The sequence below is a fragment of the Paenibacillus sp. NAIST15-1 genome (genome assembly GCF_001894745.1).
GTDB classification, from domain to species: domain Bacteria; phylum Bacillota; class Bacilli; order Paenibacillales; family Paenibacillaceae; genus Paenibacillus_B; species Paenibacillus_B suaedae.
In genome coordinates this window covers 57,672-115,342 of the sequence record NZ_BBYF01000002.1, presented here as the reverse complement: position 1 = coordinate 115,342, position 57,671 = coordinate 57,672, and the positions used below count along the sequence as shown (strand labels likewise).

General features: G+C 46.7%; 57 protein-coding genes (2 of these 57 cut by a window edge). 17 read left to right on the top strand and 40 right to left on the bottom strand.

Features of this window, described 5'->3' with window-relative positions:
* Positions 1-860, bottom strand: the 5' portion of a protein-coding gene (locus PBN151_RS04200) for a hydroxysqualene dehydroxylase (RefSeq protein ID WP_072727843.1). Its footprint begins 799 nt before the window's first position; only the first 860 of its 1,659 coding nucleotides appear in the window; its start codon is at positions 858-860; its stop codon lies beyond the left edge, outside the window.
* A gap of 316 nt (positions 861-1,176) precedes the next feature.
* Positions 1,177-1,968, bottom strand: coding sequence for a lipid II flippase Amj family protein (locus tag PBN151_RS04195; protein ID WP_227774385.1), 792 nt, complete (start codon positions 1,966-1,968; stop codon positions 1,177-1,179).
* A gap of 168 nt (positions 1,969-2,136) precedes the next feature.
* On the opposite strand from PBN151_RS04195, the gene PBN151_RS04190 reads away from it, so the two are divergent.
* Positions 2,137-2,625, top strand: a complete 489-nt coding sequence (locus PBN151_RS04190; RefSeq protein WP_072727841.1) for a copper amine oxidase N-terminal domain-containing protein — start codon at positions 2,137-2,139, stop codon at positions 2,623-2,625.
* Between the two features lie 96 nt (positions 2,626-2,721).
* On the opposite strand, the gene PBN151_RS04185 is transcribed toward PBN151_RS04190, so the two are convergent.
* The 3 genes from PBN151_RS04185 to PBN151_RS04175 all read right to left on the bottom strand — a co-directional run bounded on the left by PBN151_RS04185 (position 2,722) and on the right by PBN151_RS04175 (position 4,648).
* The gene (locus tag PBN151_RS04185) at positions 2,722-3,300 is read right to left on the bottom strand and encodes a GNAT family N-acetyltransferase (RefSeq protein ID WP_227774383.1); all 579 of its coding nucleotides are present in this window, start codon (positions 3,298-3,300) and stop codon (positions 2,722-2,724) included.
* A 230-nt stretch (positions 3,301-3,530) separates the two neighbouring features.
* Positions 3,531-3,974 (bottom strand): flavodoxin, encoded by a 444-nt coding sequence (locus tag PBN151_RS04180; protein WP_072727840.1) that lies wholly within the window; start codon positions 3,972-3,974, stop codon positions 3,531-3,533.
* A 197-nt stretch (positions 3,975-4,171) separates the two neighbouring features.
* A complete protein-coding gene (locus tag PBN151_RS04175; RefSeq protein ID WP_072727839.1) occupies positions 4,172-4,648 on the bottom strand; it encodes an NUDIX domain-containing protein in 477 nt (158 codons plus the stop codon).
* A 248-nt stretch (positions 4,649-4,896) separates the two neighbouring features.
* Here PBN151_RS04175 and PBN151_RS04170 point away from each other — a divergent pair, with 248 nt between their 5' ends.
* The 5 genes from PBN151_RS04170 to PBN151_RS04150 all read left to right on the top strand — a co-directional run bounded on the left by PBN151_RS04170 (position 4,897) and on the right by PBN151_RS04150 (position 10,589).
* The gene (locus PBN151_RS04170; protein WP_072727838.1) at positions 4,897-6,618 is read left to right on the top strand and encodes a peptide ABC transporter substrate-binding protein; all 1,722 of its coding nucleotides are present in this window, start codon (positions 4,897-4,899) and stop codon (positions 6,616-6,618) included.
* A 118-nt stretch (positions 6,619-6,736) separates the two neighbouring features.
* On the top strand, positions 6,737-7,675 hold the full coding sequence (locus PBN151_RS04165; protein ID WP_072727837.1) for an ABC transporter permease: 939 nt from the start codon (positions 6,737-6,739) through the stop codon (positions 7,673-7,675).
* Positions 7,672-8,622 carry an ABC transporter permease gene (locus tag PBN151_RS04160; RefSeq protein WP_065291234.1) on the top strand — a complete coding sequence of 317 codons (951 nt, stop codon included), beginning with the start codon at positions 7,672-7,674 and terminating at the stop codon, positions 8,620-8,622. The genes PBN151_RS04165 and PBN151_RS04160 overlap by 4 nt, the downstream gene beginning before the upstream one ends.
* Positions 8,623-8,640: 18 nt before the next feature.
* Positions 8,641-9,633, top strand: coding sequence for an ABC transporter ATP-binding protein (locus tag PBN151_RS04155; RefSeq protein ID WP_072727836.1), 993 nt, complete (start codon positions 8,641-8,643; stop codon positions 9,631-9,633).
* Positions 9,630-10,589, top strand: a complete 960-nt coding sequence (locus PBN151_RS04150; protein ID WP_072727835.1) for an ABC transporter ATP-binding protein — start codon at positions 9,630-9,632, stop codon at positions 10,587-10,589. Before PBN151_RS04155 ends, PBN151_RS04150 begins: the two co-directional genes overlap by 4 nt.
* 128 nt (positions 10,590-10,717) lie before the next feature.
* On the opposite strand, the gene PBN151_RS04145 is transcribed toward PBN151_RS04150, so the two are convergent.
* The 18 genes from PBN151_RS04145 to PBN151_RS04060 form a co-directional block, all read right to left on the bottom strand.
* Positions 10,718-11,848: an acyl-CoA dehydrogenase family protein gene (locus PBN151_RS04145; protein WP_072727834.1), complete on the bottom strand. Its 1,131-nt coding sequence runs from the start codon at positions 11,846-11,848 to the stop codon at positions 10,718-10,720.
* 73 nt (positions 11,849-11,921) lie between these two features.
* Entirely contained in the window at positions 11,922-12,377 is a 456-nt protein-coding gene (locus PBN151_RS04140; protein WP_072727833.1) for a GNAT family N-acetyltransferase, read from the bottom strand.
* 96 nt (positions 12,378-12,473) lie between these two features.
* Positions 12,474-12,761 carry a hypothetical protein gene (locus PBN151_RS04135; RefSeq protein WP_072727832.1) on the bottom strand — a complete coding sequence of 96 codons (288 nt, stop codon included), beginning with the start codon at positions 12,759-12,761 and terminating at the stop codon, positions 12,474-12,476.
* Between the two features lie 93 nt (positions 12,762-12,854).
* Positions 12,855-13,367, bottom strand: coding sequence for a GNAT family N-acetyltransferase (locus PBN151_RS04130; protein WP_072727831.1), 513 nt, complete (start codon positions 13,365-13,367; stop codon positions 12,855-12,857).
* 91 nt (positions 13,368-13,458) lie between these two features.
* On the bottom strand, positions 13,459-13,656 hold the full coding sequence (locus PBN151_RS04125) for a DUF4184 family protein (RefSeq protein ID WP_072727830.1): 198 nt from the start codon (positions 13,654-13,656) through the stop codon (positions 13,459-13,461).
* Positions 13,657-13,658: 2 nt separating this feature from the next.
* Complete coding sequence (locus tag PBN151_RS04120; RefSeq protein ID WP_072727829.1) at positions 13,659-13,913, bottom strand: DUF2164 domain-containing protein; 255 nt, start codon at positions 13,911-13,913, stop codon at positions 13,659-13,661.
* Positions 13,914-13,969: 56 nt separating this feature from the next.
* Entirely contained in the window at positions 13,970-14,995 is a 1,026-nt protein-coding gene (locus PBN151_RS04115; protein ID WP_072727828.1) for a phosphotransferase, read from the bottom strand.
* A 389-nt stretch (positions 14,996-15,384) separates the two neighbouring features.
* On the bottom strand, positions 15,385-15,924 hold the full coding sequence (locus tag PBN151_RS04110; protein WP_072727827.1) for a DUF402 domain-containing protein: 540 nt from the start codon (positions 15,922-15,924) through the stop codon (positions 15,385-15,387).
* A 170-nt stretch (positions 15,925-16,094) separates the two neighbouring features.
* Positions 16,095-16,910 carry a hypothetical protein gene (locus PBN151_RS04105; protein ID WP_139295272.1) on the bottom strand — a complete coding sequence of 272 codons (816 nt, stop codon included), beginning with the start codon at positions 16,908-16,910 and terminating at the stop codon, positions 16,095-16,097.
* Positions 16,911-17,029: 119 nt separating this feature from the next.
* A complete protein-coding gene (locus tag PBN151_RS04100) occupies positions 17,030-17,782 on the bottom strand; it encodes a vWA domain-containing protein (protein WP_021261879.1) in 753 nt (250 codons plus the stop codon).
* Between the two features lie 49 nt (positions 17,783-17,831).
* Positions 17,832-19,868: a hypothetical protein gene (locus tag PBN151_RS04095; protein ID WP_072727825.1), complete on the bottom strand. Its 2,037-nt coding sequence runs from the start codon at positions 19,866-19,868 to the stop codon at positions 17,832-17,834.
* 100 nt (positions 19,869-19,968) lie between these two features.
* Positions 19,969-20,244 (bottom strand): WXG100 family type VII secretion target, encoded by a 276-nt coding sequence (locus PBN151_RS04090; protein ID WP_021253116.1) that lies wholly within the window; start codon positions 20,242-20,244, stop codon positions 19,969-19,971.
* Between the two features lie 119 nt (positions 20,245-20,363).
* Positions 20,364-20,681: a DUF4176 domain-containing protein gene (locus tag PBN151_RS04085; protein ID WP_021253117.1), complete on the bottom strand. Its 318-nt coding sequence runs from the start codon at positions 20,679-20,681 to the stop codon at positions 20,364-20,366.
* A gap of 196 nt (positions 20,682-20,877) precedes the next feature.
* Complete coding sequence (locus tag PBN151_RS04080) at positions 20,878-22,047, bottom strand: WXG100 family type VII secretion target (protein WP_072727824.1); 1,170 nt, start codon at positions 22,045-22,047, stop codon at positions 20,878-20,880.
* 4 nt (positions 22,048-22,051) lie between these two features.
* On the bottom strand, positions 22,052-22,915 hold the full coding sequence (locus PBN151_RS04075) for a hypothetical protein (protein WP_083545032.1): 864 nt from the start codon (positions 22,913-22,915) through the stop codon (positions 22,052-22,054).
* 18 nt (positions 22,916-22,933) lie between these two features.
* Positions 22,934-26,965: a type VII secretion protein EssC gene (essC, locus tag PBN151_RS04070; RefSeq protein ID WP_072727823.1), complete on the bottom strand. Its 4,032-nt coding sequence runs from the start codon at positions 26,963-26,965 to the stop codon at positions 22,934-22,936.
* A gap of 36 nt (positions 26,966-27,001) precedes the next feature.
* On the bottom strand, positions 27,002-27,334 hold the full coding sequence (locus PBN151_RS04065) for a hypothetical protein (RefSeq protein ID WP_021253121.1): 333 nt from the start codon (positions 27,332-27,334) through the stop codon (positions 27,002-27,004).
* Positions 27,335-27,580: 246 nt separating this feature from the next.
* A complete protein-coding gene (locus PBN151_RS04060; RefSeq protein WP_072728477.1) occupies positions 27,581-28,528 on the bottom strand; it encodes a helix-turn-helix transcriptional regulator in 948 nt (315 codons plus the stop codon).
* A 111-nt stretch (positions 28,529-28,639) separates the two neighbouring features.
* Between PBN151_RS04060 and PBN151_RS04055 the strand changes: the two genes are divergently transcribed.
* Together PBN151_RS04055 and PBN151_RS04050 are read left to right on the top strand one after the other, a co-directional pair.
* Positions 28,640-29,005 (top strand): VOC family protein, encoded by a 366-nt coding sequence (locus PBN151_RS04055; protein WP_072727822.1) that lies wholly within the window; start codon positions 28,640-28,642, stop codon positions 29,003-29,005.
* A gap of 26 nt (positions 29,006-29,031) precedes the next feature.
* On the top strand, positions 29,032-29,445 hold the full coding sequence (locus PBN151_RS04050) for a GNAT family N-acetyltransferase (RefSeq protein ID WP_072727821.1): 414 nt from the start codon (positions 29,032-29,034) through the stop codon (positions 29,443-29,445).
* A gap of 83 nt (positions 29,446-29,528) precedes the next feature.
* On the opposite strand, the gene PBN151_RS04045 is transcribed toward PBN151_RS04050, so the two are convergent.
* Positions 29,529-30,131, bottom strand: a complete 603-nt coding sequence (locus PBN151_RS04045) for an HD domain-containing protein (protein ID WP_072727820.1) — start codon at positions 30,129-30,131, stop codon at positions 29,529-29,531.
* A gap of 286 nt (positions 30,132-30,417) precedes the next feature.
* Here PBN151_RS04045 and PBN151_RS04040 point away from each other — a divergent pair, with 286 nt between their 5' ends.
* Positions 30,418-31,050 (top strand): copper amine oxidase N-terminal domain-containing protein, encoded by a 633-nt coding sequence (locus PBN151_RS04040; protein WP_227774476.1) that lies wholly within the window; start codon positions 30,418-30,420, stop codon positions 31,048-31,050.
* A 162-nt stretch (positions 31,051-31,212) separates the two neighbouring features.
* On the opposite strand, the gene PBN151_RS04035 is transcribed toward PBN151_RS04040, so the two are convergent.
* A complete protein-coding gene (locus PBN151_RS04035) occupies positions 31,213-31,941 on the bottom strand; it encodes a class II aldolase/adducin family protein (RefSeq protein WP_072728476.1) in 729 nt (242 codons plus the stop codon).
* 264 nt (positions 31,942-32,205) lie between these two features.
* On the opposite strand from PBN151_RS04035, the gene PBN151_RS04030 reads away from it, so the two are divergent.
* Positions 32,206-32,967 carry a DeoR/GlpR family DNA-binding transcription regulator gene (locus tag PBN151_RS04030; protein WP_072727818.1) on the top strand — a complete coding sequence of 254 codons (762 nt, stop codon included), beginning with the start codon at positions 32,206-32,208 and terminating at the stop codon, positions 32,965-32,967.
* Between the two features lie 127 nt (positions 32,968-33,094).
* On the opposite strand, the gene mtnA is transcribed toward PBN151_RS04030, so the two are convergent.
* The 9 genes from mtnA to PBN151_RS03985 form a co-directional block, all read right to left on the bottom strand.
* On the bottom strand, positions 33,095-34,195 hold the full coding sequence (gene mtnA, locus PBN151_RS04025; RefSeq protein ID WP_072727817.1) for an S-methyl-5-thioribose-1-phosphate isomerase: 1,101 nt from the start codon (positions 34,193-34,195) through the stop codon (positions 33,095-33,097).
* A gap of 17 nt (positions 34,196-34,212) precedes the next feature.
* On the bottom strand, positions 34,213-35,436 hold the full coding sequence (mtnK, locus tag PBN151_RS04020; protein ID WP_072727816.1) for an S-methyl-5-thioribose kinase: 1,224 nt from the start codon (positions 35,434-35,436) through the stop codon (positions 34,213-34,215).
* Positions 35,437-35,457: 21 nt separating this feature from the next.
* Positions 35,458-36,459 (bottom strand): ABC transporter permease, encoded by a 1,002-nt coding sequence (locus PBN151_RS04015; protein ID WP_072727815.1) that lies wholly within the window; start codon positions 36,457-36,459, stop codon positions 35,458-35,460.
* A 2-nt stretch (positions 36,460-36,461) separates the two neighbouring features.
* Entirely contained in the window at positions 36,462-37,976 is a 1,515-nt protein-coding gene (locus tag PBN151_RS04010) for a sugar ABC transporter ATP-binding protein (protein ID WP_072727814.1), read from the bottom strand.
* Between the two features lie 111 nt (positions 37,977-38,087).
* On the bottom strand, positions 38,088-39,206 hold the full coding sequence (locus PBN151_RS04005; protein WP_021253132.1) for a sugar ABC transporter substrate-binding protein: 1,119 nt from the start codon (positions 39,204-39,206) through the stop codon (positions 38,088-38,090).
* 766 nt (positions 39,207-39,972) lie between these two features.
* Complete coding sequence (locus tag PBN151_RS04000) at positions 39,973-40,947, bottom strand: alpha/beta hydrolase (RefSeq protein ID WP_072727813.1); 975 nt, start codon at positions 40,945-40,947, stop codon at positions 39,973-39,975.
* A gap of 124 nt (positions 40,948-41,071) precedes the next feature.
* Positions 41,072-41,458, bottom strand: a complete 387-nt coding sequence (locus PBN151_RS03995) for a DUF2500 domain-containing protein (RefSeq protein WP_072727812.1) — start codon at positions 41,456-41,458, stop codon at positions 41,072-41,074.
* 62 nt (positions 41,459-41,520) lie between these two features.
* Positions 41,521-42,045, bottom strand: coding sequence for a GNAT family N-acetyltransferase (locus PBN151_RS03990; RefSeq protein WP_072727811.1), 525 nt, complete (start codon positions 42,043-42,045; stop codon positions 41,521-41,523).
* Positions 42,046-42,067: 22 nt separating this feature from the next.
* On the bottom strand, positions 42,068-42,535 hold the full coding sequence (locus PBN151_RS03985; RefSeq protein ID WP_072727810.1) for a DinB family protein: 468 nt from the start codon (positions 42,533-42,535) through the stop codon (positions 42,068-42,070).
* A gap of 151 nt (positions 42,536-42,686) precedes the next feature.
* Here PBN151_RS03985 and PBN151_RS03980 point away from each other — a divergent pair, with 151 nt between their 5' ends.
* Positions 42,687-43,199, top strand: coding sequence for a DUF2165 family protein (locus tag PBN151_RS03980; RefSeq protein ID WP_083544898.1), 513 nt, complete (start codon positions 42,687-42,689; stop codon positions 43,197-43,199).
* Positions 43,200-43,334: 135 nt separating this feature from the next.
* On the opposite strand, the gene PBN151_RS03975 is transcribed toward PBN151_RS03980, so the two are convergent.
* The gene (locus PBN151_RS03975; protein ID WP_072727809.1) at positions 43,335-44,645 is read right to left on the bottom strand and encodes a purine/pyrimidine permease; all 1,311 of its coding nucleotides are present in this window, start codon (positions 44,643-44,645) and stop codon (positions 43,335-43,337) included.
* A gap of 59 nt (positions 44,646-44,704) precedes the next feature.
* Entirely contained in the window at positions 44,705-46,039 is a 1,335-nt protein-coding gene (locus PBN151_RS03970) for a sigma 54-interacting transcriptional regulator (protein WP_072727808.1), read from the bottom strand.
* Between the two features lie 283 nt (positions 46,040-46,322).
* On the opposite strand from PBN151_RS03970, the gene PBN151_RS03965 reads away from it, so the two are divergent.
* Positions 46,323-47,243, top strand: a complete 921-nt coding sequence (locus PBN151_RS03965) for a proline dehydrogenase family protein (protein WP_072727807.1) — start codon at positions 46,323-46,325, stop codon at positions 47,241-47,243.
* Between the two features lie 106 nt (positions 47,244-47,349).
* Positions 47,350-48,897, top strand: coding sequence for an L-glutamate gamma-semialdehyde dehydrogenase (gene pruA / locus PBN151_RS03960; RefSeq protein WP_072727806.1), 1,548 nt, complete (start codon positions 47,350-47,352; stop codon positions 48,895-48,897).
* A gap of 168 nt (positions 48,898-49,065) precedes the next feature.
* On the opposite strand, the gene PBN151_RS03955 is transcribed toward pruA, so the two are convergent.
* From PBN151_RS03955 to PBN151_RS03945, 3 genes are all read right to left on the bottom strand, one after another.
* Positions 49,066-49,758 carry a hypothetical protein gene (locus PBN151_RS03955; protein WP_072727805.1) on the bottom strand — a complete coding sequence of 231 codons (693 nt, stop codon included), beginning with the start codon at positions 49,756-49,758 and terminating at the stop codon, positions 49,066-49,068.
* A 191-nt stretch (positions 49,759-49,949) separates the two neighbouring features.
* The gene (locus PBN151_RS03950; RefSeq protein ID WP_072727804.1) at positions 49,950-50,234 is read right to left on the bottom strand and encodes a hypothetical protein; all 285 of its coding nucleotides are present in this window, start codon (positions 50,232-50,234) and stop codon (positions 49,950-49,952) included.
* A 68-nt stretch (positions 50,235-50,302) separates the two neighbouring features.
* A complete protein-coding gene (locus PBN151_RS03945; RefSeq protein WP_072727803.1) occupies positions 50,303-51,991 on the bottom strand; it encodes a methyl-accepting chemotaxis protein in 1,689 nt (562 codons plus the stop codon).
* 292 nt (positions 51,992-52,283) lie between these two features.
* Between PBN151_RS03945 and PBN151_RS03940 the strand changes: the two genes are divergently transcribed.
* The 4 genes from PBN151_RS03940 (at position 52,284) to PBN151_RS03925 (ending at position 57,464) form a co-directional block, all read left to right on the top strand.
* The gene (locus PBN151_RS03940) at positions 52,284-53,333 is read left to right on the top strand and encodes an AI-2E family transporter (RefSeq protein ID WP_072727802.1); all 1,050 of its coding nucleotides are present in this window, start codon (positions 52,284-52,286) and stop codon (positions 53,331-53,333) included.
* 483 nt (positions 53,334-53,816) lie between these two features.
* Positions 53,817-55,142 (top strand): glycosyltransferase family 2 protein, encoded by a 1,326-nt coding sequence (locus PBN151_RS03935; protein ID WP_072727801.1) that lies wholly within the window; start codon positions 53,817-53,819, stop codon positions 55,140-55,142.
* Between the two features lie 75 nt (positions 55,143-55,217).
* Positions 55,218-56,318 (top strand): acyltransferase, encoded by a 1,101-nt coding sequence (locus tag PBN151_RS03930; protein ID WP_021253147.1) that lies wholly within the window; start codon positions 55,218-55,220, stop codon positions 56,316-56,318.
* Positions 56,319-56,324: 6 nt separating this feature from the next.
* Positions 56,325-57,464 (top strand): glycoside hydrolase family 18 protein, encoded by a 1,140-nt coding sequence (locus PBN151_RS03925; protein WP_072727800.1) that lies wholly within the window; start codon positions 56,325-56,327, stop codon positions 57,462-57,464.
* A gap of 154 nt (positions 57,465-57,618) precedes the next feature.
* On the opposite strand, the gene PBN151_RS03920 is transcribed toward PBN151_RS03925, so the two are convergent.
* Positions 57,619-57,671, bottom strand: the 3' portion of a protein-coding gene (locus PBN151_RS03920) for a putative glycolipid-binding domain-containing protein (RefSeq protein WP_072728474.1). It continues 493 nt past the right edge of the window; the window shows 53 of its 546 coding nt (coding positions 494-546); the start codon falls outside the window, past its right edge; the stop codon is at positions 57,619-57,621.

The window sequence follows — 57,671 nt, the reverse complement described above, 5'->3', positions numbered from 1 at the left end:
ATGTGGGAGCGACCTTCTTCTTGAATGGTCACGCCTTGAATCCGGCCATTCTTGCAATGAATATGTTCAACTTTCGCTCTTAAGCGATAGTCGACTCCCCCTTGTCTCAAGTAAGTCAGCCAAGGATTGATCCACACATCATTCGTAGGGCCGTTCAGCAAGCGATCCGCACTACCTCCTGGCAGCACCATATCCAGCATTACGGTTGCAGCTACCGTGCCTACTGTGCAGGCATTCGCATCCTTCGCCCGTGCTGCGACCAATATGCGTGTTAGGCCAGTGAAGATGTGTCTGAATTCCGCTGACTGCTTCTCCGCCTGTAGAAAATCCCACCATGCTACACGCTGATAATCCAGCAGCCGGCGTTCATCACAGCTGGTCAGAACCTGCCACAGACAGTTCACATAACGGTCGACGTCCTTCTCACTTAAACCAAGTTTATTATCGAATAGTGATTTAAGCAGTGTGCGCCAGCCGCGTATCGTTTGCGGGAATTCAGTAAGAAAAGGAAGCATAGGACGATTGAAGAAGGCAAGTCCCAAGTTCGTTCCTTCGATTAGATTATCAAATACGGTTAACCTCTCGGTGCTGTTCGGCCGTTGATAGGGAATACGCTTCATGGTGTCCGTAACGTGCTTATAGAATTTTGGGAAGAACCGGAATCCGTGTTCTCCTGGCAAATCTGGTCGACCATTCGTCCCCGAATTGGGAACCGGCATACTTCGTGCCTTGCCTCCTGGAATGGTTCTCCATTCATACACAGAGACGCGAAATCCACGCTCCATTAGTTCGTGCGCTGCACTCATGCCGGCGATACCACCGCCTAGCACGATCACACTTGGGCGATCTTTCCCCACCATAAACAATTGAGCACTCCTATTCCGTTATTATCATTGGAAAAATAAACTAGTTTCATATTACTATAAATCGACGGATTACAACACCTCTCAACGCAGATCTACAAGAAAAACAGAATGTAAGTTAGAAACGTGCCTCTTTCTACCATTTTTCATCATAGATTTGGAACCTATTTGACCTATTTGCAAGAAATCAACAACAAAAAACCTGCCCTTTGATTCATTGAGCAGGCATGTATTTCGTTGGGATTCACGGAGAAGAACGGTTCATTTTTCATAAATATGGGTAATGACAATTTGTCGAACGCGAGTTCATCACCTAGATGACTTGAACGACCCAAGCAATCCATGCAGCAGCTGGATAGAACAGCAACTGAGCGATAATCGTACCTACCGCTCTTGAGAACATCAAGAGCGCAAATATTTTACCTAAGCGATTCCGTTCTGTAGCATCGCCCATTGCGCGATCGGTAAGCATTGCCATTTGCGGATCGACGAAGATCGTGAGTATGATCGTAGCTAGTCCGTTAATTAGTCCAGATGATTGCGAGGCGGCCGTACTATACTCTGGATTCAAAGCAGATGCGTACAGCGCTGCCAGAACCCCGATCGTATAGATGCTGGTGACCAGACAATTCAATAGCAGCAAGCGCTTCGGAATTCCCATGATCCGCAGCGAGCGGAGCATGTTCCATGTTGGCGTTCGCAGATGATGCTTCACATGCCGAATCTGATCGAGGGATACGGATGAAATCAATTTCGGAATAGAGCCCGACACTTCCATATGACGTATCACTCTAGTTGCAATCAAGACAGCCGTTGGAAAAAAGAGCATTGCCAGCAGCGTTCCTACCGTTGATGAGCCGATTACAATACGGAACTGGCCTTCCAAATCGAATTCCGGATGCTGCTTTGCATAATCGATAATTTTCCCCGTCATTGGGCCCTGAAGCAAATTCGAAGTTCGAGATACAAGGACAATTATGCCAGTTAATGATAGAGCAACTGCAAGTCTACCTGTACGTACGCCCGCGTAGCGAACCGCATAGGACAATGTCTCAAATAAATGGATAAGCATAGTTAGTAAGGAGATGATGATAATTTTATCCAACGTGAACTCCCCCATAGGAAATCGTTGTTATACCAATTACAGCTTTGAATCATGTTTTTTATTTTCTCACGTCGTTTCCGTACTTGTCCAGATTAAAAAAGACTTCTAAATGTTGCAACTTTTTCATTCTATCATCGTTATTATTGTTAAAGGGGGTTTCGGGCTTACATGAAAGATGTTACTCGTACATTGAAATACAGCCTATCCATTCTAGTAGGCTGTCTACTTATAACACTGCTTGGTTCAAGTTTAGCCTATGCTGGTGATGGTGCCGCGCATAAGGTTCAAATGCAACCGGCTCCGATTCCGGTCGTCCGTGTGGTAGATACGGATGGGAATATTTTATCCCATGACGCCATGATTGAGAATGGGCTGACATATATCCCTATTAAGGATCTAAGCACGCATTTGAATTTGAAGGTACGATGGGAATCATACAGCCATACTGTATATATTGAAGGGGACAAATCAGATATTACGTGGAGTTCACTAACTGGCAAGATGAAGGTGAATGGCAAGGATACGGTGCTCACGACATTCCCTCAAATTATTAACAATAAAACCTTTATCCCGCTTCGTCTTCTGCAGAATGTATTTACTTATCAATTTGACTGGGATAGCAAAACGAAAACCGTTACCCTGCTCAACAATTGGTAGAAGGTTGGATAATGTACGCAGCAATAATTCCATAGAGCGAATAGATCTGAAATCTGAAAGAGCAATACGGGCTGTTCTTACCTGTACTGCTCTTTTTTATGCTTGCTGCCCATCCAATAAGTCATCATTAATAATGGAGAACAAATGAACATCCTCGTAGCGCCCTTTTGCAAAAATATGCTTACGAAGCACTCCCTCCTGCTGAAAACCGCACTTCTCCAACACGCGAATCGAGGCAGTATTATCTGGATAGCATCTAGCTTCAATCCGTACAAGCTTCATCGAAGTAAATCCATAACGAATCACCTCGTTCACAACCTCTGTCATGAGGCCATGTCCCCAGCAGGATCTGGACAACGCATAGCCGATCTCGGCACGTGCATGCTGCTGATTCCAATTCCCAAAGCCGCATGTGCCGATAAGCCGCTCCGACTGCTTGCAGTAAATTCCCCACGGAGCAATCTCTCCGCGACTATAACGCTGGATAATCCAGTTCAGAATACGCTGCGAATCAGCAATCGTCTGGTGAGCAGGCCATGTTGCAAACCGCGAAATCTCTTCGTCAGAGGCATATTCAAACATATCTTCAGCATCCTGAAGCGTCATTCCCTTCATACGTGTACGGGCTGTCTCTAGGACTGGAACGGGAAAGAACAGTTCGGTCTTGCGCATCATGATTTCCCTCCTTATGAATCTGGGGTTCACCTTATTCATCTACACAAGATCATGCCATAACCGCCCGCTATTGTCTAACCACACCCTATCTCTATCTCTATCTTCAACGTGACAAAGACAAACAGCCCGTTACCTTCAATAAGGACACGAGCTGATGTCTGTTTTAGATGCTGTTATTAGAATTATCTCTTTGGATGATTACGAAATAACAGAGGCAGAACTAGACCTGATTATGAACGAAGCTTGCCAACGAAAGCATTCCCGAATTGTCTACACAGTTCCTTCTCGTCAGCCTTAGGCGTCAATTCTACCTTCAAGCCATCCAACACAACCTCGCAGCCGCGCTGACGCAGCTTCTCAATGAGAATGTCCACTGCTGCACCATATTGTGCGTACGAAGAATCACAAGAACCAAACACGGCCGCCTTCTTGCCCGTCAGATCCACATCATCCATCTCATCGAAAAAATCAAGGAATTCATCGGGCAGTTCACCATCCCCCCATGTGTACGCGCCAAGCAGAATTCCATCGTAATCTGCCATCTCCGATGCATAGGCATCCATGACTTCCTTCATCGTAAGCTCCTCATCAGTTCCTTTGACGCCTTCGGCTACAGCTTCCGCCATTTCTTCTGTATTCCCCGTCATACTCGCATAAATTAACAATGTGCTCATGTATATAACCTCCAACTTATTTATGTACATAATATGATATTGATAATCATTATCATTATAGTGGGAGTCGTTGCATTTCGCAAGCAGCAATCTTCTGCCAATTAAAAAAGGATAAGGCAGCTCTATCGAGCTCCTCATCCCAGATCTAGCCTTCCACACTATTCATAATTACTGAAAGTTAAATGTTTGCGTATTAATTAATTCGTGTCTCCCATGTAGACGTCTTTTTCCCCTTTACCTTGCAGCTTGGGTATCAATTGTGCAGGATAGACTCGAATGTGATCTAGCGCTGATAAGGCAACCCACTCTACACCAACCTGATACTCGTCAGGATTCGTTCCTGCAAAGATCTGAGCCTCTTGCTCTGTCGGAGAAATACGCTCATCAAGTTCAGCAACAAAATAAAACTCAACCTGATGGATATCGGCATCCCATTGTGCAAACTGATGATTTTTACCGATGTACTCACGAACGTACGCCAGGTTGCGTACTCGGATATGACAACCTATTTCTTCCATACATTCCCGCTTCAACGCTTCACTTAGCTGCTCTCCATGTTCCTGGCCACCTCCGGGGAACAGATAGAAAAAGCCTTCATGATCCTTATTTTTCGTAAGCAGTACATTCCCGTCTTTTAATATGATTGCCTTCGCTGAATTTCGTATGGGCTTCATGTTTCTTCCCTCCCTTGATAAAAGTATTCTAACAGTTAATTGTACCTTAATTGGCATGCTGTCAATGCGGTAATCGTTACGAATTTGATAAATTTTTTATAAAATCATCGAAAAATATAAAGACGAACCCCTAACATTATGGTAGTATATGGTACAAACCAGGTGTCAATTATCTCCTCTGACCTGCATCTAGTAAGGTTGGCGTATGGTGTAAACGATTATTCCATTGAGAGGGGAACTGTACACGTATGAAACGTAGATCCATGATGCTTATGTTGACGCTTTTACTGGCAATAAGTGCGTTTGTAAGCGCTTGCGGAAGCAGCAGCACGCCTGCCCCTGAGTCCAAGCCGAGCGAGACTCAGAAACCTGGCGACAGCGGGACAGGTGAGAAAAAAGAAGAGAACAAGGACGTGGCACTCGCCTCAGATCAGACCTTCCGCTTCAACATGAAGAGTGATCCTCCTTCCCTTGATCCTGGTACATCTCAGGATACGACTTCCTTCCAAGTATTGAGCCATATCTTTGAAGGGCTCACACGATTGGATGAGCACGGAAAAGTTATTCCAGGTACCGCAGAGAGCTGGGAAGAAGATGCTACTAAGACGAAGTATGTCTTCCATCTCCGCAAAGATGCCAAATGGTCGAACGGCGATCCTGTAAAAGCAAAAGATTACGAGAACGCTTGGAAACGTGTTCTCGATCCTAAGATGTTGCCAGCTCCACCATATGCCTATCAGCTGTACTACATCAAAGGTGCTGAAGATTACAACACGAAGAAATCCACAGATCCAAATTCCGTAGCAGTAAAAGCCACTGACGATTACACGTTGGAAGTCGAACTCACGACTCCAACTGCTTACTTCTTAAGTTTACTTTCCTTCCAATCCTACTACCCTGTACACACGGATGCCCGCGATTCAAAATGGGCTTCTGAGGCAAGTACTATCATATCGAACGGCCCATTCAAAATGGCAGACTGGAAGCATCAAAACTCACTTGAACTGGTTCCAAACGAACACTACTATGCAAAAGATGAAATCAAATTTACGAAAGTACAAATTACAATTGTCGAGGATCCTGGTACCGAAGTAAGCATGTATGAAACGGGAGCACTTGAATTCGCAGGTCAGCCGACTGGTGAAATTCCGGTCGACCAAATTGCGATGCTGAAGGAGTCGAAGCCAGATGAGCTTCATATCAAAGGTATTGCTGCCTCGTATTACTACCTGTTCAACAATAAGCAGAAGCCATTCGACAATGTCAATATTCGCAAGGCACTGGCAATGGCTATTGATCGTAAGCAAATTGTTGAAAAAGTCACGCTTGGTGGTCAAACACCTGCATTTGGTATTGTTGCGAAAGGTATCGCAGGATTAAATGATGAGTATCGCAATGAAACCGACGATACCGCCTATTTCAAGGAAGATGCCGCTGAAGCAAAGGCTCTTCTCGAAAAAGGCTTGAAGGAATCCGGATTGACAGAAATGCCTGAATTTACACTCGCTCACAATACCAATGAAATGCATAAGAAAGTTGCTGTAGCCGTCGCGAATATGTGGAAAAATACGCTTGGACTGAAAGTAAAGGTTGAAAATCAGGAGTGGGGTGTCTTCCTAAAGAACCGGACGGCATTGAACTATCAAGTCGCTCGCGCCGGCTGGACGACAGACTATAATGATCCAATGTCATTCATCGATCTGTATACGACTGGCAGCGGCAATAATGATATTGGGTACAACAATCCTGAATTCGATAAACTGGTGAAAGATGCGAAGATTTCTGTGGATCCAAATGCACGTATGGACTTGATTAAGCAAGCTGAGAAGAAGCTGATTGCAGACGATATGGCGATCATACCAATTTTCTATCATACAAATGTTCATTTACAGAAGCCGTACGTCAAAAATGTATTTATCGACTACCAAGGACAAATAAACTTCACTCGCGGTTATATTGCAGAACACTAATCGATCGATCGTGACATTGAGCATGTAAATAGTCGGGGTACATATGCAGGCAATGTTCATATGTATCCCGACTTTAGCATTATAGGTTGAAATTTATCCTTCAGGAGGCTGGTGGAATGTGATTCGCTATGTCCTTACCAAGCTAATGTATCTCATCATTTCCTTATGGGTTCTGGCTACACTTACCTTTCTATTGATGAAGGCTGTCCCAGGCGACCCATTTCTGTCAGAGAAAGCCGTTCCTCCAGAAATACGCGCAAGGCTCATGGAGCAATATGGACTCGACAAGCCATTATATGAACAGTATGTCGTTTATTTGAACAAGCTCGTTCAAGGTGATCTTGGTATTTCCATGAAAATGCAGGATCGTGAAGTCGTTCAGGCCATCCGCGAATCCTTCCCCTATTCGCTCAAGCTCGGTATCTGTGCATTAATTGTAGCCGTCACGATCGGGATAGGACTCGGTATTGCTGCAGCAATGCGGCATCGCAAGCTGATTGATACGTCTTCCATGGTACTCGCTGTCGTTGGCGTGTCTGTCCCAAGCTTTGTTCTTGCCTCATTTATGCAATACGTGCTTGGAGTGAAACTGAAGCTACTGCCTGTCTTTGGACTAGCAGGCCCCCTCACCTATGTCATGCCCACCATTGCGCTATCAGCTCTACCGATTGCTTTCATCGCCAGATTAACTCGCTCCAGTATGCTGGAGGTTCTGCATTCTGATTATATTAAGACAGCCAAGTCCAAAGGTCTGTCTGCCGGCGTTATTGTGCGCAGACATATTTTACGCAACGGAATCTTGCCTGTTGTTACGTATATTGGCCCACTTACTGCAGGTATTGTTACCGGTTCATTCATTGTGGAGCATATTTTCGGAATCGGTGGTCTTGGCAAAATATTCGTAATGAGTATTACGAACCGCGACTATTCACTCATCATGGGCATCACCATGTTCTATGGCGTTATATTGATGGTGGCTCGCTTCCTTACTGATTTGGCTTATGGTGCTATCGATCCTCGTATTAAGCTTGCCAAAGGAAAGGAGAAAGCGGCATGATTACCTACAACAAACAGAATCCATTGCAGCAGCCCCCTATCAAGCCTGAGCAATTCAAAAAAGCGAACATCGACGAACATGCGGCGGAGGCGATCGAACGCGAGAGTATATCCGCTTGGCGCGATTCATGGCTTCGATTGCGCAGCAATTGGGCAGCAATGACAGGCCTCGTTATTCTTGTTCTGCTCATTATTATGGCCATCATCGGACCAATGTTAACTTCTTATGACTACGAAACCAATTATTTGGACAAGACGAATTTGCCACCTTCCTCAGAGCATTGGTTCGGCACGGACGATCTCGGCCGCGACATGTTCGCCCGTACCTGGATGGGCGCTCGTATTTCACTTATCGTCGGCTTCTCCGCAGCCCTCATTAACCTGATTGTCGGCGTCATATATGGCGGCATTATGGGGTATGTGGGAGGGAAACTCGATGAAATCATGAACAAGGCATCTGAAATTATATTCACACTTCCCGACCTTCTTGTAGCCATTCTACTGGTAGTAGTACTAGAACCAAGTCTTGGCGTTATTATATTGGCACTCTGTTTCACTGGCTGGATTAATATGGCCTGGATCGTACGCGGGCAAATGATGCAGCTCAAAAATCAAGAGTTCGTCCTTGCCTCCCGTTCTCTCGGCGCATCGGGAGCACGGATCTTGTTCCGGCATCTGATTCCCAATTCACTCGGCCCGATTATCGTTACGCTTACCTTAGCAATTCCTGTATCGATCTTCGGCGAAGCGGTTCTTAGCTTCCTCGGGCTTGGTGTACAATCCCCTGCTGCTTCTTGGGGAACGATGATTAGCGATGCATTGAAGGCGATGACCGTCTATCCATGGCGTATCGCATTCCCTGCATTCTTTATCAGCTTGACGATGCTTGCATTCAACATGTTCGGCGACGGGCTGCGTGATGCACTCGATCCGAAGATGAAAAAGTAGACGAGGAGGATGACGAATATGAAGCCTTTACTGGAAATCAACGACCTTCACGTCTCTTTCCACGTCCGTGGCGGCGAGGTGAAGGCAGTACGCGGCATTAATTTTCATGTGAATCAAGGCGAAGCTGTGGCAATCGTAGGTGAATCCGGATGTGGCAAGAGTGTAACGGCACAATCGATTTTGCGGCTGCTGCCAAGCCCACCTAGCAAGGTGAAGCAAGGCGAGATACGCTTCAAGGGAAATGATCTGCTGAAGCTGAAAGAACGTGACATGCAATCGATTCGCGGCAAGGACATCGGCATGATCTTCCAAGATCCAATGACTTCATTAAATCCGACGATGACGATAGGTCGACAGATTACTGAGGTATTAATGAAGCATCAACAGATGACTGCTGCACAAGCGAAGGCGCGGGCTATCGAGATGCTGTCTATAGTTGGCATTCCGAATCCAGCTTCCCGCTTCCAGCAATACCCGCATGAATTCTCGGGCGGAATGCGCCAGCGCGCGATGATTGCCATCGCACTTGCCTGCAAACCATCCCTGCTAATCGCAGATGAACCGACTACAGCGCTTGACGTAACTATACAAGCTCAAATCTTGCGCGTTATGAAGCAGCTGCAGCAAGAGATGGGCACATCCATTATATTAATTACACATGATCTCGGAATTGTCGCTGATCTATGCGACCGAGTCATTGTTATGTATGCTGGTAAAATCGTTGAGACCGGCACGAAATGGGATATATTCAAAAATCCACAGCATCCTTATACGAAGGGCTTGCTCCGTTCCTTGCCTCGTCTGGATCAGAAGAAGGATGAGCCGCTTATTCCGATTTACGGCACACCGCCAGATCTGATTAAGCCGCCAGCAGGGTGCGGGTTCTGCGCTCGCTGCAATGAAGCGATGGAAGTCTGCATGTCCTACGATCCGGAAGTGACGAAGGTAGGCGATTCGCATCAAGCGAAATGCTGGCTTCTCCATCCGTTGGCGCAGGAGGTGGCTCGATGAGCAGAGAGGCATTGCTTGAAGTACAGGGATTGAAGAAGTATTTCAATCTAGGCCACGGCAATATATTAAAAGCGGTTAACGATGTCAGCTTCACCATCCATAAGGGTGAGACCCTCGGTATGGTTGGTGAATCCGGCTGCGGAAAGTCCACTGTAGGACGAACTGTCCTGCGCCTTTACGAGCCGACAGGCGGCAAGACAATCTACAATGGAACGAATATTTACAGCCTGAAGCGCAAGCAGATGGCAGCGATGCGCCGTGAAATGCAGATGATCTTCCAAGATCCGTACGCTTCGCTTAATCCGCGGCTCACTATCTCTGATATTATTGGAGAAGCTATCGATATTCACAAGCTAGCTGCGAGCCGCGCAGAAAAGAAGAAGCAGATCGAAGATCTCCTTGATCTTGTTGGCTTGAATCCAGATCACGCTACTCGCTATCCGCATGAATTCTCAGGCGGCCAACGACAGCGTATCGGCATCGCTCGCGCGCTTGCCGTAGATCCGAAGCTCATTATTTGTGACGAGCCGATCTCCGCGCTTGATGTATCCATCCAAGCACAAGTCGTTAACTTGCTGAAGGATCTTCAGGTTCGACTTGGACTCACCTATTTGTTCATCGCCCATGATTTGTCCATGGTCAGGCATATTAGCGATCGCGTGGCCGTCATGTACCTGGGCAAAATGGTTGAACTGACTGATAGTGACACGCTCTACAATGAGCCGCTTCATCCTTATACGCAAGCGCTCATGTCCGCCATTCCCGTGCCCGATCCAGATATCGAGGCGCAGAAGGAGCGAATTGTGTTAAGCGGTGAACTCCCAAGTCCAATCAATCCACCGAGTGGTTGTCATTTCCGTACGAGATGCCCCGCGGCAACTGAGCGGTGTGCGGCTGCTGCTCCGGAATTCCGTGAAGCTAAGCCTGGTCATTATGTAGCCTGCCATCTCGTTTAGGATGTATCCAATTATTTCAGACCTAGCAATAAAGGCAGAGAAGAGAACCAGGAGACGTTCCTCCTATCTCTACTCTGCCTTTTTCATGTCGTTTCCAAGCTATCTTGGAAGTGACGTATGCCTCTTACTTAATCAAACTTCACTAACAATGAGTGATGACACACAGTCTGCAAGTCCCGATATATTTGATTGATTGGCGCATCCTCCATAACTGCATGGATGCCCAAGTACGGGAAAAGCGCATTGGCCGATGATAAGGCTGATTGTCCAGCTTCCTTACACCGAAGTGATACTTCCTGTACATCCGTGTCCGTGAGTACCTTGCCTTGTGTATGTTCGTTCCACGATTGCTCGATAGCGTGATAGAACGCTCTTACCGCTTCCGTCAGCAATTCGTTCTGAATGATGATTTTATTCGATATAGAATCATAACGGTCCACCGAAGCATTCTCCCATGCAGTTCGATTCCGCTCCGCAATATTTCGTGCCTCTTCCAGGAAGTGCATTGCCAGCCCTATGCTTACAGCAGCGAACGAGGCTTCTGCAAATGGCAGGAACGGATAGCTGTATATCGGGTTATCGTAAAGACCATTTGGCTCCATAATGCTAAAGGTTCGTTCATCAGGTACAAATACATCATGTACGACAATGGAATGACTTTCCGTAGCTTTTAGTCCAAAAGCATTCCAATCCTTTACGATCTCAACATCATCTGGCCAGAACACGAACGAACGAATGTCTGCTTCCGCTTCAGGTACATTTGTAGATTCCTCTGTAGACATCTCTTCAGATTCCACTCCAGTATCCGATTCGCCATGCTTTTGAACCACACAATTGGCGGTGAACACAGTCGCATATGTGGAGCCGCTGCAGAACTTCCAGCGCCCATTCACCCGGTATCCGCCCTCAACCTTCACAGCCGTTCCGCTTGGATGCCCCGATCCTGCTACAACCGCTTCCTTCCTCGTATAAGCATCCTTCGCCACTTCTGGCGTCATAAATGGTGCAAAGAAGCCGCCTCCAGAGCCAATCGTTACGAGCCAGCCGAAGCTACCATTAATCCAGGACGTATGCTCGAACCATTTCAACGCTTCGGGAAGTTCTGTCATATTCCCCTGTAATTCAACTGGTACGAACAGCTTGAACAATCCACGCTCATAAATCCATTGCAGCAGCTGCTGCGGAAGCTTCCCCTCTCGCTCAATGGACAATGCCTGATCTCGAATGATGCGAATTTCTTCATCGGTAAAATGATTCATCGGTAACACGCTCCCACTCTTATCAACGTATGGATAAATGCAAATCTATCTATTTATCCATTATAGTACACGTTTACAAGATAAGGCGGAGACGAATCATATCTACGCAAGGAATTCCATTCTCTTCGATCGGTTCATCATAGTGAATGACGAAGAAATCGGTATCGATTCCGCAAATACGGAAGCCGCATTTCTGATATAAACCGAGCTGTGACAGACTGGAGTTCCCAGTGCCTACCTCCAGCACTTGATAACCAAGCTCACGAGCGCACTGAATGGCATACTGTACAAGCTGCTTGCCATAGCCCTTGCCCTGCCACTCTTCTGCAACAGCCACATTCACAAGCTCAAGGGTGTGGGGGCGCGTCGGAAGCAGAAGTACAGCTCCAATCGTCTCTCCATTCACATTCAATGTATAACCGATACTGCGATGCAAGTATTGATTCACGGCAGCTTCTTCCGGATCAGCAAGCAGCAGCAAATCTAGTGGGATGTTACGAGTTTCCGTAGGAATAATGAGTGCTTCCAAGATGATTATCCTCCTCTAAGCTGTCTCTCACTTCTCACCTGCATGGTTGAATCAAGTGAATGACAGAGTTTGTGTGTGGATTCATGAGCATGCAACTTACGCCATCTGACCATATTCCTGGGCATACGCACCATGCTGTAAATAATGCTTGTATAGGTGGAAAAACACACGTATTCCCCCATAAAAGTTAGTGTCATGCTCACTCTTGCGTATTAAATAAACTGTATCCTCTATCGAAGGTACTTGCCCTTTCTGACACATCCGTTCATACTCTACAAAGTCGACTTCGAACAACCCTTTCTTCTCGCCTGCCTCCGTAGCGTAAGCGTATAATGCCGTGGAACCTTCCAACTGCTTTAATTGATAATGTATCGTTGAAGCCATTGCAAATCACCTACTTATGTATAATGTAGTATCTGTCCCGCTTCCCGTGTGTGGTGAGCAATTGTTCACAACGGAGTAGTCGGATCCTACCTGTTATATCGACAGTTGTCCCCATTCCATAGCGATTTCCGTATGCGGTTCTCCGCCAATCTCAATTTCTTTCTCGCCGACGATTAATGCACCGGTACAACGATAAAATTGAAGAGCACGATTCCCTTTCAAAACCCATACCAACATATTCGTATGTCCGAATGACTTCGAATGCTCCATCACGTGTGAAACCAGCTTGCTGCCGAGCCCTTGTCCTTGAACGGTCGACAGCAAGTAGAGTGCATATAATTCTGCTCGATCAGGAAATTGTTCGCTCCGGCTTGGACCGCCCATCACAAAGCCTGCGATTTCCCCAGTATCCTGTACTGCGACATAAATACACTTGTCATCTGTCAAATGTCCGATCGCATGTTCCCACATATTTTGTCTAGCTTGTACAGATAATCCAGACAAATAAGTATCTGATACAATCCCTTGATAGGTAGTGCGCCAGCTGTCGACATGAACACGCGCAATACCAGGCGCATCGCCAGCCATCGCTTTTCGAATTTGCAATTGACACCCTCCTCTACAGGTGAGTTCATCATCGATATATTCAATACACTTCAACAGAAAGTCCTACCTTGGATAAGAAATGCTGCATCCATTACAATGGACACAGAGGGATTGCCTCCAACAGCAATCCCTTCCACGTATGGCCCATCAATTGGTACGGTTCAAGCATGATAAAATATTCAAAGTCAGGTGCCATGCTTCCAAGAACTAGCCCGGTCACACTTAAGTATTGCGGCGCAAGACGCTGAACAGGTGTAGCATACAGTGGATGTGCGAAGGTAAAAGGCATGATTATCTGCTGCCCTTCTCCGATTTCTTCATTGCATATAGATCCTCTTCAATGCCAGCCATACGCTGCTCCAACATCGCACGCGCATCCTCGATGGCCTGATTATATAGGTAGGGCTCGAACATCTTCAGTAGATAGTCAACTAGCTCCTCTGCCTCGAACATGCCCAGGGATTCTCCACGCTCTGTCTCAAAATACTGCTTCAAATCCTCTATCCATTTTTCCTTCTGCTCTCTAGGCAGCGTCTTTACATTCATGATGTCCCTCCTAAGTTGCTAAGTCGCTTGTTTACTTCCTTATATCGATGAACTTATTATAGACGACCTGCGAATTCAACAGACAGCGAGTTGAAATACTCCATTTTCTCATCAATAAAATCATCGCCCGAATCGACGCTTCCGACAATATGCAAATCATGGAGACATAGTCCCATTAACCACAACTGACGTGCAGCAACGAATACGGGAACTGCTCGAATATCGTCTTCGTTAAGTTGACGTACAGACTGATAGCCCTCTAGGAATGCATCCCACAACTCTGACAGCTTTCCAGGATCATTGCCTAAACGCACCTCTCGAGCCAAGCGAAATTCTGCTATATCATAAGCGCGGTAGCCATAACCGCACAAGTCAAAGTCATAATGAGTATACGTCTGATCGTCGATGTAACTAATATTGGTATTTCCATGCAAATCCCCGTGGCACACTCCCCAATCCAGCGCTGAGAACTGTGTAATTTGCTCCTTCAATGCGCTGCCAACGGCCATCAACTTCTGAACATCTTCGGGCCTATGCTGAATTCGGTCAGCAATCACCTGCAGCGGCTTATCGATTAGATAATTCTGATCCATTACAGGACGCTCATATGAACTTGTAAACGTATCTGCTGCACTGTGCAGCTGCGCTACTGCTTGTCCGAACAATCGGCTAATTTCGGCATTGTCGATTGAGCGTTCTTCTCCCACAGCATAGGTGAACAGGACGCCAAATCGAATACCTTCAGGTGCTTGGAGCGGATGAACACGTTCCCCATTCAATGCCGTAATCGGTGAGGATACGGATATCCCCTCAGCTTGTAGATGTAGAAGGAAATCCATCTCAAATTCAACCGCTGCCTGGTGTCTTCTCCAATCTCCACGATATACACGGAAAATATACAGGGCGTCATCGCCATGCACCTTATAGGTATCGTTCATTCCGCGCAGCAAAAATTCAACCCGCTGAACCTTGCCTACAGCATAATTCTCTTCTATCCATCCCCTAAGTGCTTGCTCGCATAATGTAGAATATACAACTGGAAAATACAATTTGACCCCATCCTTTTCATGTCTGACTGACATGATCTCTTTTTACGTTCCCTTTTCAAATTGCGCAATGTGAGTACAGCAGCGATAAGGAGCAGGAAAAGTGTGAGCGCATACATAACAAATTGCTGTTGGATCCTATCCGCCACTCACCATAAGATCGCAATAAGAATCCTCCATACGAAAAGGTAACATCAACCAAATTGCCAGGTACATATCTTAGACGCAGCAGGCATGGAAAAAGTTTCAGCGCACACCCAGCCCTTGGTCAAATGAGAGATGGAATTGGCTTGCGGCAGACTATAATACTGCATACCAGTACGGAAACATTTCAACTTTTAAGTAGGGACTTTAGATGGGGTCAAGTAATGCGGTTTGCGAACAAGTGCTATAAAGAAATAGAGAAGACTGATATCAGTCTTCTCTCATGGCACAAGCAATTGCTGCATCATTATAAAGTCCTCTTTACTTCGTCTAACTAATGGGTGTTCCTTCACTTCATGAACGAGTCGGGAAGCTTCTTTCACAGCTGTGCTGTATTGATCATGGGTAATGCGTCCCCACTCCAGAGCTTCTTCCAGCTCATCTTCATCCAAGAGGAAGATATGGCCCGATGGCAGCAGCACAACATCTAAGTATAAGTCGTCGAAATAGGGGATGCCCCGATCATCCGTTCCGACCGGTTCACAAACATCCACGTACCACTGCATGACCTCCCCCTGTTCATCAAATACAGTCGTAATGGAATAATGCTTATGCAGGGGGAAATATTGCATCCAGCAATATCCTGTATCTACGAGCTTTATTCTCTTCCCGTCCATTGTCACTGTTAACGGCTGCCGCACCGCATTGAATTTAATCAGAGAGATGTAGCCTGTAAATTCGGGAGAATCTACTTCAGTTAGCGCGAACTGCTTGGACAAAATCCGTTTCCAATCGTAGCGATCTGCGTGTTTTCTCTTCATGTGGCAACCTTCCTCAGCTCGGATGCCGTCTCTTTATTTCCCATTTGTCGAGCACTGCAGTTCGTCACCTGTATCTGCAGACAGACAAGAGAGGCCCAGCTTCAAATTTCCTTTGCTACGATTATACCTTACTCGCAAGCGTTCGGCATGTGATATATTGTCATATCTCCTTATTTTCCGCGAGATGACCAGCTTATGTCGAGCAGAGACACATCATCCTCCAGCATTTCTCCATTTCGATGCTCCAGCTTGTGGCGAAGCAGTTCGTCTGCAGGCGGATACGGCAGGCTGTCCAATTCGGATAACCCGTCGGTATACACCATCAGCCGAAAGGGTGCATTGCCTTCAATATGGTGGTGCAAGGTATGAGCTCTTCCGCCGATGAGACCACGATAGACTGACCACCGTTCTCCACTTGAGCTGGAAGTCTCGAACAGATTGCAGCTTTCTTGTCCATGCTGCCATAACCGACGTCGCCCGTCCCCATGCCATGCAAGCCATATTCGACTATACGGCTCTGCTTCATCCGTTCCATCAGTGCCATCGATTCGCCCGCAGGTGAACATCGCCTCGCTGCCGATTCGTTTCTTGTCTTCCAATACTTCCTTCACAAGTGGAGGGAGTCCCGAGGGAATCGGCAGTCCAGACATTTGCTCAGCTGCTGCATCACGTAGAGAATCCAGATAAGCATGCAAAGACTCGGCATTCAATTCAGACTGAACAGCAATCCAGTCCAATAGATGGGCACCTAGAAACCTCGCAGCAAAATCTCCTTGGTAGCTCAAACTAACCCCATCGCATAATACAAAGCTGAGCGAACCACCATCTATGCGAAAGGCCAAATAATCTTGATTGTTATCCTTATATTGCGCCGTCTCTCCCGCTCGTGCGTAAGCAAATCTACAGCGAAAAGAGGATTGCTCGATCGTCATTAACGGCTGATCCACCTGTTGGGAACAACGGTAGTGAAAGGATGTCAGACTCAATCGGATTCACCCTGCCTTTCTTACGTAATCCAAGCTGTATCGTTGTACAATAGGCATACGGAGATTGAATAGCTTCCTGCAATCTCTCCTCATTGTGAAATCCCTTCGTTAGGAATCAATTAACGCACAGGAGTAGCGGCAGACATTTGGAATCCGATCGAGACCAGCTCTGGACAATTTCCGGGCAGCATCATGTAGGCTCCTGATGAGAGGTGATAATCCGCCTCCACCAACATCTCACGATAGCTTTCCGGCAAGATCGAAGACATGCTTCGCAGCTTCTGTGCATGTTCATCGGTAAGAACGGTATCCTGCACGATTCCCTTCCACCTGCGGGGTTCTTCAATTGGTGTATCCAACATGTGATCCGTAATAAATATATTCTCGATAAGCACATTGCCGTCCGGCACACTCATTTGCATAATCCGCCTAGCAATTGGCGCTGGATCATCCCCGGTAGCAACTCCGTCCGTCATATGGCAAATAAGCGGAGCAGGACAGTCCTGCATATGAGGCAGCTCGGCCTCCAGCAGTCTCTCTGCCTGAAGGAACGCCTTGGCTGCATCAGAGAAGCGAACCGGCGTCAAATCAGGTAATGCCCCCATGCTTGCAATCTCGTCAATTCCCTTGATGCCATTCAGCACATCATAGACATCGTCACTGTAGGCCAATATTGCAATGCGATAGCGCGGTGTCAGACGATTTCCCTTCGTAGAACGGAATACCATCTGTCGAATCGCTTGGGATAATGCGTCATATACTACATCGATTCGCCGTCTTCCGGCCATCGTCATATTCATGGAAGCACTGATATCAATTAAATAGATGAGAAGTGCAGGCGTGCGCTGTGAAGCCTGTATCGTGTAGTTCATCCGTCCAATTCACCTCATAGCATGTTATTTCAATCGTGCCTGATCCGCGCTAAATGTCTGGCAGCATATAGGACGTATCATTCAAGAACTTATAAATATGTCCGGCCCTCGTCCCCACCTTGCCTACATTTTTGAAGTAGTCTGGATCCTTTTCATACCGTTCTGTAAACTCTAATGCATACTTTGAAGCATTATTCACATTATTTCTTGATAGTGCATTATACGCCTTATTGTAAGAGGCAATCAGCAGTACCACATCACGACTGCGAATCTTCTTTAATTGAGCAGCTTTCTCCGCAGCCTGTGCGGCCTGTGCCGCTTCCAGCCGTTTGCGCTCCTGCTCGCGAGCCTGTTCCATTCTTGTCTGTTCATCCCGCTTCTTCTTCCACTCCACATACTTCTCATATTGCTCTTGTTGATCATACTGGGCCTGCAGGCGTTTCCGCTCCGCACCCTTCTTCTTCTGTTCCTCCAGCTTCTTGATGCGCTGCTGTTCCTCTATGCGCTTCTGCTCATCTTCCTTGCGTTGCTGTTCCTCTTGCTTGCGCGCTTCCTCCTTGCGCTGTTCTTCCTCACGAAGCCGTTTTGCTTCTTCCTGCTTCCGTTCCTCTTCCGCCTTCAACTGTTGAGTCTTTGCGTCAAGCAGCGCTTGTTCTTCCGCAGCCTTCTTAACCGCATCTTCGTTCATCTGATTCATCACAAAAGCTCCACAGCCAAGCAATAGGAGTGCTGACGCTACACTAATGATCGCAATCGCTCGCTTCCCTAGCTTGACCTTAGACCGTGGCATTTGATCTGCTTCCCTTGCAAGCTTCTGCTCCAAGTCTTGAATCGCCGCAGCCAGCTCAATATGCATCGGACTTTCCTTCTCAACAAAATGATGAGCCGATCGGTACACTTCCAAGGCACTTTGCAGTTGATTTTGCTCTTCTAGTTCTCTTGCCTGCCGGAACAGGCGATTGACCACATCCGGATCAACATCAGCCCGAGCAGGAATAAGGGGGGCGGATACTGCATCGGGTTGTACAGCAGAATTCTTTGTGCACCCTTCCGCCTCTTTATCTATCGCTTTATCCTCTGAACGCTGCTCATGAATCGCTTGCGTTCCTTCTGGCGCATTCTGCTGCTTAACGTCCATAACGATCTGTTCTTCCTCGTCTACGCCATTAAGCACAATCAACCATTCACCAAAGGTCGGACAACTGCTCAAATCCTGGCTTTCCCAAGCGCGTGAGAACAGATCCGATACTTTGCTGCCATATCGTTCTGTTAATACATGCTTCAATCCCTCATAGCGCTCGCAGGAGGTTTGCATTTCACGTTGGTCGAAATAGCTCTCGCCCCATGCCTTATCCACGATCTGCTGAGATGACCAACCAAGCATCTCTGCAAGAAGAATGCTGCCTGCGAATCGATCTGCATATGCACTCCACATCCCTGTCAGCAGCGCACGATGTGCAGCATATCCTGGAGAGCCACTGAACAGCACATCCGGTCGATCCATCTTAGGACTATAGAGCTGCTCCACATCTACCAGTTCAATCGATGATGCCTTCGAACTCTGCTTAACTTCCGAGAAAAACGGAAGCATGACATTCGGCGCAGACAAATCGCAATGTGCCAGACCTCGCTGCTCCATACCGGAGCATACTCGTGCGAGCGATTTGGCAATCTGCAGGCTGTCTTGGCGTGTCAGCCGATTATGTTCTGCAACGATATCCAGCCACGTCGGGCCATGTATCCACGGCATTACCACTGCATAGAGCAAATCCGTGCTCTTCTGGATAAGTCCTCCGTTTTTCTCAGGGGTCAATACGTTCCGACTGCACACGCTTAGTCCTGGAAGCTCACTATAGGTATCGAGCAGCTCAGATTGATATACCATCGCAGGGATACGATACTTCGGATGGAACACTTTGAGCGCCTTTGCCTCTACAGCATCTCCTCGGGTTGGAAGCAGCTGATAGATGACACCCTGTCTGCCAGCCTGCGCATATACGAGGCCAGGAGCTGCCGGATGTTCGCCGAACCGATATTCGATATCTTGAATAATGATCGTATCTCCTGATTGTGGCTGAAATGACATAATTCCTATCCTCCCGAGATGATGCATCTGTATGATGTAAGAAAAACCGGGAGTGTCTTACGCCCGGCTTCCTCTTCGTATTCAAGTAAGAATTGAACGATTAGCGCTGTTCATCCACAGAGCGGAACTTCTGCGCAATAGCCTTCAATTCTTCGCTAATTGTGTTCAAGGTTTGAACGAAGGATTGCATCTGCTTGCTTGCTTCTTGGAATTCTTGGAAGAAGCGCTGTTTCGTCATCCCTTCCCATTGACCTTCCATTCCTTGAATAGCTTGTGTCAGGGTAGCTACGATCTGTTGACTCTGATCTCCACCCTGCTTGAATTGATTCGACACTTGATCAACCTGTTCCGGTGTAATTAAAATGCGACCTGCCATGTTTGTTCCTCCTTTTGGTAGACATAGACATTTGAACGACAAATAAATTATGCAAATATTTCTATTAATAATTGTACATGAAATCTATTACAAATTTAAAAGAGTCTGCAGTCCTAATTCTAAAATGTGGACTCCTGAGCCTGAGGAACGCTCTGAAGTACGAGTTGGAACTGCTCTTCTTCCACATCGGTATAGCCAACGTGGACAATCATTTCAATGTCTTCCTGATTGAACAAATAGGAGTAGTTCTCATCAATATACCCTTCAGGATATATGACTCCCAAATAGTCGAACAAACGGTTCGTAGTGATCTGCAGCTGCTTGCGGCCATATATCATTAATTTTTTGCTTCCTTCATGCAGCAGTACGATAGAGCCGAGTGGAAGCAATGCATCCTCTCCATTCCCAACATGTTGTTGTTCAGTCTGATTCCCCATAATTCATCCTTCCCTTTCTACTCTTGCATCCTACAATTCTTATCGAAGCTGCACACGCGATGCGACGAGCTGATCATATTAACCAATATACAAATAACATGAGCAGTATTCTGATCCTACAGAGCGATAAATAAATATCATAATATAGTTCCTATGTCATAAATTAGGTTAGTCTATTAGCCCCGTTTTAATAGCTTCAACTAGGCAGTAGTTTACCTACTGAACCGAACATATCTGAAACCTTATTCACGACTTTGCCAGCAGCCTTCGTTGCACCGCTCTTCACCGCTTTAACGCCATCTTGAACAGCATCAGTTGCCACTTTCGTTCCGCTCGCAACGGTATCAGTCACGGTATCCACCACAGTGTCAACGGCATCAACCGCATGGGTCTTGATAGACTTGCCATTAATGGTTACCTCCGTAACCATAGAGATAGCAGCTCCTGTTGCTAACCCTACTCCTGCCCCTACAATAGTGCCGGCAACAGGAACGACTGAACCTACCCAGGCTCCCACGGCAGCACTCGCTGCCATGGTACCTACTCCGATTGATCCATTCACAACAGTACTGGCAGCTGCACGACTAGGGCCACCCTTCTCGTAATCCGTCATGACTGCGGTACCTGTATCGTATGCAAGCCCCGCATATCCAAGCTTGGCACTCCATCCCTTGATAGAGAGCGATTCCTTTGCTGCAACTACTGGATCAACGAATTTCCACACATTTGCATGATTCGCTGCATTCGATGCCGCATATCTCGTTCCTTGAATCCCCTCAGACAGTGCGAATTTCGATCTTGCACCACTGATTGTCACGTAGCCGTCTCCACGAACATTCACATTGAACCCGCTCTTCGCCATATTGATCATGCGGTATCCGTCTTTGCCATAGCCATACATTTCAGGAGTCGTTGGCTTCCAATTCCAACCGCCTGAACCTTTATCCTCTTGTGTGCCAATCGCCCGAACAACCGCATTTGGGTTCGATATGGCGCCTACCTGTGTCCCTAGAGCAGGGATAATCAGTGATGCCCCCCCAATCCCTATCGTTGAATATAATGACGCCGCCGAACCGATTTGATAGGCATGGCCTAGAATCGGGTGCGCTTGCTGATCAGCTGATTGAAACTGATCCGCCTTGGACTGAAGCTGCTGGCTTAAATCAAACAAAAGCGTATGTATTTGAGCCGATAACCGAGAAGCTTGCTGCCATTTTTCTCCGATCGCAGCCTTAATAGAAACCTCCCACTCCAGCGTCTGCAGAGAACGTTCCAATGACGATTGAATCGCATTTAATTGCTCCGCTGTTGCCTGCAACTGACGGCTCCCCTGACGAAGCGCATCCGGCGTTACGATAATGCGCACGATGTCACCTTCCTTCTTCTATAGAATGCTGGCGTTCCCACTCGATTAACAGGCCTTCAAGTTGTTCCTTTGTTGTTAATGTGGCAGTCAGCCAATCCTCATCACCTTTGGAGCTTTGCCGAATAAGCCAATTGCGGGAACCTCCGACGAGAAAAGCTGCTCCCTGCACATCCCAGCTTTTCTCATTCCACACAAGAAACAAGAGCTCCCCTTCTGCGGTACGATGCTTCAGCGAATGCGCCAGGGCCATTGCTCCCGCTTCCTCTCCATCGAAGGTCATTAGCTGACTAGTCATTTGCTCTACGGTAAGCTCAGCCGCATGCTCATAGAGTTTATGGAAATGCCTCTTGGACAACATAACAGCAGCTATCTCGCTTTCCTGCTGATCAGCCCAGTTCATGCGGTTCACAATGACGGAACACGCCTCATTCGTCGAGTCATATTCTCGAAAGGAGCAAATTTCTGGTTGGAGCCGCTTCTGTGCTCGTTCGATGACTAATTCATTCGTAAAATGAAAATAGCCTTCGTATACTTCGCGATTAGGCCCCTCATCTGCTGCATTTGAAATCCGAACCCAGCAGGAGCGATTTGCCAATCCCGTTACCGCTACCGTTGAATAGACGTGAGATGGCATAGCCAGCTCTCTGCCTCCAGGCTCTTCCGTTAAGTATCCCTTGCGCAGCAGCGCAGCTTTGACCTTATTCCATTCTTCTGCAATTTCCTCAGTTAGATAGCCCCGAAATGGATCCTCAATCCCAAGCAAGCGATCAGATCCAATGATTCCAGCAAGAAAATACAATTCTTTTACGTGAAGCTCAATACCACTTCTGCCATCTTGCGCTTGTAGATATGGTTCGTTACTCGTCACCAATGTGTCCACCCCCCATCAGACCCGCACTTTCCAACGTTTATGTATAAGTGTTGTCCATGCGGCCGGAGTCCATATTTCATCGTAGGGTATTGCTGTCTTTATTTTTGTAAATTTACGTCTAACAAAATATCCTTGACCAGGAGGAAGCACCTTCGACCCACTAGGACCAGAAGACTGCGACTCTGAGATCGGGATTCGGAAGAAGGACAGATCATTCGCATCAATCGTCCCAAATAAAAATCCAGCTTGCGATGCTTTGACATCGTTAAACCAGTCCACCCCGAAGGTTGGAAAATCAGACGGAACCCCTGCCAATACGAGATGTACCCCTTTATCCCGACCTTGGCGTACGATCGCAGACAGTTGATCTTTGACCGTGTAATCTGTGAGCTGCTTGCACAGCATATCTGCATCATCCATAACCAGCAGTAGGATTGGATCCCCTCCATCCTTACTCCGGGACGAGACCTGATCATATACTTGCTGAATGAATCCAGGAATTCGCTCTTCCTCTGTTACAATCTCCCTTACATGAGGCAAGTCTCTTAGCGAAGCAACGCCATTGTCCCCATATCGAACATCAATCGCATAGATATGCAAACGTTCTGGAGACATATGATAAGCCAAAGACAGCATCCAGCTCGTAAGGAATGAGGTCTTGCCGCTCTCCATAGGACTTGCGACGACGAAGTGAGGACCTTCCTTCAAATTGACCAGATATGGCTCCAAATCATCTGTGCGCACGCCAACAGGCACGGGTTGCAACCGTTCCGAGCATTGCAGCTGCTCCGCTTCTATGATCTCGCTTTCCTCGTATGAATCGTCGTGCAGCTTCAGCAGTTCACTAAGACGCACACGCTCAGGCAAGCTGCGAATGAGTGGGGCTGCAGCCCCTTGCCAGGAATTGTGCATCAATCGAATCTGTGAACGCAACTGAAGAACACGTTCTACATCATTGTTCCCATCCGCAGGATAAGCAGTCTGGAATTCGATCGGTACCCCGTTATGCTTAATGAGTCCGCGACCTGCCTGCAGCCGCGCCGGCGTTCTAGCCGGTCTGCCCACAGCAAAGTAATAGTCGCTTGGATCAGCTAATTCATACGAAATCGCATTCGATATATTGCTACGGAATTTGTCAAAAATATCGGTTACGCGATTGGCTGTAATCACGAATGAAATGGCCAAGCTGCCGCCTTCTCGAAGCAAATATTCCAAACATTCATTCTCATCCGGATAGGAAGTTCGGAAATTCAAATACCCGTCAATGATAACAACAATATTCGGCACCGATAGCTGTGTTACCTGCCGATAAGAAGCAATCGTCTTGACGCCGGCTTCGGACAACATCTCTGTTCGTTCCTTCACCTTCGCAAGAAGATAGCGGAACAGCCGCTTGAGTCTATCTTCATCCTCACCTGCAATTACCGCGCCCACATGAGGCAAGTCAGCATAATCCTTCAGCATACGCCCCATATCCACAACATAGCCGTGCCAGACATCAGGTTCATACTGCTCAGCGAGAGACATGAGAAGTGTCTGTACAAATGTTGTCTTTCCCGTTCCCGGCATTCCGTATACTGCCCAATGTTCATGATCCATTTCGATGCCAAGCGGCTCCTGCCGTTGGTTCATGACGTCATCCAGCAAGCCTACAATTGGTTGTATTCCCTTAAAATCACCGGGAACACCTGACAACGTCCGTGTACGCTTGAATAATTCACTGCGACCTAGCTCTTGTGGCAGCGGGGCGAGCCATGGCCCTTGCAATCGATTAATTTCCTCACAACATGCCGCCTCGGCAACAGCATCAATGAATACTTGAAGCTGCTTCAGCTGATCTTGCTCATCATAGGCCGACAATAGTGTATCACTAGGCAGCAAAGCCTCCATCTTCCCGTTCAGGCGAACCTCGCTCACTTCAATTCGCAGCGGCTGACCTTCCTGACGCTTTACCAGATAAGGTGCACCGCTCCATGCGAATTGCATCTCCTCGAACACTTCGTCACTGCCCACCTGAAAATACCCGCGCCCCGGATGCGTAATCCAAGCTGCATTCGGAATTTTGAGCATATCCCGACTATCGCCTTCACTCTGAACACGAAGGCAGATGCGGAATCGTGTATTGCTCCATATCTTCTCATCCACTACCCCGGCAGGCTTCTGAGTCGCCAGCAGCAAGTGAACACCTAATGTACGTCCAATAGCTGCTATACTGATCAACTCATCCATGAATTCTGGCTGTTCCTTCTTAAGCTGAGCAAATTCATCAATGATGATGATCAAGTGAGGCAGCGGATTCTGATAGCGAAGCGGCGACTTGTAATACTCGTCAATATGCTGCATGTTTCCCGCATCATTCAAAATGTGTTGTCTGCGAATCAGCTCAGCACGAAGCGATACCTGTGCACGTTCGATCAGGCTCTCGTCTAGATTCGTAATGGTTCCTACGACATGAGGAAGTTTCTCGAACGTATTAGACATTCCTCCGCCCTTGTAGTCGATCAGCATGAAGGCCACATCATGAGGGTGGTATTCAGCTGCCAGTGAAGCAATTAGCGACTGAATAACCTCACTTTTGCCTGAGCCTGTTGTTCCTGCGAGAAGTCCATGTGGACCATGTCCCTTGCGTTCAATCTTGTCATGGAGATTCAAGGACACCAGCTTGCCACCAGCACGCACACCTACGGGCACTGGCAATGTATCTGGATATCGATTTCGATTCCAGCGTTCCACCAACTTCAATTGCTCAACTTGTTCTACACCGAACATATCGAACAACGTTAGAACGGGTGGAAGATCTGAAGCAGCAGAACGCTTCAAGCGAATCGGCGCCATATATCTTGCCAGCGTATCGATCTTGTCAGCAGATAAATGATCCATTTGGAAGGAATGCTGAACGATCCCCTCCTGATCCGTTTTTTGCGTAGATACAGCAGTATCTGCACCGACTTCTACAATAAGGCGGCATTGCATCGGAAGCCGCTCCTTGCGATCAGACAGCACTAGGGTACAGCTGTCCACTCGGCTCGCTTCTTCTAATAGAAGAGGATATAGCGGCTCTTCCTCGATCATTTGGCTATCCTGCAGCAGAACAACATAAATGGGAAGCTGCTTCTTCTTCTCGCCGGTCGTCTGGAAACTCTTGCGACGATTTAGAATTCCATACAATTGATCAGCCAATTGATGTGCCGTACTACGCCGATCAGCCAAATAACGCTGTGTGCGATCATCATTCCATGTATGCGGAAGCCATCGCAGCCAGCCCCAATTCTCTGCTTCCTGCTCATCGTAGAGCGCAGCTAGCTTCACCTCATCAGGCGAATGCCTTGTCGTCAGCTGAGCAATCACAATCCGTACTGCTTCCATAACGGAAGCTTTGTCTCCAACGATTCCGACTACCTTCGACTCATACAACGGCAATGTAATTGGAACCTCATCTACTGTCCGAGAATCCTGTTCGAGCTTATGAGCCGCCTCGATAAGTGGATCCTTCTCGTAGCCATCGGTTCGCGGAGTAATGATTGGCATATAAAAAGGCACTTCTCCGGTGCCAATGCGAACATCCATAAAATCAACATCAAAAGGCCCGCGTTCCCACAGGCTGCTGTTGCGATTTTTCACAATTTGATGGCACACATCTGGATCACCATGAATCGCATACATCGCTGCTCGCTGCTCATGTTGCTTCTCGATAATCTCCAGGCGATGCTTCTCCAATTGAGCCAGATACATCTGACTTCGTTCCGCCTGCTTGCGCACGTACTGTCTTTTGTTGCTCAAATACAAGAAAAATGGAAGCGTATAGGACATAAGCATCATCGAGATGGTAATCATTTGAAACATCATATAGTTACTATTGCCCATCTTCCCTGACATGGACATATATATGTAGAATCCGATACTGACCAAGGTCATCACAATCGGAATAATCAGTGTAACGATAGAGAACGTCGGACGCGACGGTTCAGCAGGAGGCCGTAATATCTCAAGCTTCTCCTCTGGTAATTCCGGCTTAATGCGAGGCGATCTCTGATACATCACGTTCACATTGAACAACTCCTCGTCTCGTTCCTCTTGTCACGACTACTCAGTATGTTCATCAGCCTCATCGAGTTGGAACAATGCTCGGCGACCAAACGATGGTGCTGAATCTGTAGTCGTGGAGAACGCTCGCTGTACGCGAATGTATGCCCCTTCACGGACACCTGCCTCCAGCAAACGCTGCTGCTCAGGAACAGTACTCCATAATCCTTCTGGCTGCTTGACTTCCAAAATATATTGCATATGATTCTTCGGTGGTTCTCCGAATAGCTTCAGTCCAAGTATTGCCTTCAACTGAACTACTGTACAATCATCCGCTACATCAATATCGAACCACTCACGGCCTTGTCTTCCAAAAGAGACGGTAAGTATCATAAGCTAAGGCACCTTTCACACCAGCACGTAGTGATAAGTCAACTCTAGCACCATTTGACTATTATTGTCAATTTATGTGAAATCACACTCTATTAATTCGTTATTCCTACCAAATTTACTCCAAATCTATTACTTCTCTGTTTAGTATATATTGGGATCACACAATTACAATAAGCCCAAAGACGGGGTTTAACCCCAGAATATCCCTCAAATAGACTGGTATTAGAGATTCATAGTGTACCTCTCTTAGTGTTGATATTGTGCAATTAACTGCTTCGCCTTCTGCTGAATCAACTCTATAATCTCTGGAGGTTCGATGACATGCGCATCTGTCCCCATTCCAAACAGAATGTCCGCCAAATAGCCTACTTCAGTCGCCGCGATCACGTGATTGATCACACCCGTTCCATCTTCGCGCACAGTCAGCGACTTATCCAACCATGGATCGGTTTGACATTTCCGAACCCCAAGCTTCGTCAATTCCACATAAATGGCAACAACATCGTCCTTCAGTTGGGGAGGCTCGAACCACTCTTCCAAGCTCATTAGCTCTAACATAGGTACCGTATGCTGCTCAACCTCGTTCACCTCAAGCATGCAATCCGCACGGAACAACCGATACCCTTTCCGCTCCATACAGTAGGCTGGGCAATACCAATAGCCATTATGGGCATATATGCCGATTGGGACGATATCGCGCAATTCCTCTCCTCTGATGGAAGCATAACGGATCTGGATCACCTTATTGTCGAGCGAAGCATGCAGCAATTGCTGCAAATGCGGTATATCCTGTTCACGAGGAGGAACCCAAAATCGTACACAGAGCTTCATCGCGTCGATTTGCTGTTGTGTATGTGGAGACAGCACCTGATAGAACTTCGATAACGCTCTCGTGGCATCCTTGCCAAATGGGATTGTCTTATATTCTTGCAGCAGCTGAACGGCGAAAAAGACAGCAAACGCCTCCTGCTCCAGAAATGTCAGCGGCGGAAGCAGCTTCTCCTTCAACAAACGAAACCCGCCCCTGGGTCCATACTCCGTATATAGAGGAACACCAAGCTCTTCTAATTGGCGCAAATCCCGCAATATTGTCCGTACGGATACACCACTTTCTTCCGCCAGCTCACGCGCGGTAAACTGCTGCTTCTTGTTCACGATCATCATCAACTCAATGAGTCGCTGGGATTTGTTCATGCCCAAGACTCCCCCCCTCCCCCTATCGTAAAACGATTTCATAACTATGACATGATTTGTCATGGTTAGATAGTACAGTATGAGCAGTACGAGATACAAGGAGGAAATAGAATGATACGTAAAATGGAATGTGCCGCATTATATACTGCCAACATAGAGGAATCCGTTGCTGTCTACACCGCAATCGGGTTAAAAGAGAGTTGGACGATCACACGCCCGCTTCCAAATGGGGAACCATGGACAATTGTGGGGTTGTCTTTCCCAGATGAACGCAGCTCAGAGCTTGTGCTGCAGAACAACCCTGAGTTGAAAGAAATCGATATCGAACTTCTCGTTGATGATGTACGAGAGACGTATGCGAAACTGCAAGAACGGACTGATATTCATTGGATTCGAGAACCGTTCCCTACCGAATCTGGACACGTTGCCGTCATGGAAGCTCCAGATCACAACGTGTTCGTTCTAGTTGGCAAATAGTGAAGAATATTGAGGATGGGATTGCGGTGTACATACGACTGGCAAAATGGGAAGAAACGAGCGCAATTACGCATTTCTTCAATGAAAGAATAGATCTGCACCATGATGGGTTGACAAGCGGAGAGCTTCGCTGTCCAGATGGGGTTGCTGCTGCAATAAGACGCAAGCAGCTGCTTGTCGCCGTCATCGGCCTGCGCTTGGCTGGAGCATTGCGGTTCTACCCTCGCAAAGGGAGTGAGCGCATCTCTCTCTATCAATTTGCTGTAGCGGAACCGTTCAGGGGGCAGCATCTATTGCGACAAATGCTGGATACCTTAGCTCCTCATCCGATAGAATCAGCCTGCCCTATTCAGTCCAGCTTCAATGGATACTATGAGCATAATGGATGGAAGCTGGAAGGTTCGAGTGCAACCCGCAATCGTTGGGTTCTCTACGTCTAGATGAACAAGGAGGAAAGAGGGAAGGATGCATACTCGCTCGCTCCTTCCCCCTTTATTCATGGTTTGATGCTAGACAGCCTTAGTTAGCTGTTAGCCAAGTATCCCTTCTCCACTGAACTGCGGATGAGTTCTTCTGCTAGCTTCCCCAGTTCCGGAGCCCCATCTCGGATTGCTTGAATCCGCGCCAACACTTGCTCACTCGTTACCTTATGCTCTTTCCACGACTTGCCTTCTGTCACATAGTTGTGAAGCAGCGGCTGCAAACGATCAAGTGCAACGGCAAATTGCGCTTCCGGTGTCTGACGCTGCTCATATTCCGTCCATAATTGTGTTAGCGCCAGTTTCTGATCCTCTGGCAAGATGCCAAACAACCGCTTGGCCGCCTTTGACTCGCGCTCGAACTTGCTTGCATTGCCTTCAGCGTCATATGCAAAGGTATCCCCTGCATCAATCTCGACCACATCATGAATAATTAACATTTTGAGCACACGGAGCAAATTCATATTGCGTTCACTTGTATATTCGTGCAGCAGCATTGCCATCGCTGTCAAATGCCATGTGTGCTCAGCATCATTCTCATGGCGGCTTCCATCAAGCAAATACGAACGACGAAACACCTTCTTTAATTTATCCAATTCCTTCACAAATTCAAGTTGCCTCATTAATCTTTCATTTATGCCCGCCATGAACGTCATTCCCCTTCGTCATCCTTACGCTATCCGTGCAGGATTCCCCTGCTGCAGATGCTTCTACATCTCATTATCTCACAGCCATTCGAAATTGCATAATGGCAAAAAACACGATAATCATTGACCTATCTCGTCATTTCTCAAATATTTCCTAGTTCTTAAGAGGTAGTGGAACTATAATAGAATTGATCCATAATACCTATGCGAATAGAAAGGGGTTACCACGATGAAACGTGTAAGATGGAGTAAGCTGATAGCCGTAAGTACTGCTTGTATCGTTGCGATGACGACATTCTCATCGATCTCAATCGCACACCCTGGCCGAACAGATAGCAACGGGGGTCATACGTGTAGAACGAATTGCGAAAAATGGGGACTGGAGTATGGGGAATACCACTATCACAATGGTGGATCTAAGTCTTCTTCTAAGAAGAGTTCGTCATCCAAATCATCCAACTCTTCCAAATCTTCATCATCTAGTAAATCAACAACAAAAAACAAAAACAACGCTAAACCTGGTAACACAACTAATAAACAGGCAAAAGAAAACAAACCTGTCGTCACGGAAGTAGCTGCTGCCATCACTCTTAACAAGGAAGCAACTAAACTGCCTATTCAGGCTGTACGCCATGACAGCCAGCTTATGCTTCCACTTATCGATACCTTAAAGGCACTACAAGCAAACTATTCGGTTAAAGACAACAAAATCTACATATCTTCATCGAAACGGCAAGTGATTGTCCCAATTAAGCATAACCATTACACCTTCTCCATTGACGGAACGATTAATAAACTTACGACTCCCATGATTGTATACAAAGGCAAGTTCATGGTTCCACTTCAGTTGCTTCGTGATGCATTGCCGGGCACTGTGGAATGGAATGAGTCAGCGAAAACAATAAATATCTCCCTTTAGAAAAAGTAACAGCCCCAAAGATGTCGCATCCGATGCAGCTGCATGGATTGTGACTATTCTTTGGGGCTGTATGTGTCTGAAATTAGAATCAAAATCCATCCTGAATTTCTAGTAATCCCTTCACCCTGCCGACTTCGGGATCTGTCTCGATGAAGCGCATATCTACGAATTTAATTTGGATAACACTCGTTCTACTATCTTATCCGCAAGTTGATCGAAGAGGGTGTCTTCCTCCCGCCGCCTTAACGATGGATTTCCACCGCTTGTAACGCCCATCCGGCTTCGTATGTCTACGAGTTCCGCGACCTGCTCACTTGACAATTCATTCGTGCGGCCAAGCAACCTGCTCGCATACATGTACATCAGTGCATAATGCTCTAGCGATTCCATTCGGAAATAGGCTTCTGTCATATCCCTCCCCCACGTTAATGCACCATGATTCGCTAGGAGCACAGCATGATATCCTTTGCAATATGGGGCAATCGAATCGGGAACCTCCTGCGTACCTGGTGTCGCATAGGGCGCAACGGCTACTCGTCCCAGATTAACAATTGCCTCGGGAGAAATAGCTTGATCCAGATCAATCCCCGCAATAGCAAATGCCGTTGCCACTGGAGGGTGCGCATGAACAACAGCACGTACCTCCGAGTTCTCCTGATATACTCGCAAATGCATCTTAATTTCAGAAGAAGGCTTGTATGTACCCGACAAAACATTACCCTGCATATCCATCTCCACCAGCATGTCAGGTGTCATATAGCCCTTGCTTACCCCTGTCGGTGTAGCCCAAATGGTACCCGCTTCGGTCTTCATCGTAATATTCCCATCATTTGCAGCCACATAATTCCGTGCATACATCCTTCTGCCGATGTCACAGATGAGTTCTTTCATTTCCGTATCTGAGTTAGCTTGCAGCTTATTCAATCCTTCACCCCCCCTGTGTCTCTGGCTTGTCTCCACATCAAACATAAAGAGGCTTATATCTAAAGTTTGAATCCTCGTATGCCACATATTTAATATTCGTACTTTATATCCGTTTTGTCAATGCATTGTGTTGTTTTGTGTGGATTGTTTATGTATGAAGTTGGCAAGCTATAGAGAGGAGATATGATATAATGGAGTTAAAATCAAACATAAGCGGAGAGAACGGACAATATGCTGCCTATTACGAGAAAAGCGAAAATTAAAGATATCATCCAAGAGGAGAAGAGCGTTACGGTCGCCAAGCTTACTTCACTATTTCAAGTCACGGAGGAGACCATTCGTCGAGATTTGAAACAACTAGAGGAGGAAGGCGTATTGACTCGAACTTATGGAGGTGCGTACATACCTGATGGTGTTCAAAATGATATCAATATCCAGCTCCGAGAACATATCCATGTTGATGGCAAGAAGCGAATTGCAGCGCAATGCGCTCAATTTATTTCAAACGGAGACTCCATTTTCTTAGATGCCTCTACCACCTCACTGTACATCGCACAACAAATTCAGGAGCAGCGTCTGACGGTCGTAACCAATTCAATTAAAATTATTAATGTATTGATGGACAGTCCACAAGTGCATCTCGTTGTCATTGGCGGCGGCATATCCTCCAGCTCCATGTCGGCTCTGGGTAGAAATGCGGAAGTGAATATGAAGAGTTATTTCTTCGATATGGCATTCATCTCCTGCCGATCAGTCAGCATCCAGCATGGACTGACAGACTCCAATGAACAACAAGCTGAGGTTCGGCGCATTGCCGCAGAACGGGCAAACAAGGTATATTTAGCTGCGGACTATACGAAATTCGACCGAACTTCTTTCGCAAGTATTTGTGATTTGGATCAAATCCACACCATTGTTACTGATCAGCGTTTGGATGAAACATGGCATGAGGTCACTAGCACGAAGGGGATCTCCTTATACGAATGCGAATAAATACTTGTACAATAAGAAAAACCCTGACAGACAAATCGCCTTGTTCGTTGTCGATTTGCATGCAGGGGATTTTTGTTTAGAAACGGATTCGTCTCATTATATAAACTCGATTACTTTAAGCAGTCGATCAACCCTTCTTAGACGCAGCTTCCTTGTGGAACATCTCTGGCAGAGAATCTGCAAACGGCGGATAAGCAATGCCATGCTGCGTGATGATTGCTGTGATGAGAGAATGATCGGTCACATCGAAGCTAGGATTGTATACCTTAACCCCTTCTGGCGCCATTGGCTGCTCATACCACTTGCTCGTTACTTCACTGTCAGGACGCAGCTCGATATGAATATCGTCGCCTGTCTGGCACTCCAAATCCACCGTAGATAATGGCGCGCATACATAGAACGGGACGCCATAATGCTTTGCCAGGATGGCCACACCAGAAGTGCCAATCTTGTTCGCTGCATCACCGTTCGCCGCCACTCGGTCGCAGCCGACCAATACAGCTTGTATCTTGCCTTCCTTCATAACGATAGATGCCATATTGTCACAGATCAACGTTACATCCACGCCTGCTTCCTTAAGCTCCCAGGCCGTTAAGCGAGCCCCTTGCAGCAATGGACGCGTCTCATCTGCGTATACCTTGAACTGATAGCCCTGCTCTTGGCCAAGATGGATAGGTGCAAGAGCTGTTCCATACTTCGCTGTTGCAATGGCCCCCGCATTGCAATGTGTCAAGATGCCCCAGTTCGGCTGCAATAGAGACAAGGCATAGCGTCCAATGCTCTCGCATACCTGTTCATCCTCTGCGCGAATCGCTTCTGCTTCCTCTTTCAACGCCGCCTTAATCTCAGCAACAGAGCGATCTTGCACCTGTTCCAGCCTTGCTTCCATACGATTCAGCGCCCAGAACAGATTCACTGCCGTTGGTCGCGACGAACCCAAATATTGCTTCGCATTGCCGAAGTCTGCGAAGAATTCCTCATACGTGTCCGCTGAGGATCCCTTCACACCCAAATATACCCCGAATGCCGCCGCAATGCCGATAGCAGGCGCACCACGCACCTTCAAATGATAGATAGCATCCCAAATATCTTCGAGCTTCTGTAGCTCGAGATATACGGTTTCATTCGGAAGACGTGTCTGATCTAGAATGACTAGCGTATTCTTCTCATCCTCTAACCGAACTGATGATATCATGCTGACTGTTTGACTGCTGTTCACTTGACTCATCCTTCCACCCTCCCATTCTATCGGCTGTACATCTCGCTGCTTGAACTGATGATACGGAAATAGTCACTGCCTCGCTTCATGTCAGAACGATCCATAATGAGCTGCTTGCCCATGATGAGACACATCCGCTCAGCACGTTCTCTTGCATCAGCATCAGCAATGGATGCAATCTCTCTCACATGCGCGATGCCGAGTGTGCGACGGCACAATTCAAGCCCCGCAACACCCGCTGCATCCTTCATAATCAGATCAAGATAATATCGATCGAATCCGGGATACGAAGCTGACTTATCTAGAACAGATGTTGACCATAAGGATAAGAATTTCGTTTGGAATTGGTCAACAACGTCTTGAATCGTTTCAATGATCCATTCCAAATGACGTTCCTTCAAGTCGCCCGCTTCCATTGTGCATTCTGCATTCACATAGGCAAAGATTAAGTTTGCAATAATATTGCCCACATCGTATCCTGCTGGCCCGTAGAAAGCGAATTCTGGATCAATCACTTTGGTCGAATCCTGCTTCACGAAGATTGATCCTGTATGTAAATCGCCGTGAATCAGAGATTGAGTATGCGTCATAAATTCAAACTTCATCTTCGCCGTTTCCAGCAGCAACGCTTCATCTTCCCACAAATGCTTAGCTGCGAATTCACGAATCGGCTCGTAGACATCGTTTCTCGCACAATTGTAGAAAGGCTCCGTATATACAAGATCTTCGGTAATCTCACACAAGTCAGGATTAATAAATGTTTTAACTCGTTCTTTCTTTTCCTTATGATTCATGACAACATCAGATGTCAACAGCAATGTGTTCGCCATAAATGTCGTAATATGCTCCACGAACAGAGGGAACTGCTCCCGGTTCAATAACGCGGTGCGCATAATGACATGATCGGACAAGTCCTCCATTACACAGCAGTTCATGATCGGATCATAGTTGTATACTTCCGGGACAAGTCCAGGTGCAAGCTCATTTTGGATTTTCAGAATCTCGCTTTCGATGCGATTGCGGTCAGGAGATACTTTGAATTCATCCGAAATCCGCGCTACAGGGCCTGCTTGCTTAATGATAATAGAACGCTTCGACTGCTCATCGACGAGCCGGAACACGTAATTTAAGTTGCCGTCCCCAATCTCCTTGCAGGTCAAGCTCGCATCCTCGGAGAATACATCCAACTTCGTTAACGCATAGTCGATTACATCTGCTTCTTGCATTGTAAAGTACGTTGTATACTTCATTCCTTTCCCCTCCTGTAAGCCTTATTTTTTCTTGTAATACGTTAATGCCAGTGCAAATGCGAGCACCGTCCCCTTCACGATGTCCATCGCATAGTATGGAACCGACATCATGACAAGACCATTTTGCAAGATCCCAATCAGGATTGCTCCAATGAATGTACCGAATGCATTCGGTTTCCCAGCACCTGCTACAGAGAAGCCGATGAAGGCTGCCGCTACTGCATCCATCAAATACGGCGCACCAGCATTCACCTCTGCAGTCATAACACGCGAAGCGAGTATAATGCCGCCAATCGCTGCGAACCCCGCTGATAGAATATAAGCAAGCACTCGGTACTTATTGACAGCGATTCCTGACAGTTTCGCCGCCTCGATATTGCCCCCAATTACATACATATATCTGCCATGCTTCGTGTAGTTCAAGAATATGTGCACAACAGTGACTACAATGAGCATTATGACAATAATCCAAGGAACTTGCCCGATCTTAGCAAATAAAGCACTTATCTTCCCCGTTGCGAACGAGCCATCCGGCATAACCATATTTTGCGAGACAGTCGCCCCTCTTGTATAGGTAAGCGCCAAGCCTTGTATAATGAACATCGTTGCCAGCGTCATAAGCATGTCCGGTATTTTCACCTTCACAATCATGAACGAGTTCACTACACCTGCAATCAGACATACCAGGATCGCAGCAATGATCGAGATGAATGTATTTTGCGAATGCCATACAAACATAGAAATAACAATCGCATTTGCAAGCGAAGCGACGGAACCAACGGACAGGTCAAAACCGCCTACCGCAAGCGAGATCGTAATCCCGATAGAAATAATGGTTACGATCGAGATCGAACGCAAAATATTAATAATATTGGACGGCAGCAAAAAGCTGCTTGACAGCGTTCCGAACACAGCGATCAATAGCAAGATTGTAATGATGGTTCCGTATTTATATAAAAAATCGAAAAAGTCAAACGACTTGGGTGTCTGTCCTTGAGCTTGACTACGCCGAATTATGCTCATACCTATTTACCTCCTGTTGAATAGAACAATAATTCCTCTTCATTCGTATCGTTCGTGTGCAGTTCCTTCACAATCTGTCCGTCGTACAGCACATACACACGATCCGTAATGCCTACGATTTCCGACAATTCACAGGAGGCGTAGATTACACTCTTCCCTTGCTCCGCCAGCCTCGTAATTAGCTCGAAGATGTCCTTCTTCGCCCCGACGTCCACACCCTTGGTTGGCTCGTCAAATATGTATACTTCCGCATCAGCCAGCAGCCACTTTCCAATCGCAACCTTCTGCTGATTGCCGCCCGATAAATTCTGCACTTTCGTATGTTCGCTAGGCGTCTTAATGCCGAGTTCCTCAATAAGCCTTCTTGCCTCTTCTCTTTCTTTGCGAAATTGAAGGAACGGCCCCCACTTGCAGTACCTCGATAGATTCGCTGCCGAGATGTTATGCACGACAGATTCAAATATCAATATCCCTTCCTTGCGCCGCTCTTCGGGAACAAGCGCAATTCCTGCCTTCACGGCATCATGTGAATTGCGAATGGTTATCGGTAGTTCATCGAGCTTATGCTGTCCCGACTGGATCTCGGAAGCCCCGAACAGAGCTTTGCATAATTCCGTCTTGCCCGCTCCAACCAATCCTGCGACGCCGACAATTTCCCCTTTGCGCACATGCATATGAATATCTGCAATCTTATGAAAGTCAGATAGATTGCTAACTTCAAAATGCATGCCTCCAATGGAAGATGCGCGCCCTGGGAACTGCTCGCCAAGCTTCTTGCCCAGCATGTATTCAATCGTCTCAACAGGGGTGGTATCCGCAATCCTCATCTTCGTCACGAGTTCCCCGTCGCGCATGATCGTGATATCATCGCAGATCTCGAACAGTTCCGGCAAGCGGTGAGAAATAAAGATAACCCCTACATTGTTCGCCTTCAGATCGCGTACAATGCGGAACAGTTCAGTCGTCTCTGCATGACTTAGCGGCGCTGTTGGCTCGTCCAAGATAAGAAAGCGGCATTTCGTAGAGATTGCTCTCGCGATTAACACCATCTGCTTCTCCGCCAGTGTTAATTCACTGACGAGTTTCTTGGTTGGTACCTGAACATTCATTCGCTTCAATATGTGCCCAGCGGAATCATGAAGTCTCCTCCATCTGATCCATTGCTTCGGCCCCATATCATGAACCATATCTTCCAACATGATATTCTCGCCTACTGTCAAGTAAGGAATCAGCGCAGTATCAACTTCCTGATAGACAATCTGGATCCCTAGGTTTTTCGCCTGACGCGGCGAACGGATCGTCACCGCTTCACCATTAATCCAGATTTCCCCGGTATAGTGACTATACGCACCGGACAATGCCTTCATTAAAGTAGACTTCCCTGCCCCATTAGCGCCAATCAGCGCATGCGCATTCCCCGTCTCTGTTGTAAAATGAACGTTCTTAAGCGCTTGTACACCGGGAAACTCTATCGAGATATCCTTCATTTCCAGGAGTATCTTGCTCGTCTTCCCCATCTCCCTGACCCCCTGTTCACGATGAGCAGGCAAGCGCTTCGCGCGCCTAACCAGTTGTCTGATCCGGCGCTTGCCTGTTCGCTGTCACTGTGCGAGACTAGCTTCGACCTGTTATTGCGCCTTGTTAGCCTTCTTAAGCGCCTTCATCCAGTCTTCTTCGAAGTCCGTGCTTACACCCCAGCCCGGAATAATCTTGTTCAGGCTCTCCATGTTGACAGCATCACCTATGGAGTTCAATTGAACTTGAGTAATCAAAGTCGGCTTCAAATCATATTTCGGAGGTGTATCTTCACCAGCAATCTTCTTCGCCAGCAAGCGCAAATTGACTGCCCCAATTACCTTCGGATCTACTGCCGCCGTGGAAGCCCAAGGACTGTTGTTCTCTTGCATGAGCTGCAGATCAGCATTGGATACATCGATACCGTAGATTTTAACCTCTTCACGACCCGCTTCCTTCAACGCCCGTGCTGCTCCAATTGCGAACGCGTCCCATGTTGCGAAGATCGCATCGATTTCCCCTTTGCCGTGCTTCGTCAGCATCGCTGCAACAGCATTCTGTGTCTGAACAGATGTGTCTGTTGCAGCCACACCGAAACGCTCCACTTCCTTAATACCAGGATTATCTTTCAAAAATTGCTGATAGATTCCGTTACGAGCTACCATTGGCGGAAATCCATCTACCCAGAGGTATACAATATTCCCTTTGCCGTTCAGCTGCTTATTCAAACTGTCTAGCGCTAGACTTGCCAATTGGCCATCATCCTGTGATGTCATGGTTACCCCATTCACCGAAGACACTTCTGGAACAGAGTCAAATGTAACGACCGGGATTCCTTTTTCCGTCAGCTTCTTCACATCTTCAACCGTTGCCGCATCATCACCGTGCGAGATGATAACGCCGTCATATTTTTTATCCATCGCTTGAGCGATCGCATCATGAAATTTGGCAGAATCGTTATTCGCGGAGAAGGTATCTACTACGAAGCCCAGCGATTCACCCTCTTGTTTGGCTCCAGCTAGATACTGTGCGGTATGGTCATCACCGCCGATTTTGCGAATAACCATAATTTTTATGTCTTTGTCTTTAATCGATTGTGGAAGGTCAGCAATTGCCCCCTTGTCTACGGCGGCCTTGCCTGAGGATGACTTGCCGCTTGTTGAACAGCCTGTTGCAACAAGAACGACAGCCATTAATGATAGGATCAGTACTTTGAACATGTTTCTTTTCATAGAACACACTCCTCGATATCATATGAAAATGATGAATGCCCTGCACTAAAATTGGTTTGATTTTCCTGTAATTGACTTCATACTAACACCTACATTGTGGAATCGCAACGAATAATATTGTTTATTATTGATTCTTGTTGTTTTTTGTCTGTTTCGCTGCGGTGATATCCCCCCTCTTGCCTAATTACTCTTCTTACCTGTGTTCATCGTTATGCAGGCATCCCTCCTTGGCAAAATATAAGCCAATTCCAATATGCGAATGGCAAGTGATAAGAATAGGAAGAGATGAAGAGATAACTCTCCTACCTAATTAAGAAGTAAGCTCCTAACTCAAGGGACATCATTCTCTCTCAAAACTGTGAAATTCAAGGATTGCATGGAATAATGTCAGGAATGCAGCAGGATGAAATAATAGGAAAGATACCGTTCGGGGGTTCGTTTCTATGGTGAGTTTCCTTAAGGAGTCCCGATTGCGGAGATCGAAATCTGCTATTTTTTGTCATGTGGTAGCCTATATTATACTATAATTATATGCTTACTAGTGTTATTTTTTTCAAAGATTCGACATCGGTTTTCACTTCAGCTGCTGTCACATAGATATTGGTTTTTATTGCCAATATCCTCCATTCTATGAACATGTTTACCATCGTTTTTTGTCAATTGAAGACAAAAAAAAGGATGACTGCATCATACAGTCATCCTTCATCCATTTCATCGATATGAATTGGAGCTATTTATAAATTCACATGGCGTAAATCCCAGCGCCTCATGCTCCATTCGCATTGCTTCCTGTCCACACATTGACTCCCGCCTCGTCATATTGATCCTGAACTTCCTTCAGGAAATCATGCACAGCAGACTCGTACTTCTGACGATCGGTTGGGTATGCATTCGCATGCACAGCATCGTCGATAATAACCAGCTTCGTTAAGCCCTCTGTCTTCTCTTGATAGATCTGTTCGCTCATCCGCGTTGGCACGAATGTGTCTGCCTTGCCGTGTATCAGCAGTAGAGGGATGTCCTTGTTCGCAACCTCTAGAATCGGCTTCACCTGCTTCATCGAGAACTGCGCTATCCGATTCAAGCTCCGTTCCAACAGCGCAATAAATGGAAAATGCGGAACATGGTTCAGTTCCTTCATTTGATATTTCATTAATTCTTCCATGTCCGAATAGGGGCAATCCGCAATGATGAATTTGGCATGCTTATTAATGCCTGCATACATCAGTACTGTGCCTCCACCCATCGATTGCCCATGAAGACCGATGAAGGCATCATGACCAACTCGTTCACGTACCCATGCAACCCAGCGATCGAGGTCTTGACGCTCATAGTAGCCATACGTTGCATACGTCCCTTCGCTTCGCCCATGGCTCCGCTGATCCACAAGGAGCACATTATAGCCTTCCTCGGTAAATAGATTGATAAACTGCGAGCCAATAATATGATTTGCCGTATAGCCGTGGACGATAATCATGACTTTCTTGCGCTCTGGATAGGGCTCGATATAGTACCCGCGCAGCGTCAGACCGTCCTCCGAAGTGATGAATACATCTTCCTTGGCCATTTCAGCGAATTCCTGCCTGCTCATCAAGCCGAACCCTTCAACCGCGTCAAACGCTTTGTCCAGCGTGCTTCTCTCCCACATTGTTACCTGACGGAAAGCATACCGGCTCACTGCAATCGTTGAAATCACAATAATCAGGATAAGAATGAACGCAGCCGCTCCAATCCACCACATGTACAATCATCCTTTGCAAAGTTCCTATTCTGTCTGTCTCTCTATATGATAGCTGCTCCAACATCATTTCGCCAGTTCCATGCCCACTGTATCGTCTAGCTGCGCGTATGATACCATCCTTCTCTCAACGAACGTGATACCGCTCGAACTCATAAAACCTCGTCCCTTGAAATGTCAACTTTCCGCGATCTCCTGCGGCCAGCAATCCGTAGTCCGATTTCTTCACATGGAACTCCATCCGATCCCCGCTCTCCACTTCGAACGTCGCGTAATAATGGGTTGAATAATGGCTGTGATGATCCGCGTGATGACTATTGGACACTTCTGTTCGCTTATCCGTCACTATCGCTTCCACAGTTAGAACTGGCTGTTGATTGTTGTAGTTCCATTGCATAATACCCTTAATAATCACAAAGATGAAGACAGCTATAAACAGAACAATGAAAATTGGGAAGATCGTAGACATCAGATTGAACATTGATGCTGGCTCATTGAATCCTCCTACGCCCATGCAGTACCCTGCTCCTTTATTTGTTGACTCTGAGTATAACCCCGGCTGATAAGGCTGATAACTTACCCCGTCTTGATCGTAATCCAATACTTGCAAATTCCATCCTTGGTGTCGCTTAATACGCCCTCGTTGCCTTCAATCACTCTTCGTGAGCGAAGATTATCTTCATCGACTGTCAGCAGCACTTCTGTCAACCCAAGTCCCGCTGCTTCACGAACAAGTTCACGGAGTAAGAGCGTTCCATATCCTTTGCCACGCTCATCTAGCCGGATGACGTAGCCAATATGACCTCCTCGTTCAAGCAGCGCTTCATTCAATCTGTGCCGAAGCTTCCCATATCCAATCGGTCGACCGTCCACATAAAGCCAATATATCGTCTGCTGCACATATTGCGGCATTAGATTTATCCCTTGCGATATATTCCAATGCTGTCTCAGGTAGCTTCGGAATTGGCCTCTTCTTATGCCGTACGCACTATTGACGAAGCCATTCTCACCTGGGCCGATCCCCTGCAGCATCTCGTAAATATCATAACCATCTGTAAGCTTGAGCGATCTCAGCTCTATCGTCTTCTCAGTCCCACCCATGGTGTAATGCCTCCAATCCCATCTATTCAAACATTACAATCTTAGGCTCCGCCGCATGCTCACACAGCAAGGTGAACAACTGACCCCGGTGATGCGCCAAATGAAGGATGATTTCCAGCATCCACTCAAAGCGCGAATATGCAACTCCCCAATACGCGGTTTTGATTTCAAGCCAGTGCTCTTCCGACCACGAACGCATCGCTTCAACTAATGATTGGTGAGCGTCTGCCAACGTTTCCTTCATTTCTTCGATTGTATGTGGTGTATGTTCTTCATAGAAACGATCCATATCGGTCTGAGTTGCTTCGTTCATAATATGCAGATCGGCCGCGCAAATGAGAGTCAAATGAGCGAGCATGTCTCGTAAAGAACGTTTATGAGCCATGGGCTGCAAATCCAACTGCTGCTCTGTTACCTGTTCCAAGATGCAACGAATTGATTGTACAGCAAGATTCAATTGATGAATAAGTGATTGTTTATGAGCTTCCATGTCGATTGAAACCTCTCCCTGTGTCAATGATGTATGTCTCGCAATTTGATATTTTCGCACACCAATATGAACGTTTGACAACATATTCATGGGTGCTATAGTAGTATTGTTAAATCATTACATAGAAAAACATAGAAAAGGGGTAACAGCTATGAATCTCTCAACAGGTGTGTTAATCCGCTTTACCAAAGCATTAGCCGTGATGTTCTTCGGGCTGTATGTGTTCCTCGTCGCCTTCGGCAATATTACAGATTATAATACGAACTTCCAATTCGTGAAGCATGTGCTTAGTATGGACACCACATTTCCCGATAACAACATTATGTACCGCGCCATAACAGGAACGACGATTCATCATATTGGTTATATTGCGATTATCATCACAGAGGCAGCTGTCGCATTCATTTGCATCTGGGGATCACTTCGCCTGTTCTCCCACTTGCATGCAGACGCAGAATCCTTCCACAAAGCGAAGAACTTGTCGATCGCGGGTCTTATTCTTGGCTTGTGCGTGTGGTTCCTAGGTTTTCAGGTAATCGGTGGCGAATGGTTCGGCATGTGGATGTCCTCAGAGTGGAATGGCTTGTTCCCTGCGGATCGACTGACTACATTCATGATGGGTGTTCTCATTTTTCTAACCATGAAAAACGATGAAGTGAACTAATCTACCATTTCCCTATTTTGCCAATCTATTATAATACGAAAAAGGCGACAAATCCAATTTGACGCCTTTCTTTTCGATATATTTAGTTGTTCTTCTCTTCGTTCCATCGCAAGATTATATACAACATTCAGCTTCCTACGATTCTTCCTTCTGTGTTCTGCCCGCTCCACGATCCAGCAAGCGGCTTCCCTGCTCCATCGCCATGCATAGGATCATGCCTACGATCAATCCGTTGTTCGCCATAGTCTTCAGCAGCCCTGGCAATTGCCCAACTGCTTCAGCCGGGATGAACATACAGCCAATCCCCATCATAATAGATACGCCGAGGATAAAGCGATTGCGCTCATTCATAGGAATCGATTGGAGCTCCTTCAATCCCAATCCAACCATCGAAGCGAATGGGATGAATATCGTTGCATACCCTACCGGCATGGGAATCGATGCAAAAAAGGCCGTTGCAGGCGGAAAGAAGCTAATCCCTGCAATGAGCACACAGGCAATAACGAATGGCAGACGCTCATAAATTCGAGTCGTCATGATGAAGCCCGCTGTCCCTGAAATCGGAACACATCCCATTGCGGAGAAAATGCCTCCTAAGCCTGTATTCGCACCCATCATCAGCATTGTACGATCATAATTGACAGGTTCGGATGTCTTTCCTGAATTATCCATAACGCCCTCCATGACGCGAATGCTCGTCATCATATTGGCAATGAGAAGAAGACTGACGAACAAGGACGTCATCAAGATGCCAGAATCCAATTCAGGCAGGCCCCAAGCGAATGGCATAGGCGCTGATACCCATGAAGCAGAAGGCTGTATAGGCTCTGTGATGCCGAGCAGATAGAACAACAGCCAACCAATACACAAGCTAATGAGCACAGAATAGTTGCGCAAAAAGGCCTTCGAACTCCGCGGCAGCAGCATGGCACACAATAATGTAATAATTGCGGGAATCGCAACCTGAAGCTCTACATGTGTAGAGGCACGATAGCCAACTCCGAGCATTCCCTTCATGAAGGAGCCGCTAAGCTGTGCAACAAGCAGAAGCAGATACGTCCCTACGACAAGCGGTGTGAACAGCTTGCCAATTGCCGACGTTAAGCGCAGCACAGCAATGATAATGAAGAGCGCGCCTGCAATCAGCATCCCCATCTCCAGCTGCCGCAGTCCGCCTTCGAGCGATATTGTTCCTGCCGCGATGAGGCCGCCGTAGACTGCGAAGACGCCCCACCATAAACCAGCCGGATTCTCCATAATCGGCAGCCGATGACCGAACATCGTCTGCAATATACCTGATATCCCGATAATCAAAAACGTGCGCTGCATAAATTCCGCAATATCCTGCGGTGAAAATCCAAACGCATGTCCAACAGCCAGCGGAGCAACGAGGCTTCCCGCCAAAATAAATACGAGCCATTGGAATGAGGCCAATCCTAATTTCATGATGTCTCACCTGTTCCTATCTCTATCTAAGTTGTCTATTCTATGATGCAGTTGTAATGCTATGAACCTTCCAGTCCATACTGCCTAATCTTATAATACAACGCTCCGCGCGATATGCCGAGCTGTCTAGCTGCCTTGGCCTTGTTGCCCTTCGTTCGCTGCAGCGTCTCCGAGATAAGCGCTCGTTCCATCTCTTCCGAATGAACGCTCAGCGGGAGTTCGGGCTGCGTCAACTCATTCAGTGTCGTAAGCCGGGCATAGTCGGGCAGATCCTGAGCAGCAATGACCCCGTCTCCGCCGCGCCCTAGATGAGACGCTAGCGCATATTGCATCGCATTGGCCAATTGCGCCATGTTGCCGGGCCAACGATAAGACGTTATCGCCGCCATTGCATCCGCACCTAGACTCGGTATAGCCGCGCCAACCTTCTCCGCAGCTTCACTTAAGTAGAAGCGTGACAATTCAGGAAGCTCCTGCTGGCGCTCCATGAGAGAAGGAATATGCTCGATCTGGAACACATAGTACATCTCCTTCAACAATTGAGCAGATTGTTCCCGCTCAAATCCAGCCCACTCACCGTTCTCTTCTGGAATCGAGGCTATCACATGCGCATCGAGCGTGACGGCTTCCTTCGATTCCATCTCTCCCGACCGAACATATTGACCTTCTTGCAGTGCTTCTATTAACCTCTCCTGCACCGAAGCCGGAAGCATATGCACATCCTTCAAATACAAGGTTCCATTCTGCGCCAGCTCAAGCTTGCCTATTCGTGGGTGCTCTCCTTCATAGCCGAACAATTCAGCCTCCAGCAGGCCTGCTGGAATCCCACTACAGCTTACATAGACGAACTGTCCTTCACGACCACAGTGAGCGTGCATCCACTTCGCAACCGACTTCTTCCCTGCTCCTGCAGATCCGGTTAGCAGCAGCGGACACTTCATCCGAGCCAATGCCCCTAGACTGCTCTGCTTCTCCGCGGTCAGCGGCAGTAAGGATGTCGTCACTCCCTCTTCACTTGAACGGCTGACCATCTCTGCGCTCAATTTCACATATTGTGTTACATTCCGTTCAATCGAAATGGCGCCCATAAGCTCCTGATTCTGATCGAATACAGGAATGGCATTGATCATCACGTGCATCCCCGGACGCGGTTCATGATAGACCTCGCGAACTTCCTGTCCGCTCTCCATCACTTGCAGCAGCATAATCGATTCCCGTTGGAAGTAGTCTCCGATCTTCCGCCCTACGATGACAGTCCGCTCAATGCCATACGTACGCTCAGCGGCACCATTCCAATAGATAACCGTACCCTCAGGATCAACAATCGTCACTGCATCATTCGTCGCTTTCAACACGCCTTCGAGCCATGATTGTATTTGTTGCGACTCTAGCATTCTATCACCGATTCTTCTCTATTTTTTCTTAAATTATGGCAAAAAGAGTGGGAAAAAGCAACGAAAACACAAATAGACACCTGTTCCGTGCACATGTAGAGCCCAACCCATTTTCCATATGATGCTAAAATAATGATTTACTTTATGCGCTTGATGTGATTATAATTAATCATAAATTGTATTTGTGTATAATTTTTGAACACTTATTCCAGTGCTAATGAACGTATTGCGAATGAGAAGAATGTAAAAATACCATTACAGTAAAGAGAGGAAGCTGCACGCCATGGAGGCAATCATGCGCAATGCATTTCTCTTTCTCTCGAAGAATCGGCTGGCCAATCGCACAGCGAAGAAATACGGACTGCGATTTGGCGCTAAACGATTCGTCGCGGGAGAGCAAATTTCGGAAGCGATTACAACGGTTAAGCAATTAAATGATCGTGGAATCGTAGCCACGCTCGACCATCTTGGCGAGTTTATTTCCACCAAAGAGGAAGCAGCAGAATCAGCACAGTATTGTATCCGCACCTTAAATGAAATAGCAGCGCATCAAGTTACGTCCAATCTCTCAGTCAAGCTAACTCAGCTCGGCTTGGACATCTCGCCACAGCTCTGCATGGATCATATGCGCGCCATCCTAGATACTGCTCGCCGTCATAATAACTTCGTGCGCATCGACATGGAAGACTACGCTCGCAACGAAGCTTCCATCGACATCTTCAATCAGCTTCGCGAAGAGTTCGGCAGCACGGTTGGCCTTGTCATTCAGGCTTATCTGTACAAGAGCAGCGAGGATATCGAACATCTTAACCGCTACAAACCCAATCTGCGGCTGGTTAAGGGAGCATACAAAGAATCACCACAGGTTGCATACCCGAACAAGGTTGATGTCGACCGCAATTTCATCCACATCATTGAACAGCATCTAGCCAACGGCAATTATGCCGCGATCGCCACACACGACGACCACATCATCGATCACGTCAAACAAATCGCACAAACTCACAATATTCCACGCACACAATTCGAATTTCAAATGTTATACGGCATTCGGACTCAAGCACAGCAGCAGCTTGCTGACGAAGGTTACACCATGCGCGTATATGTCCCATACGGAAATGACTGGTATGGATATTTCATGCGCCGACTTGCAGAACGTCCTGCGAACGTCGGGTTCGTTCTCAAATCGATGTTTAAGGCATAGGGGCATAGGCATAGCATCCTGCATGCTATAGCAGATCCATCTCATACAAATTGACAGCACTCAACTCCATATTACTAAGTATCCATTCGTTAAGGAGGTCATCTAGATGACAGTAATCGATTATCGGAATGAGCCATTTACGGATTTCACAGCAGAGGGCAATCGCACGGCAATGCAAGGCGCATTGCTCAGAGTGCGTGAGCAGCTGGGTAATACCTACCCATTGGTCATCGGCGGCGAGCGAATCTTGACAGAGAAGCGAAGCACCTCTTCGAACCCAGGCGACCTTGATCAAATTGTGGGCCATGTTGCTCAAGCTGGCGTCGAGCTCGCAGAATCAGCAATTGCAGCAGCGGATGCAGCATTCTCCAAGTGGCAGCACGTTGCCCCAGATGTGCGTGCAGGGTATTTGTTCAAGGCAGCTGCCGTCATGCGCCGCCGCAAGTTCGACTATGCTGCTTGGCTTGTATACGAGGTCGGCAAGAACTGGGCAGAAGCAGATGCGGACGTGGCGGAAGCAATTGATTTCTTAGAATTCTATGCGCGGGAAATGATTCGTCTTAGTGGTCCACAGCCGATTACAACAATTGCTGGTGAAGACAATCGTCTCACTTACATTCCACTAGGCATCGGAATCGTCATTCCACCGTGGAACTTCCCGCTTGCCATTATGGCTGGCATGACCTGTGCAGCTATCGTATCTGGGAATACTGTCGTGCTGAAGCCTTCTTCCGCCTCTCCTGTCATTGCAGCGAAATTCGTTGAGTTATTGGAGGAGGTTGGCCTTCCAGCAGGTGTAGTAAACTACGTTCCTGGTTCTGGCTCAGAGATTGGCGACTTCTTAGTTGATCATCCGCGTACTCGCTTCGTATCCTTCACGGGATCACGCGACGTAGGACTTCGCATCAATGAGCGTGTTGCTAAGACACAGCCAGGCCAGCTGTGGATCAAGCGCTTCATCGCAGAAATGGGCGGTAAGGATGGCATCGTCGTGGATCAAACCGGAGATGTGGAAGAAGCAGCAACTGCGATCGTACAATCTGCCTTCGGCTTCCAAGGACAGAAGTGTTCCGCCGGTTCGCGCGCCATTGTCCATGAGGCGGTATACGACGAAGTTGTTCGACTCGTCACCGAGAAAACGCAAGCTTTGCGTGTAGGTCTGGCTGAGGAGAACGCCCCAATTGGTCCAGTCATCGATAAGCATGCGTACGACAGCATTATGAAATATATTGAGGTTGGCAAAGGCGAAGGCAGACTCGTAGCTGGAGGCAGTATTGCCGATGGCAACGGATACTATATCCAACCGACAGTGTACGTAGATGTTGATGCAGAAGCAACCATCATGAAGGAAGAAATATTCGGTCCCGTACTGGCGATCAGCAAGGCTTCGAACTTCGAGCAAGCGATCGATATTTTCAACAATACCGATTATGGCTTGACCGGTGCAGTGTACAGCATGAACCGCGAGCATCTGGAATATGCGCGCCATCATATGCACTGCGGCAACCTGTATTTCAACCGTAAATGTACAGGCGCACTAGTAGGCGTACATCCATTTGGCGGATTCAATATGTCAGGAACCGACTCGAAGGCAGGAGGAAGAGACTACCTGCTCCTCTTCACACAAGCGAAGCTTGTATCAGAGAAGTGGTAATCTCCAATTCACTTCAATGATATAATTTACTAAGATTAGCTGCACTTATCCTACGATCGAGATTAGCCGGCAGGCCTCCTCTGTTACAGGGACAGCTTGCTGGCTTCTTTATGATAAAGAACCATCTGGATGCACAGGGTTACCGGTAACATTATTGATGGCTTTTCGTTATCTCTTCCCAAGTAATAGGGCACCCGCAATCAAAAAACCGAGAATTTCTGCAACAATCCAAATAACGCGAGTATACCGATTTTCCACATGATCCATGTCTTTCAGCTGTGTAACTTGATGATTATATTCATGAGGGCGTATCAGCTGCCCAATCCCATCCTCCGTATGCTTCTGGGCCGCATGATCCATCTTAGGCGCAATTCGAACAATCTCACCATTGTCGTACCTGCCTAGAACCCGTTCTCCATCAATTACAAACGATAATGACTTTCCGCCGCTATTCACATAGTATTGCAAGGCTGCAATGTCCGGCTCTACCTGTGCATCCTTCAAAAGCGCCTTACCTTCTGCAATCTTAAGCGGATAACTTCCCCACTTCATCTTATAGTTCCTATCTGTTGTATCCGTCCTATCGAGTGAGAATAACGCCATATCCCCAACATTCCATGCATAGCACACATTCGCTTGCTGAGCACAGGTAACTGTAATGTCTTGCTTCGTCTGCTCACCTGACACGATATAGATGACTTGAATCGCTACCCCTGCCTTCTCATTTCGTATCACTTGCCCAATAAGCAGCGTATCTTGGTCGTTGTGAGTCAATCGGTGTAGTACATCTGCGGCTTGAACAGGGATTACGAAGGATATAGTCAGCCATAGAAATAAGCCAAGGCAACAAATCCTTCTCAAGGCTACACCTCCACACAATGATTACCTTCCTGCCTGCTTCTGTGATGTCTTGGAATCCATTTACGTTTCCGTATTATACCATTCCATCTCATAAAATGTCTTCCTTCCATTCAAAATAATAAAAGGATATGAAGCTGCTGCTTCACATCCTTTACCCACTTCAACTTATGTCCTGCCTTCATCCAAATATGCTATACGTCGGTTGCAGGTGCTTCTTCAAGCGTATCCCATGCTGCAGTCAACAATTCATCGAACAAATCGTCGTCTCCTTCGAGCTTCGCATCCAACTCGTAGAATTCTTCTTCGTCACCAGACTGGGCAGTGAAGTGCAGGTTGTAATCCCAATCCTTCCCGTTCTTGCTGAAGAAGCTAACTTCATACGGTGATTTCAATTGCTCCAACTGGAAAACTACTTGTCCGATATAAGTCTTGTCTTCATTCTGACGCATCGATGCCTTCGTTATCGTTACACTCATGTATTATCCCTCACTTCATCCTTCAATCTCTATCATTATAGGTAAAAATCCGATTCGATGCCAGTCACTTAGCTTAGCTTGAAATGACGTACAGAAGCTTGCAGCTCACCAGCAAGATCGTTTAATCGCGTAACTGATCGATTCATATCTTCCATAGCCGTCGATGTAACCTGTGATGCGGAAGATAACAGCTCACTTTCATGAAATGCATGCTGTGCAAGATCGCTCAACTGCGACAATGCAGCTGCAACCTCCTCTGATCCTGCCGACAACTCTTCCGTAGATGCGGACACGTCTTGAATTTGCAACGCAACCTGTTCCGTCGATTGGGTGATACTATGGAAGGATTGCCTAGCATGCAGCACTGCCTTTTGCCCGAGGAGAACTTCTCGTGTGCTCTCTTCCATCGCTTCAACCGCTGCATCCATCTTCTCATTCACTTGACCTACAAGGCTTGCGATTTGCCCTGCCGCATGCTTAGACTGATCTGCCAGTTTCCTTACTTCTGATGCAACAACAGCAAATCCCTTGCCATGCTCCCCGGCTTGTGCCGCTTCAATAGAGGCATTTAGAGCAAGCAATTGAATCTGCGCAGCAATAGTCGTCATCACGTTTACCATCTGTTGAATTTCAGCAGATTGCTTGCTTAATTGCTCGACCGTGTATGAGGCATTGCGGTTCGCCTCATGAACTGCCACGATTTGCTGTTCCGCTTGACGAATGAGCTCATCCCCACCTGAGGCCGATTTTTCTGTATGGAGGGCGGAATCAGCAACCTCAGCCGATGTTGCAGCGATTCTCGCAATTCCTTGTGCCATTTCTTCTACTGCTCTTGCACTCTCGGCAGATGCACGCATTTGTATTTCGGCGCCTTCAGCAATTCGATGCATCGACTCCGAATATTGATTGGTCGCGTCCGTGGTCTGCAATACCGACTGCTGAAGCTGCTCTGACGAATCCGCCACCATATCTGTTACGGATTGAACATAACTAATCAATTGGGATAAATCAACACGCATCTTCTCAAATGATTTCGCCAATTGCCCCATCTCATCGTTTGTAGTCCGAATAATAGGGTGACGCAAATCGCCGTCTGCGATTACACGGGCAGATTCATTCAACTGCTTCATAGATCGAGCGATGGATCTGGTCAACACCACCGCTGTCGTAATCGCAATGAGAACGGTTGCAAGCAGCAAAATGAATAAGACCGACTGATGAGAACGATTCGCCTGCTCCACGGCATTCATCTCCTGCTGAATACGGTCCAATTGCTGCGACCGTATGTCGTCCATCTGCTTGTTAATTTGTTCAGAAGCTTGGTCGAAGGAGCCCATCGTCTGGTTCCCCGCTTCCGTTCCTTTATCAATATAATCATGTGCCATCTGTTGGCCCATCTCATAGAAATTCCTAAACGATCCCTCAATCTCATCTAATTTGCTGGACAGCTCTGGATGAAGCTGCTTGAAGTGCTGAACATCCGCTTGGAACTGTGAGACATACTTAGCGGCTTGGTTGAATCCATCGTCCATACCATCCTGCGCTCTCGTAACCCCAATATCGGTAAGCCACTGCTGAACTTGAACGACCGACAGCTTCATATTATCTGCGAGCAATGTTGATTGAAGTGTTCGTTCCTTTATCTCTTTCATTGTGCTCAGTTGATTGCTCGACGCATTATATTGATACGTAAAGATTGCAAACATGCAGATGACAATAATCGAAAACCCTATTCTGTTTTTCCACCGGATACTCATTTATGCCTCTCCTTCTTATGTCAATCGCCTCGTCTCCTTCACATCTTAGCGCAATATATTCCATTTGTCAGTTTACAATTTCACCATATTTCCGAGTGATGTCGCCTACTTAAGAAAAAAGTAAGAAAGTTATTTACTTTTTTCAGTAAAAGATTGAATCCTTACATTTGCTATCGCGTATGGAATGTCATATGCTTGAATACAGTGAAAGGAAGAGCGTTCTCTTCTAACAGATGTGGCAAGGGACCGAACTGCTCTCACAAGTGACAATCAAAGGAGCCCCAGATTTACGATGGAAACAGTGAAAGAATTTTTCAAAGGTCCTGGTGTCAAACGCATCTTTATTCTTCTTGTACTTATCGCCTTGCTCTTTGCAATGCGAAGCATGATCCACCTCATCCTTATAACGTTCATCTTAACGTACTTAGTGGACAGGCTGCACACATTCCTCCATCGGAGGATCAACAAGATCATAAAGGTGAATTATAAAGTAACCGTACTGCTTCTCTATGCAGTACTGCTGCTTGCCATCATCGGTGGAGCATACAGCGTCTTCCCGAAAGTGATTACACAGATTGAGCAGCTCGTGAACAATATTATTCAGTTCTATAATTCAAAGGCTTTCATGAATTACGATTTTGATTTCGAGTTCATGCAATACATTACAGACTCGCTGCAGAAGATCGACCTAGCGAGCTATGTGAGTAAGGGCTTCGACTTTATCGTGAAATCAGTCTCTGATATTGGACAATGGGGTACGAGAGCTATCATTTCCTTCGTCCTCAGCTTGTTCTTCGTACTGGAGAAGAAGCGTGTCATGGAATTTACGGAGAAGTTCAGAACGAGCAAGATTGGATTCATCTATTCGGAGTTGGAGTATTTCGGAAATAAGTTCTTGTATTCATTTGGCAAGGTCATTGAAGCACAGTTCCTTATCGCCATCGTGAATACCATCTTGTCCACAATCTGCTTGTGGTTGCTCGGCTTCCCGCAGTTGTTCGGCTTAGCTATCATGATCTTCCTGCTCGGGCTGATCCCGGTAATGGGCGTTGTGATTTCACTCATTCCGTTGTGTGCGATTGCTTTCACCATCGGCGGCTTGATTAAGGTCTTATACGTCGTCATTATGGTCATCGTCATCCATGCGATCGAGGCGTATATCTTAAATCCGAAACTGATGTCAGCGAAGGTTCACTTGCCAATTTTCTATACGTTTGCCGTTCTTATTATTGCAGAGCATTTCCTCGGCGTATGGGGATTGATTCTCGGAGTACCGATATTCATGTTCTTCTTGGATCTGCTTGAGGTTAGCGTGAGGCAAGAACCTGTGAAGACAGAATAACAGCTGCTTTATAGCAACTCTCATCTCATGGCGAAGGGCCGGTGCGTTAAGCACTCGGCTCTTTTTGATATGTCATTTATGTTTCACAATGTTAAAGACTTCCTAAATTTCACTGTTCCACGAAAAATGACAAAAATGCTCGTCTGCTCACGATTGAAAGTGATGTATTCGTTTTCTTGAAAGTTAAAGCGGTTTTACATATGGTAATCATTAGGATAGTTTGTGATTAGGTAGAATATGGCCTAATTAACAGATTGGAGGATAATGGAAACACGAATAAACGCTTGGTCAATATTTCCCACACCGCAATGCTTTTCCACCTAGACCACATCATCACGGCACGATACCCTACTTTGTTGAAGCAGCATCAAATTTATTCATCTCGCGCATACATACACCTACACACTTTTTCGCTTTATCACCACAAAGCAAGGAAGATTTTTCATGTTTCGTTCGAATTAGAGAGAGAAGGAGTGAAACTACATGCAGTATTTTTTCTATGTGACAACGTTCATCTTCTTAGGATTTCAGCTCTTGTATACGATCGTTCCCTTATTGTTCAGCAAGGTGAAGCAATTGAATAATGACCTGAGCGAAAAGTCAATCAGCGTACTCGTCCCTGCCTACAACGAAGAGCTCACGATCAAAAATTGCATCGAGGCAATGAACAGTGTCAATTACTACAACTTCGAGGTCATTATTATTAATGATGGCTCGAAGGATAATACCATGCAGCGTTTAAATGAGCTCCTTGATTTGAAGCCAGTTCAGCGTACGGGCGACGGCAAGCTAGCGTATCAAGCGATCAAGGGCATCTATGGCTCTACTACATATAAGCATATTTTCGTGATCGACAAACTTAATGGCGGCAAGGCTGATTCGCTCAATGCCGGCATTGACTGCGCACAATCGGATATCGTCATTACACTTGACGCAGACAGTATGCTGGAATTCAATTCATTGAAGTATGTCAATCAATATTTCCACAATGAGGATATTATCGCACTTGGCGGTACGGTCAAGATTGTGCAGGGCGCTGAGAAGCAAAATGGCGTCATCGTAGAGAAATTCATGGGGAAAGGCCTAATCAAGAGCCAAATTCTTAATTACATTCACGGATTTTATGTACGGAAGCTAACCCAATCCGTATTCAATTCGATCGTCGTCATTTCCGGAGCGTTTGGCGCCTTTTACAAAGATGTGCTGGTTCAAGTGAATGGCTTCCGCAGCACCGTTGGCGAGGACATCGACATTACTTTGAAGATTCATGAATACATGAAGGCCAATCAACTGAAGAAGAAGCTGGTCTACGCACCTGAAGCCGTATGCTATACGGAATGCCCTGAAAATCTGAAGAACTTCAATAAACAGCGGATACGCTGGCAGAAGGCTTTCGTAGACTGCATCTTGATCTATTGGTCCCAGCTATCGCAGAAATTCAGCCTAGGCGTCAGTCTATTTTTTGCTATCGATGGCTTTGTGCTGGGAACCCTTACGGCGTTCACGACGATTATCTATCTGATTAACATGCTTCTATTCGGCGGCAGTATCACACAAATGCTCATCCTGTTCTCCATCATTGTTCTCGTAAATGCCGCTCAAATCATCACCTCATTGTATTTATGCAAGAAGTACGACAGCAGCTACTCGCTCCGAGATTATATCTATATGTTCTTGTTCAGTCAGTACGAGCTGCTCACTTACCGTAATCTACTGCTGTACTTAAATATTGTCGGCACCATTAAGTACTTTGATAATGATGAGGGCTGGGGCTTCGTAGAACGCAAAGGCGTAGCCACCATTAGTTAATACCTGTATCTGCGCAACCAGCATTGCGGCCATATAACAAATAGAATGCCGCATCTTCATTTTGGGAGGGAGAATATGGAGAGTATTTGGAAGAGCAATCGGATCATTTATGTAGATATACTACGCATTCTGTCAATTCTTGCCGTCATCGTGCTGCATATTACTGCAGATTTGCTGACGAGAACGAATGATTTCGACACATCGTCTTGGTGGGTCAGCAATATTTTCAACTCCGTATCGAGATTTGCAGTTCCTGTGTTTTTCATGATAAGCGGCGCCATGATGCTGCGGGTGAACATTACGACATACAGGGATTTTTATATAAAACGAGTACTTCCACTCGTCATCGCACTAGTCAGCTGGTCACTGATTTATGCGCTTTACAATCAATACGTTATCGTTAACAGCAAGATGAATGCACTTGCGTTTCTGCAGGATTTCGGCTATAAGCTGCTGACGGACGGCAACTACGTCCATCTCTGGTTCCTGTATGCGATCATCGCCATTTATATGACGATTCCCTTAATTAGCAAGCTTGTTAAGACATGCAGTGAGAAGGATTTGCGCTATTACTTATCCTGGTGGGCTGCCATTAGCATCGGTTACCGATTTATTTCAGACATTATCGTCAAGCTGACGGGACAGTATATCAATATTCCGCTATTGAACATTCCGCTGTTCACAGGGTTTCTCGGCTACTTCATTTTGGGACATTATTTATTTACATATGGCTTGCCGGACAAATGGAAGCAGGTATTGTTCAATTTAGGCATCGTCTCCTTCTTCCTAACACCAGTGGCCACCTACTTCGCTTCTAGACATCTTGGGATATTGGATGAGACCTTCTACGGGAACTATTCCATTACGACCTTTTTCATGGCTGTGGCCATGTTTATTTGGTTTAAGGAGAAGGAACCAACCCTGCATGAGCGAGTCAATTACAAGCTGCAAAAAATGATTGGCTCGATTTCGAAAGCAAGCTTCAGTATTTATCTCATTCATTTATTGATTGAGCTGCTCGTATCGAGAAGGGCCGAAACAGAAGCGTCCCTACTCCAGACATCATCCAATCTCGTGTTCAATGTTATCGCCGTATTCACTGTCAGCTATCTGCTTGTGAAAATGTTGAATCTCAGCAAGGTCATGACTACCGTTCTGTTCGGTGGAAAGGGGTAAGCGCGAATGAAGGTCAGTCTCTATACGAAATTATTTATTGCTGCTCTGCTGGTTGGAATGTCTCTCTATGCTTACAATGTGAGCAGTCAGGCCGAACAGAAGATCACTTCGGTGTATATTCCAATCTGGAAAGATATCAGTCAAATGAACTGGAAGGATCAAGCGATTGATATCGCCTTTATTGCATTTGCCCGAATTGATAAGAACAACATCTATTTCCACGAGAACAAGGACGAAAATGAGCGGATTAAGCAGCAAATCACGAAGTTGAAGGAGAAGCACCCTCAGACTCGATTCGTGCTCGCCGTTGGCGGATATAATGCCGATGGCTTCTCTGACGCTGCGATGGATGGAAATCGCTATTCGTTCACGGAAAGCATTATTAGCATGGTGAAGGAACTGGATTTGGACGGTGTCGATATCGACTGGGAGTATCCCGCCTTCGATGCCTGGGGTGCGATTAAGGCACGTCCTGAGGATTCAGTCAACTTTACAGCGCTGATGAAGGAATTGAGGGAACAGTTGAACCGACTTCCGCATGTGCATAAGAAGTACTTGTTAACCTTTGCCGCGGGCACGCAGGACTGGTATTTCGAGAAGGTCGACGTCAAGGAAATAGAGAAATACGTCTCCTACATCAATGTCATGAGCTATGACTTGACAGGAAGATGGTCGGATACGACCGACTATAATGCGAATCTGTACAAGGATGCGAAGGGCAAGGCCAAAGAGAGCGTCCATGACATTATTCAGCGCTACAAGGCTCATGAGGTAGACAGCAAGAAGCTGCTGCTGGGCATCCCCGCCTATTCTTATGGATGGGAGAAGGTCAAGAGCGAGCCGGGCAGCAATGGCGCCTTCTCCATCGGCAAGCCTATCGACATTGACAAGATCGATCTGAGCTATAGCACGATCGTAAAGAAATACTTGAATCAGAAGGGATTCAAGCGTTATTTCGATGAGACCGCTAAGGCCGCTTACTTGTTCAATGGGGATACCTTCATCTCCTATGAAGATGAGGAGGCCTTGAAGGCTAAGATTGCATACATTAAGGAACATGAACTGGGCGGTGCAATGGTCTGGGAATATTCGCAAGATGCGAAGGATGGAATCGTCAATTATTTAACGAAGCACTTGAACAAGTAAAGTGAATGAATGAGAGTATGCAGACCTCATTGCCGCCACATACAGCGACATGGGGTCTGCTCTATTTTCGCGATAAGCAAGGCAAACTAAGGAAGCTTGTTAATCCTGATCTTCTTGTTCCAGCTTCAGCACCCTGCCTCTACCTGCAGAATGCCTATAATGCCTTCCACTGATCTTCATAATTCATAGCAACCCCATTCGCATCCA

Bases quoted from the DNA above. Each gene is read 5' to 3' on its own strand.
- PBN151_RS03975 (WP_072727809.1), bottom strand. From the start codon at position 44,645: ATGAAATTAGGATTGGCCTCATTCCAATGGCTCGTATTTATTTTGGCG.
- mtnA (WP_072727817.1), bottom strand. From the start codon at position 34,195: ATGAGTCAAGTGAACAGCAGTCAAACAGTCAGCATGATATCATCAGTT.
- PBN151_RS03940 (WP_072727802.1), top strand. From the start codon at position 52,284: ATGGAAACAGTGAAAGAATTTTTCAAAGGTCCTGGTGTCAAACGCATC.
- PBN151_RS04005 (WP_021253132.1), bottom strand. From the start codon at position 39,206: ATGAAAAGAAACATGTTCAAAGTACTGATCCTATCATTAATGGCTGTC.
- PBN151_RS03980 (WP_083544898.1), top strand. From the start codon at position 42,687: ATGAATCTCTCAACAGGTGTGTTAATCCGCTTTACCAAAGCATTAGCC.
- PBN151_RS03930 (WP_021253147.1), top strand. From the start codon at position 55,218: ATGGAGAGTATTTGGAAGAGCAATCGGATCATTTATGTAGATATACTA.
- PBN151_RS04125 (WP_072727830.1), bottom strand. From the start codon at position 13,656: ATGCCTTTTACCTTCGCACATCCACTGTATGCTACACCTGTTCAGCGT.
- pruA (WP_072727806.1), top strand. From the start codon at position 47,350: ATGACAGTAATCGATTATCGGAATGAGCCATTTACGGATTTCACAGCA.
- PBN151_RS04170 (WP_072727838.1), top strand. From the start codon at position 4,897: ATGAAACGTAGATCCATGATGCTTATGTTGACGCTTTTACTGGCAATA.
- PBN151_RS04175 (WP_072727839.1), bottom strand. From the start codon at position 4,648: ATGAAGCCCATACGAAATTCAGCGAAGGCAATCATATTAAAAGACGGG.
- PBN151_RS04120 (WP_072727829.1), bottom strand. From the start codon at position 13,913: ATGAATGTAAAGACGCTGCCTAGAGAGCAGAAGGAAAAATGGATAGAG.
- PBN151_RS04110 (WP_072727827.1), bottom strand. From the start codon at position 15,924: ATGAAGAGAAAACACGCAGATCGCTACGATTGGAAACGGATTTTGTCC.
- PBN151_RS04115 (WP_072727828.1), bottom strand. From the start codon at position 14,995: ATGTCAGTCAGACATGAAAAGGATGGGGTCAAATTGTATTTTCCAGTT.
- mtnK (WP_072727816.1), bottom strand. From the start codon at position 35,436: ATGAAGTATACAACGTACTTTACAATGCAAGAAGCAGATGTAATCGAC.
- PBN151_RS04095 (WP_072727825.1), bottom strand. From the start codon at position 19,868: ATGTCATTTCAGCCACAATCAGGAGATACGATCATTATTCAAGATATC.
- PBN151_RS04100 (WP_021261879.1), bottom strand. From the start codon at position 17,782: ATGAACTACACGATACAGGCTTCACAGCGCACGCCTGCACTTCTCATC.
- PBN151_RS03970 (WP_072727808.1), bottom strand. From the start codon at position 46,039: ATGCTAGAGTCGCAACAAATACAATCATGGCTCGAAGGCGTGTTGAAA.
- PBN151_RS04045 (WP_072727820.1), bottom strand. From the start codon at position 30,131: ATGGCGGGCATAAATGAAAGATTAATGAGGCAACTTGAATTTGTGAAG.
- PBN151_RS04180 (WP_072727840.1), bottom strand. From the start codon at position 3,974: ATGAGCACATTGTTAATTTATGCGAGTATGACGGGGAATACAGAAGAA.
- PBN151_RS04065 (WP_021253121.1), bottom strand. From the start codon at position 27,334: ATGATACTTACCGTCTCTTTTGGAAGACAAGGCCGTGAGTGGTTCGAT.
- PBN151_RS04035 (WP_072728476.1), bottom strand. From the start codon at position 31,941: ATGAAAGAACTCATCTGTGACATCGGCAGAAGGATGTATGCACGGAAT.
- PBN151_RS03990 (WP_072727811.1), bottom strand. From the start codon at position 42,045: ATGGGTGGGACTGAGAAGACGATAGAGCTGAGATCGCTCAAGCTTACA.
- PBN151_RS03985 (WP_072727810.1), bottom strand. From the start codon at position 42,535: ATGGAAGCTCATAAACAATCACTTATTCATCAATTGAATCTTGCTGTA.
- PBN151_RS04190 (WP_072727841.1), top strand. From the start codon at position 2,137: ATGAAAGATGTTACTCGTACATTGAAATACAGCCTATCCATTCTAGTA.
- PBN151_RS04010 (WP_072727814.1), bottom strand. From the start codon at position 37,976: ATGGGGAAGACGAGCAAGATACTCCTGGAAATGAAGGATATCTCGATA.
- PBN151_RS04090 (WP_021253116.1), bottom strand. From the start codon at position 20,244: ATGGCAGGTCGCATTTTAATTACACCGGAACAGGTTGATCAAGTGTCG.
- PBN151_RS04155 (WP_072727836.1), top strand. From the start codon at position 8,641: ATGAAGCCTTTACTGGAAATCAACGACCTTCACGTCTCTTTCCACGTC.
- PBN151_RS04145 (WP_072727834.1), bottom strand. From the start codon at position 11,848: ATGAATCATTTTACCGATGAAGAAATTCGCATCATTCGAGATCAGGCA.
- PBN151_RS04160 (WP_065291234.1), top strand. From the start codon at position 7,672: ATGATTACCTACAACAAACAGAATCCATTGCAGCAGCCCCCTATCAAG.
- PBN151_RS04085 (WP_021253117.1), bottom strand. From the start codon at position 20,681: ATGGGGAATCAGACTGAACAACAACATGTTGGGAATGGAGAGGATGCA.
- PBN151_RS04135 (WP_072727832.1), bottom strand. From the start codon at position 12,761: ATGGCTTCAACGATACATTATCAATTAAAGCAGTTGGAAGGTTCCACG.
- PBN151_RS03925 (WP_072727800.1), top strand. From the start codon at position 56,325: ATGAAGGTCAGTCTCTATACGAAATTATTTATTGCTGCTCTGCTGGTT.
- PBN151_RS03950 (WP_072727804.1), bottom strand. From the start codon at position 50,234: ATGAGTGTAACGATAACGAAGGCATCGATGCGTCAGAATGAAGACAAG.
- PBN151_RS04150 (WP_072727835.1), top strand. From the start codon at position 9,630: ATGAGCAGAGAGGCATTGCTTGAAGTACAGGGATTGAAGAAGTATTTC.
- PBN151_RS03935 (WP_072727801.1), top strand. From the start codon at position 53,817: ATGCAGTATTTTTTCTATGTGACAACGTTCATCTTCTTAGGATTTCAG.
- PBN151_RS04000 (WP_072727813.1), bottom strand. From the start codon at position 40,947: ATGTGGTGGATTGGAGCGGCTGCGTTCATTCTTATCCTGATTATTGTG.
- PBN151_RS03945 (WP_072727803.1), bottom strand. From the start codon at position 51,991: ATGAGTATCCGGTGGAAAAACAGAATAGGGTTTTCGATTATTGTCATC.
- PBN151_RS04055 (WP_072727822.1), top strand. From the start codon at position 28,640: ATGATACGTAAAATGGAATGTGCCGCATTATATACTGCCAACATAGAG.
- PBN151_RS04015 (WP_072727815.1), bottom strand. From the start codon at position 36,459: ATGAGCATAATTCGGCGTAGTCAAGCTCAAGGACAGACACCCAAGTCG.
- PBN151_RS04185 (WP_227774383.1), bottom strand. From the start codon at position 3,300: ATGATGCGCAAGACCGAACTGTTCTTTCCCGTTCCAGTCCTAGAGACA.
- PBN151_RS04040 (WP_227774476.1), top strand. From the start codon at position 30,418: ATGACGACATTCTCATCGATCTCAATCGCACACCCTGGCCGAACAGAT.
- PBN151_RS04030 (WP_072727818.1), top strand. From the start codon at position 32,206: ATGCTGCCTATTACGAGAAAAGCGAAAATTAAAGATATCATCCAAGAG.
- PBN151_RS03965 (WP_072727807.1), top strand. From the start codon at position 46,323: ATGGAGGCAATCATGCGCAATGCATTTCTCTTTCTCTCGAAGAATCGG.
- PBN151_RS04060 (WP_072728477.1), bottom strand. From the start codon at position 28,528: ATGAACAAATCCCAGCGACTCATTGAGTTGATGATGATCGTGAACAAG.
- PBN151_RS03995 (WP_072727812.1), bottom strand. From the start codon at position 41,458: ATGGGCGTAGGAGGATTCAATGAGCCAGCATCAATGTTCAATCTGATG.